This is a genomic window from Streptomyces sp. NPDC001914, from assembly GCF_042891215.1.
Taxonomy (GTDB): Bacteria; Actinomycetota; Actinomycetes; order Streptomycetales; family Streptomycetaceae; genus Streptomyces.
This window is the reverse complement of the sequence record NZ_JBIASW010000005.1, coordinates 375,303-432,844: the sequence shown is the minus strand read 5'-3', so window position 1 is coordinate 432,844 and position 57,542 is coordinate 375,303. Positions and strand designations below refer to the sequence as shown.

Below are 57,542 nucleotides of genomic sequence, written 5' to 3'. Positions count from 1 at the left end.
TGCGATCGGCGCCTCCGGCATACGAGACCTTGTACGTGACCTTGCTGCCCGCGGGCGGGGTGTCGGTGAAGGAGTAGGTCCCGTCCGCCTTCACCGTCGCGGCCGGGAGCGCCTTGCCGTTCGGGGACTCCAGGTCCGTCCGGGTCACCGCGACGGTGCTCCCCTCGGGCAGCCCGAGCGTGTTCGTGACCTTGCCGGAGACGGTCAGCGACTTGGCACGGACTGCGGTCTCCGGAGCGTTCACCGTGACGGTGGTGGCGGCCTTGCCGGGTTCGGTGACGACGCGCAGGCTGTACTTGTTGTTGAAGCCGTGTGTGACCGCGAAGAGCCGGCTGCTGTCGGGCGCGAACGCGAGGTCGCCGTGGTCGAGCAGGGTCTGCTGGGCGACTCCACCCACTTCGTCGGTGAAGTTGGCGGTCCGCCTCGGGGTCGTGCCGCCCGGCTTGTAGACGGACACGTGGGGCAGGCTGAAGTAGGCGTGGGTGTCGGTGCCCACCGCGACGAGGCCGTCCGGCGCGACGTCCACCGACCGCTGTGCCCAGTGGCCGCTCGGATATCTGATGGTCTCCGACAGGTCCGAGGTCCGGTAGACCTGCTGGTAGTCGCCTGTCGTGGTGGCCACCACGAGCTCCGTGCCGTCCGGGGTGAGCGCCAGGTCCTCCGCGGTGTTGCCGATGGCGGCGTCCTGCCCGCCGAGGAACGCGGTCCGGCCCGCCGTCCCGGACGACACGTCGTAGATGCCGAGCGTGAAGTAGTACTGGCGCGAGCCGGCCGCCAGGGTGTCGGGAGCGCCGGGTGTCGAGTCCAGCAGGGGAGCGTCCTTCCAGGTCCCCTCTGCCTCCTGGGCGAGCGAAACCTGCGGCTGCTCGCCGGACAGGTCGAGGGAGCCGATGTTGCCGTGACCGACGCCGCCATAGCCGAACCAGAGCTTGCCGCCCGCGAACGCCAGGTGCTGCGGATCGGTGCCGTCACCCGTCGCGTACTGCCCGGTCTTGGTGAGCGTCGCCGTGTCGACGGCCACGATCTCATCGGCTCCCGGCACGGCGACGTAGACCGTTGCCGAGTCGGCGGAGAGCTCCAGGCCGTCGGCCTGCGGCAGCGAGGTGATCGTCCCGATGACGGTGCCGTCGTAGTCGGTGGCGACGACCTTGCCTGAATACGGGTCACTGATGAAGACCCGCCGGTGAACGCCGTCCACGATGATGTCGCCGCTGGACGAGATCGGCAGCGCGGCGCTGGTGTCGGCGACGGCGGAGCCCGCCGCCGACCCGATCAGCGCGACAGAACCGAGAGAGACCGCGAGCGCTGTCACGGCCGAAATGCTGCGCACACGCACAGTGATGCCAACCCCCACTAGGAAGACAGGATGTCCACAAGACCCCTGGAGTCCCTCCAGGGTTGTACGGCACACCTGTGCAAGTTCCCGCAGGTCCACTGCCTGTCACCCGGGAGCCGGGCACCTTCTCTGAGGCGGGCGCGCACTCGGATCGCTGCGATCGGGGTCGGGCGGGTCGTAGATCGCGCGTGCGGGACGAGGAGGTCGTGGGTTCAAATCCGGCCACATCGACAGCTGAATTGCAGGTAAGGCCCGGTGCTGAGAAATCAGCGCCGGCTAGCGGGCTTCCAGAAGCGCATCCCGAGCGGCCGCGGGCGTGCCGGGGCCGTGGCCGAGCGCTCCACGCGGGGGAGGTACGGTCCGGCCGACATGGGCCGGGATGCCGCCGGGTGTCTGCTTCCGGTGCCGGATGTGCTGGCGCCAGGAGTCCGTGAGCAGGACGACCACGGCGGCCCAGACCAGCAGGAAGCCCAGCCAGCGGGCGAGGGGCATCGGCTCCTCGAAGAGCAGGACGCCGAGAACGAACTGGAAGACGGGTGCGAGGTACTGCACCATCCCCAGCAGCGAGAGCGGCATCCGCACCACGGCGGCGCCGAAGCACAGCAGGGGGACCGCGGTCACCAGGCCGGCGCCCGCCAGGAGCAGGGCGTGGCTCGGGCCCCGGTCGGCGAACGTGCCGCTGCCCGTCGACTGGAAGGCCGTCACCGCCACCACGGCCGGCAGGAACAGGACGGCCGTCTCGATCGTGAAGCCTTCGAGGGCCGGCACGTTCGCCTTCTTCTTCAGCGCGCCGTACGTCGCGAAGGTCCCCGCCAGTGACAGCGCGGTCCACGGCACCGTGTCGTAGCCGACCGTCAGGACCACGACCGCGACGAGGCCCAGCGCGACGGCCGCCCACTGGGCGCGGCGCAGCCGTTCGCCCATGAAGACGACTCCCAGGGCGATCGTCACGAGGGGGGTGATGAAGTAGCCGAGCGACGTCTCGACGACCTTGTCCGCGTTGACCGCCCAGATGTAGATGCCCCAGTTGGCACCCACCAGCACGGCCGCGAGGCTCATCAGTCCGAGCCGGGCGGGAGACCTCAGTACGGCCTTGATCGCGGGGCCTCGCCGCCACACCGCCGCCAGCAGCACCGCCACCACCGCGGACCAGGCCACCCGGTGCGCGAGGATCTCGCCCACGGCCGCGGGCTTGAGCAGCGGCCAGTAGAGGGGGAACAGCCCCCACGCCGCATAGGCCGCGACGGCGGCCGCCATTCCTTGCCGTTGGGGGGTCATCGTCGCGCGCTCCGGCATACGAGGGTCTGGCTGGGCCCCTGGTGCAGCCGGTAGTCCACGTCGATGAGACGGGAGTCGATTCCGTCGGCGGCCAGTTCCTCCAGGAGGAGCGCGAGCTCGCCGTACGGGCGTCCGTTGGTGTCCGTGACGGGATGGATCCGCACCTCGGGAGCGACCCTCAGCATCTCCCGTACGGACGCCGCGTGCCAGGCCCGGTCGAAGAGGTTGGCGTAGGTGAACAGCAGGTTGGGCACCAGGCCCAGGGCGAAGGAGCCGTCCTTGAAGGGGAGTTGTGGCAGGGCTGCCGCGACATAGTGACCGGGGTCGCCGTCCGGCCTCGACCAGTTCTCTGCGTAGTCGTCGAGGAAGGACTCGGCGGCGTGCCGCCTGCGGGCGAGGTACGCGTCCAGCCCGCCGGTCCATGAGAAGTCGTACAGGTCGGGGACCTGTGCCGCCCGTCGCGTCCCCCGTTCCAGCTCGTCGACGACCGTCGCCGACAGTTGGTGAGGGGCCGAGTCGTACAGGGGATCCACGCTGACGACCGTGGCACCCACCGCGCGTGCGCGGAGCGCGAAGTCGCTCGCCCCGGCGGCGCAGTCGAGTACCGGACCGGCGAGGAGGGTCGCCTCGTCCAGGGCGAACATGTCCCTGTACTCGGCGTGGTCTCGCGAAGTGGTGAGGATCCTGTGGATCGGCTCGGCGCTCAGTGTGTCGGTCGCTGTGTCGGTCACTTCGACGTCCTCTGTTCGTCTGTCACGGGCTGGGGGGATCAGGGGCGAGGGGATCAAGAAGGAAAGGCTCAGGCCGGGAGAGGTAGGCGCTGTGCCGCTCGGGTGAGTCCGCCGACCAGGAGGCAGGCCTGCTGGACGGTGAGTCGGCCGGCATCGTCGACAGGCGTCAGACGCAGGGAGCCGCCATCCGCGGGGTACGGGGAATCCCGGTCCGCCCACTGGAATCTGCGACTCAGCTCCGGGCCGAGGTGCCCCTCCAGCACCCAGCCCTCCAGGACCTGGTCGAACGCCGGGGCCATCAGGTCCAGGCGGTCCGGCCACCGGGCCACCGCGTGCAGCGTCCGCCGGACCAGCTCGCCCAGCGCCTCGCGGCCCGCCCGATCGGTCTCGGGCAGCCACAGGAAGTACGGGGCCACGGGCGCCAGTACGAAGTAGACCGGCGACGTCCACGGCAACGCGGCGACCACCGCGTCGTACATCCAGCGGACCGCCTTGACCTGTTTGCCGAAGTACCCGCGCCGGCGGGGCGGGGCACCGGCCATGGCCAGCGCGCCCCAGTGGACATGGACCTCGGCCGCGCCGGTTCCCGACGGCCCCGGCGGTGACCGGTGCGCGCCCAGAAAGGCGTGGCACAGCGCCACCACCTCGACCGAGACGAGCGGCACCTCCTGCGGGGCGCTCCGGAGAAGGTCCGCGAGCCCTCCCCGGCACGTGGCCGCCTCGGCCGGGATCAGACTCGCGTCGACCAGTGCCTCCGCGTCGGGGTAATACTGGTCGCCGGCCCGGAAACCCGTTCCGTACCGGGTCACCGGGCGGCGCTCCAGGCGGCCGTCCCTGGACGCGACACGGTTGAAGACCGCCCCCAGCCGCCGGTCGTCCCCGGCGGCGTCGATGAGGCACAGCAGCAGCTCCCGGTAGCGGGCACGGTGGTGGAGCAGCAGGTCGGAGTGGTAGCGCAGGCCGTGCGCCGTGCCGTTGCGGTCCCGGTGCAGGGCGGCCAGCGGGAGGCGCCGTCCCTCGTACTCCACCGCGGTGAAGGGGACGAACAGAGGCGTGCCGCCGTCGTGCGGGACGAACCCGCCGTCGCTCCAGCGGAGCAGGTCCAGGGTCTCGCGCCGTCCGTCGTGGAACAGCGCGCCGGGCTGGAAGAGGGTGTCCCCCGCGTCCAGCGCGGCGGTCTCCGTCTGGGTCAGGTCGTAGAGGAGCGGATATCCCGCGTCGACGTCCCGGCAGACGACCGCGTTGTAGTCCAGTACGGTGCTGCGCCCGGCCCAGATGTCCCGCCAGTCCCCGATGTGGCCGGTGCGAGGGGGGCGCACACCGGCCCTGAGCAGGGTGCCGGGCACCTCGTCGAGGGGGAGAGTCGAGTTCGCCAGGTGATTCCAGGCGAAGCCGGTCTCGCGCGCGTCGAGGGCGGCCCACTCCTGCCGGGCCCGCACGCTGTCCAGGCCGAGGTCGGCCACGAGCCGGTAGCCGGCCCCGGCCGTCATCGCCGCGCCTCCGCCAGGGCCGCTTCGGCGAGGATCGCCGCCACGTCGTGGACCTCGTCCCGCAGGTACGGCACGAGCGGCGAGATGTCCGTACAGCCCACGAGGACCGCGTCCGTTCCCCGGGTCCATTCCCGGTGCAGGGCGGCGTCCAGGTCGCGTGCGAGCCAGGGAAGCGGGCGTCCGCCCTTCACCGCCTCCACCAGCGACTGGATCTCGTCCTGGGTCTCCGGATCGGGGTAGCACGGCTCCATTCCCGCCTCGCGCAACGCCGCGTCGAGGATGCCCAGCGACCGGGCCGGCGTCGTCACGCCCAACGCGGGCCGGACGATGCCGGCGGACCGCAGCGCCTGCGCCGTCGCGGTGAGGCCGTTGATCACCGGAACGGTCACCGCCGAAGCGATCTCCGTGAAATAGGCGTGGGTGGTGACGGAGGTCAGGACGAGCAGCTCGCAGTCGGCCGCCTCGAGTCGCCGGGCCATGGCCTGCAGGTGAGGGACGGGCGAGGGGCCGCTGCCCTGGAGATGGTCGAGGCGGCTGGGGACGGCCGGGTCGGACAGGAGAACGACATCCGGGTGCTCCTGGTCGCTGCCCGCAGGCGTGGCCGTCACCAGGCGCATGTAGAAGTTGGCGCCGGCCAGGGGTCCGAGGCCCGCGATGACACCGATCCGCCGGCGGTAGGTCCCTGCCGCAACCTGTGTGGCGCTCATGCTCCGATCAGCACCCGCCTGAAGTGGCGGCCGCGGTCGGTGAAGGCGTTCCGCGAGTGCATCATGCGCCAGTTGTCCCAGATCAGCAGCGCGTCCTGTGCCATCAGCACGGAGGAGTGCTCGCGATCGAAGAACTCCTTGCCGGCTTCGAGGAAGGGGATGAGCAGTCCGTCGGGCACGCGCGCGACGTTGTTGTACGAGTAGCGCATCACGTCGACGCCGGCGTGGGACTCCAGGACCGGGTGGCTGTTGCTGAGGTGGACGCCCTGGCGGGCGAGACCCTCGCTGCAGTGCCATTCGTACCGGCGCTCGCGCAGCGACTCCCTGTCCTGCTCCGTCAGGCCGTCCAGCATCTCGTAGCCGTCCGCCAGGGTCGTCTCCCCGCCCGGTCCGGAGGACGGAGTGACGCACCACAGCGCCACGTACCGCGGCGGAAGGCCGGACAGTTCATAGCCTTCGGTGTGCGGCGTGAGGGCCCGGGTGTTGTTGGAGTGGTAGACGTCGTCCATGTCGGGTTCCGGCTTCAGGTCCCACACCTTCTCGCCGCGGTACTGCGGCAGGAGGTCGCCGAACTGCCCCAGAAAGCCGACGTAGTCGAAGCCGCGGGGGACGGAACCCACATACGCCCAGCCGTATGTGGCCAGCCGGCCGGCCACCAGGTCCGTGCCGGCGCCGGCCGAGTCCTGTTCGGTCAGGTCGATCGGATCCATGGCAATCAGCTGCGTCATTGCATGTTCCTTTCAGTTGAACCCACTGGGTGAACCGCGGGCGGAATTCCGAGCGGAAGATCAATGCTTCTGGGCTTTCCCGGACGCTTCTCGTCTCCGGCGGACCGGGCAGGTGATGTCGACTGCTGTTCTCCCCCGTCCACTTGGACCTCGGGTGCGCGGGCGGGCACCGCCGGAACGCCGTTGCGAAAGGACGGTACGACCGTGCCCGCGTCGGGTGCGTCCGCGACGAAGGCATCCGCGGAGACGCGCCGTGTTGCCCCTTCCCTCTCGCGCCTAAGCGGCTCGCTTACCGCCGCGGAGCCATGGATGGCCGGGCAGGACGAAGGCCCCCACCGGATCGGTGAGGGCCTGGATCGCCGGCCGGGGTCGGTGCTGCCGGGTCCCCGCCCACGGCCGGAGCCGGAGGCGGACCTGCCGGACCTGCCGGAGTTGGCGGACCTGGCGGAGCTGGCGTGCCGTCAGCGGGTGGTCGTGGTGCGGATGTCGGTGATGTCGCCGGACACCGGCTCCAGCTTCACCACGAGGCGAGTCGTCACCGTCGGCGCCTCCCCGCCGCCGAAGGTGTGGGTCACGTCGATCTCACGGCTGGTGCGGCCCTCGCTCACCGTCCACTCCACCGGGACGTTCTGGGCCCGCAGGACACCGTCGGCACCGTTCTTCTTCTCCCAGGCGGCCAGCTGCTTGGCGAAGGCGGGCGTCAGGTAGTGGGCGCGCAGCGCCTTGGACAGTGCGGCGTCCGGACCCCGGGGGGCGTCCTTCGCGTCGACGTACGCGCCGTAGAAGTCGGCGACCTGGGTGACCGATTCACCGGTCCGGCCGCTGACCGACCGCACCGCGGCGGACGCCTTCGCGGGGGCGGTGTTCGTGGAGCGGATGCCGGTGATGCCGTCGACCGGGTCCAGCTTCACGACGAGGTTGGTCGTCGTCGTCGGCGACTCCCCGCCGCCGTAGGTCAGGGCGACGACGACCTCGAGGCCGTTGCCGCCCTCGCTCACCGTCCACCGCGCCGGAACGTTCTGGGCCCTCAGGACACCGTCCGCGCCGTTCTTCGTCTCCCAGGCCGTCAGCTGCTTGGCGAAGGCCGGCGTCAGGTAGTGGGCGCGCAGCGCCTTGGACAGCGCGCCGTCCGGGCCCGCGGGGTCGTCCTTCGCGTCGATGTAGGCCCCGTAGAAGTCGGCGACCTGGGTCACCACGTCACCGTTGAAGCCACTGATCGACCGCGACGCGGCAGAGGCCTTCGCGGATGCCCCGGCGGAAGCCTTCGCGGATGCCGTGGCGGAAGCCTTGGCGGGGGCGGCGGCCTGTGCCGCCACCTGCGTCGACACACCGAGCCCGACGGCCAGGACGAGCCCTGCGGCGACGGCCGAACGGCGGCCCGGACGACGGCGGGCGTGGGTGTTCCTGCTCATGTCGTGACTTCCTTCTTCTCGTGGTCCGTATGGGGTCGCTCCCGTCCGTGCCGGCTCTTCCGCCGAACGCGCCCGCCGACCACCGCACATCGAGCACTTGGGCACTCGGACATGTGGGCAATGGGCACACGGATGCCCGGTGCGCAGGCATGAGGTGGGAGTCGTCGGCGGACTGCTACCGGGGCCTCGATCAACCCCGGCCGGTGCGACACCCACAGCTTCGAAGACACCGAGGACCCACCGCAACGACCACCGCCCAACCCGCAACGACGCAACCGTCCCACCCACCCTGACCTGCGCGAACGAGCACTGCCTGAGACGCCGTCCTGGGATGCGGGGACGCCCCGTGCCACAGCCCCGCGAAGCCACTGACGCGGGAGCGCGGACGATCACCCAAACAACCCCCTCCTCAACCGTCACTGCCATGCCCTACGCTGCGCGCAGCAGCCGCACCCCGCGTCACCGCAGCTCAGCCGCCTCGTTCGGGGTTGTACGGCGCTCTCGTCCGCCCGGTCGACCGGGCTCGCTCATGGGGGTATCACCACTGTGCGTACGCGCAGCGTCGCCACGGCGACGGCACTGGCCGTCCTCGCCGGCTCGGCGGTCCTGATGGCCGTCCCGGCCGTGCCCGCCGCCGCGGCCGGGACCGCGGTCGTCATCACGCCCGGCGGGATCGTCGCCGACGGCGCCCTGCACCGGGTCTTCGCCGGCGACCAGGCGCGGGGGAGGATCGTGGCCGGCGACTACTCCGGTGCCCTCGTCGACTCGGTGGACGGAGTCGGGGCGGTCGTCGACCTGACCCTCTCCGCCGACGGCGCCACCCTGTACGCGGCTCTGCCCGACAGCCACCAGATCCTGGCCCTGGACGCCGCCACGCTCGACATCGAGGCCCGGTACGACGTGGCGGCGGCCGAAGGGCCGCGCCACCTCGCCTTCGCCGGCGGCAGGGTCTGGTTCGGCTACGACGATCCGCAGGGCGGCGGCCTGGGCTCGGTCGACCCGGCGGGAGGCACCGACGCCGTGACGCTCGGGCAGTTGCCGGGCGGTCTGGGCACCTTCGGCGACCTGGTCCTCGACTCCGACCCCGGCAAGCCGGACACGCTGGCGTTCGCCGCGACGGGCCTCGACGCGAGCGGCGGGATGGGGGTCCTGGACGTCTCCGGAACCTCTCCCCGGCTCGTCGCCCACGACAACTCCCAGGTCTCCGGGGCCGGTGACGTCGATCTCGTACCCGGCGCTCCGGAAGTGCTGATCAACATGATGAACCGGTACGCCTACGCGGACGGGAAACTCAGCGACGCCGGCTCGTACGCGTACGGCGGGTGGAGCGGCGACGTCTCACCGAGCGGCCTGCTCGCCAAGTCCGACGACAGCTATGTGACGGTCTACCGGCCCGGCGCGGACACCCCGACCGTCAGCCACCGTGTCTCGTACAACGGGCTCGGCGGAACGACGTGGGCGCCGGACTCCTCACGGCTGTTCGTACTCAAGGGGACGGACGGCGACGGCTATTTCCTCACGGCGATCACCGATCCTGTCCGGAACGTCCCGGCCCTGAAGGTGTACGCCCCCTCGACGGCCACCCGCGCCCACCAGCTCACCGTCAACGGGGAACTGCGGATGTCGTGGATGCCGACGGACACGAAGCTCCAGGTCACCCGTACCGACCTGGAATCCCCGAGCGGCAAGACACTGCCGGACGTCACGGTGAATCCGGACGGCACGTTCTCCTTCTCCGACACCCCGCCCGCCGGTGGCACCGTCACCTACAAGGTGTCCTACGCCGGCGACGCCGATCGCTCGGCCGTCTCCGTGAGCGCCAAGGTGGCCGTCTCCCTCGCCTCGACCTCGCTGAGCCTGAACAACGACGGCAAGGTGTACGCCTACGGCACCGACGTGTCGTTCACCGCGCACCTCGGCACGACGTACAAGAACCGCACGGTCGAGATCTGGGCCAACCCCTACGGCGGCGACAAGCCCAACAAGCTGGTCAAGACCGGGACGGTCAACTCCGGCGGCAACATCTCCGCGACGATCGACATGACCCGGGACACCGCGGTCACCGCGGTGTTCAAGGGCGATGCCCGGTTCAAGGCCAGGACCGTCACGTCCACGGGCTACGCCCAGGTGAAGAACTCCACCGTCGTCTCGAAGCACTACAAGACGGCCAAGATCGGCTCGACGTCGTACTACTGGTTCCACAAGAGCACCGACCCCCTGCTCACCACGACCATGACGTACTACCCGGGCCGCATGCAGCAGGTGGCCCTGCAGGTCTACCGGGCCGGTGCGTGGCGGACCGCCGACAACAGCCCGCAGTACTTCAAGCTGGGCACGAACGGCAGGTCGGCCGTGACCCTGAAGTCCCCCGGCACGTCCGGCGTCAAGGTGCGCATCCGCTCGTCGTACATCAACGAACACTCGGGCGACACCGTCAACTCGACGACGTACGGCTCGTGGAAGTACCTGTACTTCTCCAACTAGTGGGGCAGCGGCGACCGGTGGCTGGACGTCACCGGTCCCGGGCTTCCCGGGATCCTCACTGGAACCGGTGGCATCCGTGCGGCAGTCTTCTTCTCCGTGGGGAATCTTCCGTCTCAGAGTGCGTCGAGTGACGCCGCCGAACACATGGTGGTGGCCGGGGACGACGCCCTGGCCCAGCGGCTCGCCGCCGAGTTGCGGGGGGTGTACGGCGAGCGGGTGACCCTTGTGGTGCCGCCCGTGCGGAGCGGTGCGCGACCGCCCGTCGTCGGGCGGGCCCGGGCCACCGCCCTGCTCGACCGGGTGTCCGCGGCGGTGAACCGGGCCTCTGGGAACGGGAACGGGAACGGTGGAGGGGCCGGCGGGGGCGATGAGACGCCTGGTTCCGAGCGGATCGTCGAAGCCGCCGAACTCAACGAGCACACGCTCACCTACGCGGGCGTCGACCGGGCCACCGCGCTCGCCCTCGTCTACGACGACGACGAGACCAACATCCGTGCCGCCCTCACCGCCCGGCGGCTCAACCCGCGGATCCGGCTGGTCCTCAGGCTCTACAACCGGCGCCTCGGACAGCACATCGAGGCCCTTCTCGACCAGGCCTCGGCCCTGGCCGCCGCCGCCGCGTCCGACGCCACCGCCTCCCCCGGCACGCCCGACAGCGCACCAGGCGATGGCGACAGCGATGGGGCCAACTCCACCGGGAACGGTCCGACTTCGGGCGCCTCCCGCGCGGGCCGGAACACCCTCGTCTACGACGCCTCCACCACCGTGCTGTCCGACGCCGACACGGCCGCGCCCGCGCTCGCCGCGACCGCCGTGGCCGGCACCAGCAAGGTCGTGCAGACCGACGGCCTGATGCTGCGCGCGGTGGAGCGGCCGCCGCCGGGACCGGGTGAGGTCGCCGATCCGGGCCTGTGCACCCTGGCGTTGCTGTCCGCCACCACCAACGACCCGGCCGGTGCCGACGGTTCCGAGGGCAGCGGCGCACAGGGACCCCAACTCCTGCCCGACGAGAGGGCGGTGGCCGCCGCCACCGGGCGCGGCACCGTCGTCCTGGAGAACGTGTCGTACTCCGGTCCCGAACTGGGCGCCGGCCGAGGGGTCGTGCCCTGGTTCGGCTCGCTGCTGTCCCGGCGGCTGCGCTGGTCGTTCGCGGGGCTCGTCGCCTGCGTGATCGGGCTCGCCGTCGCGTCGATGCTGGTCACCGGAGAGCAACCGCTCCAGGCCACGTACCTGACGCTGCTCGACCTCTTCGCCATCAACGATCCCGCCCTCGGGCAGCCGCTCGGGCGCCAGCTCCTCCAGCTCTGCTCGGGGCTGGTCGGGTTGCTGCTGCTGCCGGTGCTGCTCGCCGCCGTGCTCGAAGCGCTCGGCACCTTCCGCAGCGGGACCGCGCTGCGCAAGCCACCGCGCGGGCTGTCCGGACACGTGGTGCTGCTCGGGGTCGGCAAGATCGGTACGCGGGTGCTGACGCGGCTGCGCGAACTGCGCATCCCCGTGGTGTGCGTGGAGGCCGATCCCGAGGCCCGGGGGCTCGCGCTGGCACGGAGACTGCGGGTGCCCGTGGTCCTGGGGGACGTCACGCAGGAAGGCGTTCTGGAGGCCGCCAAGATCCATCGGGCGCACGCGCTGCTGGCGTTGACCAGCGCGGACACCATGAACCTGGAGGCCGTGCTCTCCGCCCGCACCCTGAAGCCCGACCTACGGGTCGTACTGCGGCTGTACGACGACGACTTCGCGACCGCCGTCTACCGCACCCTGCGGGCCGCGCACCCCGGCGCGCTCACCCGGAGCCGCAGCGTGTCCCATCTCGCCGCGCCCGCGTTCGCCGGGGCCATGCTGGGGAGACAGATCCTCGGGGCGATCCCCGTCGAGCGACGGGTGCTGCTGTTCGCGGCGGTGGACGTGGACGGGCATCCCCAGCTGGAGGGGCGCACGGTGGGAGAGGCGTTCCGGGCGGGGTCCTGGCGCGTGCTCGCGCTGGACACGGCGACACCCGAGGAGCGCCGGGCGGACGCGGCATCCGGCGCGCCCGGTCCCCGACTGGTGTGGGACCTGCCCTCCACCTATGTGCTGCGGCCCGAGGACCGCGTGGTGCTCGCCGCGACACGACGGGGCCTGGCGGAACTGCTCGGCCGCCGACCCCGGCAGCGGGCGGAGGCGTAGTCCGGCACTCAGCCGACAGCGCCGACCGTGGCGACGGCAGGTGTGGCCCGGGGCTCGGCCGAGCCCCGGGCGCCCGGCGTCACGCCCCCAAGTGGCGTTCCGCGAAGTCCAGTTCCAGGCGGACCTGCTTGATGCGTTCGTCGACGACCAGGGAGCCGTGGCCCGCGTCGTAGCGGTAGACCTCGTGGACGGCCTCGCGGGCGGCGAGGCGGGTGACGTAGTTGTCGATCTGGCGGATGGGGCAGCGGGGGTCGTTGACACCCGCCGAGATGTACACGGGGACCTTGACCGCGTCGACGTACGTCAGCGGGGAGGACGCCTCGAAGCGCTCGGGGACCTCTTCCGGGGTGCCGCCGAGGAGCGTGCGGTCCATGGCCTTCAGCGCCTCCATCTCGTCGTGGTACGCCGTGACGTAGTCGGCGACCGGGACGGCGGCGATGCCGAGGGCCCAGGCGTCGGGCTGGGTGCCGACGCCGAGGAGGGTGAGGTAGCCGCCCCAGGAGCCGCCGGTGAGGATCAGCCGGTCGGGATCGGCCAGTCCGGAGGTGACCGCCCATTCGCGGACCGCCGCGATGTCCTCCAGCTCGATCAGCCCGACGCGGTGCTTGAGGGCGTCGGTCCACGCGCGGCCGTACCCGGTGGAGCCGCGGTAGTTGACGCGGACCACCGCGTACCCGTGGTCGACCCAGGCCGCCGGGCCCGCGGCGAACGAGTCGCTGTCGTGCCAGGTCGGACCGCCGTGGATCTCGAAGACGGTGGGCAGCGGACCGGTGGCACCGGCCGGCTTCTGGATCAGGGCGTGGACGCGGCCGCCCGGCCCCTCGACCCAGACGTCCTCCACGGGGACGGACCCCGGGGACTTCTGGCCGGGCGGGTCCAGGACGATCTCGCCGGTCGTCGAACGGACGACGGAGGGCTCCGCGGCCGACGACCACAGATACTCCACCGTCCCGTCCGGGCGGGCCGTCGCCCCGGACACCGTGCCGGGCGGGGTCGGGACCCGGGTCAGCTCCCCGGAGGCGAGGTCGTAGCGCCACAGGTCGCTGCGTGCCTCGAAGCTGTGGGCGATGAGGAGGGCCGAGCCGTCCGGATACCACTCGGCGGCCACGTCACCGGGCAGGTCGAGCCCCAGGTCGGTCTGCTCGCCCGTCGTCACGTCCCACACCAGGGGCTCCCAGCGGCCGCGCCTCTGGTGCCCGATCAGCAGCCGGCTGTCCCCGTCGACGGGGGCGAAGCCGAGCACTTCGAGGCCCAGCTCGACCGTGCCGCCCTCGGTGTCGTCGAGTTCGGCGACCTCCGAACCGTCCGGGCGCAGCACCTTGAGCGCCGAGTGCATCGCGTCGCCGTGCTCGGTGTGCTCGACGGCGATCAGCGAGCCGTCGTGCGAGAGGTCGCCGACCCCGGCCGACTCGCGGTGCCGGTAGATCTCCACGGTGGCCTCGCCGGAGCGGGCCACGTGGATCGTCGATCCGTCCTCGTCCGTCGAGCGGCCGACGACGGCCGTCCGCCCGTCGCGGCCGATGGCCAGGCCCGCGGGGTAGGAGGGGTCGAGGCCGGGAACCGCGGGGTCGTCCGCCTCGCCCACGACCAGCGCGGCGCCGAACGGGCGGCGGCGCCAGACGCCGAACTCGTCGCCGTCCTTGTCGTCGAACCACCAGATCCACTCGCCGTCGGGCGAGAGCACCCCGTCCGTCGTGCCGTTCGCCCGGTGGGTGACCTGGCGCTGTTCCTCCGTCGCGCGGTCCCACGCGTACAGCTCGTACGTCCCCGTCGCGTTCGAGACGAACAGGGAGCGGTGCGGGGCGTCCTCCGCCCAGTCCGGCAGCGACACCCGCGGTGCCCGGAAGCGCTTCTCCCAGTCGGGCATGTCTGCCTGCTGCGGCTCGGTGGACCTGGTGCTCTCAGTCATGGCCCCATAGTGCCTGGCCCGGGCCCTCTCGCGCCGGGGAGGTCCCCGGCCTGTGGACAACCTCGCGGCGCCCGCGCGCACCGCCGGCCGCCGGACGGCGGGCGAAGCGGGCCCAGCGATGGCGGAACACGGTCCGGTCCGGTCTCGCGGAGACGGCATGTGCGCAGGTCAGAGCCATTGTCAGTGGCGGGGTGCAGACTTTTTCGCATGACCGATCCACGCAAGGCCGTCGAGGGTTACTGGGCCGCCGCCGAAGCCCGGGACTGGGAAGCGTTCGCGGAGCTGCTGGCCGAGGACGTCGTCTACACCCTGCCGCAGACGCGGGAGCGCATCAGCGGCAGGGAGCGGTACGTCGAGTTCAACCGCGAGTATCCGGGCGACTGGCACGTACGGATGGAACGTGTCGTGGCGGAGCCCGGTCAGGCCGTCACCTGGACCCACTTCACGGTGGGCCTGGAGGAGATGCACGCGATCACGTTCTTCACGACGGACGAGGAGGGCCGTATCACCACGGTGACCGACTTCTGGCCCGAGCCCTACGAGCCTCCGGCGGGCCGGGACCATCTGGCCGAGCGGTACTGAGCGGGCCCCACGGGCGAGTCCGGCTCGGCCGCCCCGTACCGTGGACGGCGTGTACCGGTTCCTGCTGACGCCCCGATGGTGGGGGATCAACGTCTTCGTGCTGTTGGCCATCCCCTTCTGCGTCTTCATGGGCTCGTGGCAGTTGGGGCGGTTCGAGGACCGCGTGCAGGATCACCGGACGGCGGACGCGGCGGCCTCGGAGGCCAAGACGGAGCCGGCCCGGCCCCTGGCCTCGATGCTGCCCGTGACCACGGAGACGTCCGGCAGGCGGACCACCGCGACGGGCCGGTACGGAAAGCAGCTGCTCGTGCCGGGCCGGGAACTGGACGGCCGGAGCGGGTACTACGTGCTGACGATGCTCCGGGTGGACGGCGGCAAGGCGCTGCCCGTCGTCCGGGGCTGGCTGCCCGGCACGGCGGACGCGTCGAAGACCCCGGCCCCGCCCACCGGCGAGGTCACGGTCACCGGTGCGCTCCAGGCGTCCGAGAGTCCCGGCTCGAACGGTGTCAGCGCGGTCGGCGGGCTTCCCGCGGGACAGACGGCGGCGATCAGCTCGGCGTCGCTGGTGAACCTGGTGCCGTACACCCCGTACGACGCGTGGATCACGCTCGACAAGGCCGACGCCGGCATGAAGGCGGTGCCTCCGAGCGCTCCGGCGAACAGCGGACTCGACCTCAAGGCGTTCCAGAACCTCGGCTACACCGGCGAGTGGTTCGTCTTCGCGGGCTTCGTCGTCTTCATGTGGTTCCGGCTGCTGCGCCGCGAGACGGAGTTCGTCCGCGACGCCGAACTGGGACTGCTGCCGGAGCCCTCGAACACCGCCCCGGGCGCCCCCGCCGCTCCGAGCGCCCCGGCCGCTCCCGGAACCCCGACCGCGACGGCCACCGCGGACAAGGAGTCCGAGGACGCCACCGCGGTCGAGCCGTCCGGGACGGCCTGAACAGCAGCCTGAACAGCGGGACGGCCTGAACAGACGGACCGGGCGGCGGCGGACAGACGCCGTCCGGTACCGGACGGCCCGGTACCGGACGGATCACCCGTCCGTCAAGACGATGCCAGGATCCCGGTGTGGTACACCGTGCCCGCGCAGGCGTTGGCCACGCTGACCGAGGCGCTCGCGCCGCCGGTCGACGCCGTGCTGGAGACGACGACGCTGCCGTCCAGCGTGCCGTCCTCGACGAGGAGCTGCGGCGACGTGCCGGACACCGCGGAGTCGCCCGTCGTGCCGCCGGTCTCGGTGTCGCCCTGCGTCGGCGTGGGGTCCGGAGTGGGCTCCACGGTCGGACAGGTCGACGAGGGCACCCAGGCGAACTTCACCACGTACGAGGCGCCCGGCTGGAGCACCAGGGAGGTGACCTCCGTGGACGGGTCGGGCAGCCCGGTGGCCGCGTCGCCCCCCACGTGCGTGGCCACACCGACCCGGGAGGGGTCGGCCGCGCCCTGGGCGAGCGCGTTGACCGTGCCGGCGCCGGTGACCGTACAGGCGGTGGTGGAGACGTTCGCGACGGTGAAGGAGCCGTAGACCGCGCCGGTGGCGTCCGGTGCGGCGGCCGAGCCGAAGGCCCCGCCGAGCTGGTCCGCCGTGCACGTGAGGCCGGCCGAGGCGGAGGCCGAGGGGTCGGTGCCGCCCGTGGCGGCCCCTCCCGCGCCCTTGTCCCCGCCGCCCGGCTTCTCGGTCTTGCCGTCGTCGCCGTTGCCCTTGGACGTGCCCGCCGAGCCGGCGCTCTTGCCGGAGCCGCCGTCCGAGCCCTTGCCCTCGCTCGCACCGCCCTGGGCCTGTGAGCTGTTGGCCGCGATGGACGGGTCGGGGTTCGACCCCGAGGAGTTGGAGACGTGGACGAACGCCGGGATCGCCGTGCCCATGAAGAGCGCCGCCGCGGCCATGCCGACCAGGGCCTGCCGCTTGCGCGCGCGCCGCGCCGGAACCGCCCGGCGCAGATGGTCCAGGGTGCCGTCGGCGGGTTCGATCTCCTGAACGGCCTGGTGCAGCAGCCGGCGCAGTGCCAGCTCGTCGCCGAGCCCTTCGGGTCCCAGTCCGTCCATGTCCGGTGTGCCGGGCTGTTCGTCGGGGCCGTGGTTCACATTTCCGTTCCCAGCGTGCGATTGCTTGTGCTCGTGTTCCGGGCGTCCCTCGTCCTCGGGACGCCGCCGGTCGTCGTGCTCGCTCATGCCGAAGCCCCCATGGCGACACGGAGCGCGGCGATGCCACGCGAGCCGTACGCCTTCACCGAACCCAGGGAGACACCGAGCGTCTCGGCGACCTGGGCCTCGGTCATGTCCGCGAAGTAGCGCAGGACCAGGACCTCACGCTGGCGCCGCTGGAGCCCCTTCATCGCCTTGATCAGGGCGTCGCGCTCCAACTGGTCGTACGCGCCCTCCTCGGCGCTCGCCATGTCGGGCATCGGCTTCGAGAGGAGCTTGAGACCGAGGATGCGCCGGCGCAGCGCCGAACGGGACAGGTTGACGACGGTCTGCCGCAGATAGGCGAGCGTCTTCTCCGGATCCCGGACGCGTTTGCGCGCCGAGTGCACCCGGATGAACGCCTCCTGGACGACGTCCTCGCAGGAGGCCGTGTCGTCGAGGAGGAGCGCCGCGAGACCGAGGAGCGAGCGGTAGTGCGCCCGGTAGGTCTCGGTCAGATGGTCGACGGTCGTGCCCGCCGCCAGACTGTCCTGGGCGCCGTCACGTTGGCTCGGGATGCGGGCGGGCCGCGCTGAGGGCATGGGGGCGATCACCGGCATGCCGCCGGGCGCGCCGGGGCTGCGGGGTCGGCGGGGTGGACGCAGGGCCATGCCCCGTGTCTGGACCGCGGTGAATTCGAGTACCTCTGCCACGCCAGTTGGACACACGTCCCCCCGGCAGGGTTGTACGCGACCGTCATCACATTCGTACCGGATGCCGGATCGGCCGGAACCCGACGTGTCGGAACGCGCCACGGACCGCTCGCCGTTACGCGGCCCCGCGCGCGCGGCAGTGCACCAGATGCCCTCATGCGTAACAGTTCTTCCCCTGTGCCCAATGCTCTGCCGCCCCCCGGACGCCCCTGAATGGCGACGGCGAAGACGCTCGGAGACCCGCGCGCGGTTGCGCGGGACGACAGCAAAATCTTCGGACGCCGACACGAGTCCGTTCAAGTGGTCAGGACCATTAAGTTGATCACTGAACCGAAAAGATCCTACAAAGCCGCCCCCCGGTCGGCACCGGGATTACGGCCGGGGGCCACCGGCGGCGGAGAACGTGCGGGGCCGGGGCCCCGGCGGAGAACCGGATGCGCGGGGTCCCCATGAGCCCGGACCCCCGTGCGCTACGGAGTCCTGGTGATCTCCGCGGCCACCAACTCGGCGATCTGGGCGGTGTTCAGGGCCGCGCCCTTGCGCAGGTTGTCCCCGCACACGAACAGTTCGAGGGCCGTCGGGTCGTCCAGTGCCCGGCGGACCCGGCCCACCCAGGTCGGGTCGGTGCCCACCACGTCCGCGGGTGTCGGGAATTCGCCGGCGGACGGGTTGTCGAAGAGCACGACGCCGGGCGCTGTGTCGAGGATCTCCCGCGCCTTCTCGACGGTCACCTCGTCCTGGAAGCGGGCGTGCACGGTCAGGGAGTGCGTGGTGACGACGGGAACCCGGACGCAGGTCACGGCGACCATCAGCCGGGGCAGCCCGAGGATCTTGCGGGTCTCGTCGCGTACCTTCATCTCCTCCGAGGACCAGCCGTCCTCGGCGAGCGACCCGGCCCACGGCACCACGTTCAGCGCGACCGGCTCCGGGAAGGGGCCCGTGTCGTCGCCCACGGCACGGCGTACGTCACCGGGGCTGTTCCCCAGTTCCGTGCCCGCGACCAGGGACATCTGGCGGCGCAGGGTGTCGACGCCGGCCCGGCCCGCGCCGCTGACCGCCTGGTACGAGGAGGCGACGAGTTCCCGCAGCCCGAACTCGGCGTGCAGCGCACCGAGCGCCACGATCATGGACAGGGTCGTGCAGTTCGGGTTGGAGACGATCCCGCGGGGGCGCACCCGCGCGGCGTGCGGGTTCACCTCGGGGACGACGAGGGGCACCTCCGGGTCCATACGGAAGGCGCCGGAGTTGTCGACGACGACCGTGCCCTTGGCGGCGGCGATCGGCGCCCACTGGGCGGCGACGTCGTCCGGGACGTCGAACATGGCGATGTCGACCCCGTCGAAGGCGTCCTCCGACAGGGCCGTCACCTCGACCTCCACACCACGCACGGCCAGCTTGCGGCCGGCCGAGCGCGGCGAGGCGATCAGTCGGATCTCACCCCAGATGTCCGCGTGCTGGGACAGGATCTGGAGCATGACCGTGCCGACGGCTCCGGTCGCTCCCACGACCGCGAGCGTCGGTCGTCGGGTCATCGCCCGGTGCCTCCGTAGACGACGGCCTCGTCGCTGTCGGAGTCGAGCCCGAAGGCGGTGTGCACGGCGCGGACGGCGTCGTTGACGTCGTCGGCGCGGGTGACGACGGAGATGCGGATCTCGGAGGTGGAGATCAGCTCGATGTTGACCCCGGCGTCGGTGAGCGCCTCGAAGAATCCGGCCGTGACACCCGGGTTGGTCTTCATGCCGGCGCCGACGAGCGAGATCTTGCCGATCTGGTCGTCGTAGCGCAGCGACTCGAAGCCGATGACGCTCTTCGCCTTCTCCAGGGCGTCGATGGCCTTGCGGCCCTCGGTCTTCGGGAGGGTGAAGGAGATGTCCGTCAGGCCCGTGGTCGCCGCCGACACGTTCTGGACGATCATGTCGATGTTGATCTCGGCGTCGGCGATGGCACGGAAGATCGAGGCGGCCTCGCCCGGCTTGTCGGGGACGCCGACGACCGTGACCTTGGCCTCGGAGGTGTCGTGAGCGACACCGGAAATGATGGCCTGCTCCACCTTCTGGTCCCCTTGCTGTGTCTTTCGAACGAGTGGTTCGCTGCTGACCCAGGTGCCCTGCAGTCCGCTGAAGGACGACCGCACGTGGATCGGGATGTTGTAGCGGCGGGCGTATTCCACACAGCGGTGGAGCAGCACCTTGGAGCCGGAGGCGGCGAGCTCCAGCATGTCCTCGAAGGCGATCCAGTCGATCTTCTTGGCCTTCTTCACCACGCGCGGGTCGGCGGTGAACACGCCGTCCACGTCGGTGTAGATCTCGCACACCTCGGCGTCGAGCGCCGCGGCCAGCGCGACGGCCGTGGTGTCGGACCCGCCGCGGCCCAGCGTGGTGATGTCCTTCTTGTCCTGCGAGACGCCCTGGAAGCCGGCGACGATGGCGATGTTGCCCTCGTCGAGCGCCGTACGGATACGGCCCGGGGTGACGTCGATGATCCGGGCTTTGTTGTGGACCGAGTCGGTGATGACGCCTGCCTGGCTGCCGGTGAAGCTCTGGGCGCTGTGGCCCAGGTTCTTGATCGCCATCGCCAGCAGGGCCATGGAGATCCGCTCTCCGGCGGTCAGCAGCATGTCGAACTCTCGCCCGCTGGGCATCGGAGATACCTGCTCGGCGAGATCGATCAGCTCGTCCGTCGTGTCGCCCATCGCGGAAACGACGACGACCACCTGGTGGCCGTTCTTCTTCGCTTCCACGATCCGCTTGGCGACGCGCTTGATGCCCTCGGCATCGGCTACGGAGGAACCTCCGTACTTCTGCACGACAAGGCCCACGTGCGCTCCTCGCTCAGTCCGTCTCTGCACCGCACTACTGCGGTCGGCTCAGTCTAACGAGCGGCCGGATTTCCCTTCCGGAGTGTCGCATCGTGAGATGTCCCGCTCACGACGTGATCACTCCGGGCTGTCAGGTGGCAAGGGGTCCGGCCGCTCCGAGACGGCACCTGCCCGGACCGGAGCCCCGCCACTCGGAACGTGCCCCAGCTCACACCGGGGAGGGGGCGGAAAACGGAAGGCCGGACGGGCGGTGACGGGCTACTTGACCGTGCGCAGCCCGAGCGGTCCGGCGATCTCCTCCGCCATCACCTTGCCGGCCTCCTCCGCGAGCACTTCCTCGCCGAGGTCCTGGTCGGTGTCGAGGCCGTTCAGCTCCTCCAGGGGCTGGTTCAGCCGGACGTGGGCGACCACGGACTGCAGGGCACGCAGGGTCGCGGAGGCGGTGGAGCCCCAGTTCGAGAAGTAGGAGAACTGCCACCACCACAGGGCCTCCGTGGTGCGGCCCGCGCGGTAGTGGGCCATGCCGTGGCGCAGGTCGGTGATGACGTCGGCGAGGTCGTCGGAGATGCGCGCCGGGACGGGGGCCTTGCGCGGCTCGTACGGGTCGAAGACCTCGGAGTAGACGTCGATCGGCTCCAGCATCACGGCGAGGCGCTCGCGGAGTTCGTCCACGTCCGCCTCCGGGCCGAGGTCAGGCTCGTAGCGCTCCTCGGGAACGATGTCCTCGTGCGCCCCGAGACGGCCGCCGGCCAGCAGGAGCTGGGAGACCTCGAGAAGGAGGAAGGGCACGGCCGAGTCCGGCTCGTCGCCCTTGGCCACCTCGGTGACGGCGACCAGGAAGCTCTCCACCTGGTCCGCGATCTGGACCACGAAGTCGTCGGGGTCCTGGCTCGTCTCGTGCAGCGTGGCGTCAGACATCTAGAAGTCGTCTCCCCTCGAAGGCGCGGCCGAGTGTGACCTCGTCCGCGTATTCCAGGTCGCCACCCACCGGGAGGCCGCTGGCCAGGCGGGTGACCTTGAGGCCCATGGGCTTGATCATGCGGGCGAGATACGTGGCCGTGGCCTCGCCCTCCAGATTCGGGTCCGTGGCCAGGATGAGCTCGGTGACCGTGCCGTCGGCGAGGCGGGCCAGGAGCTCCCTGATCCGCAGGTCGTCCGGGCCGACGCCCTCGATCGGGCTGATCGCGCCGCCGAGCACGTGGTACTTCCCCCGGAACTCACGTGTGCGCTCGACCGCGACGACGTCCTTGGGCTCCTCCACCACGCAGATCACCGAGAGGTCCCGGCGCGGATCGCGGCAGATGTTGCACAGCTCCTCCTGCGCGACGTTGCCGCAGGTCGCGCAGAAGCGGACCTTCGCCTTGACCTCCATGAGGGCCTGTGCGAGCCGGCGGACGTCCGTGGGCTCCGCCTGCAGGATGTGGAAGGCGATCCGCTGCGCGCTCTTGGGACCGACGCCGGGGAGCCGCCCCAGTTCGTCGATGAGGTCCTGAACAACGCCTTCGTACAACGGACTGCCTTTCCGAGTGCTGCGGTACCGCCTGGTCCCGTCCTACTGTTTCTTCCTGGTGCGTACGGTAGTTGGATGCCGCCGGTCTTAGAAAGGCAGACCGGGGATGCCGCTGCCGCCGCCGAGCCCCTGGGTGAGCGGGCCGAGCGTCTGCTGCTGGAGCGCCTGCGCGTTCTCGTTCGCCGCGTGGACGGCCGCGACGATCAGGTCGGCGAGTGTCTCGGTGTCCTCGGGGTCGACCGCCTTCGGGTCGATCACCAGGGCGCGGAGCTCTCCGGAGCCCGTCACGGTCGCCTTGACCAGGCCGCCGCCCGCCTGGCCCCCGACCTCCGTCCGCGCCAGTTCCTCCTGCGCGTTCGCCAGGTCCTGCTGCATCTTCTGGGCCTGCTGCAGCAACTGCTGCATGTTGGGCTGGCCACCACCGGGAATCACGATCAGCTCCTGGTTTCGAGTACGGCTGTCCGAGCGCTTCTTCCTGTCCAGCACGAGCCTACGTGGTCCAAGGGCCCGTCGCCCAAGCACTCTTTCGAGTGACATCACAGCGGCGCCTATACCTGATCAAGGCCCACTTCCGGGCGGAAAAGCCGGTAAACCCGGTCCATCGCCACCCATTGGGCGGTAGGAAGGGGGCTGCGTATTTGCACCACGCGTCACAGGACGTCACGCACTGCACGCACCGCCGGTGCCGTCACCGCCGTCACCGACGCCACCGTCGTCCGTCATCAGCGTCGTCAGCGTCGTCAACTAGGGAGTGCCGGGTGAGTCAGCCGGAGATGCAGCCGGAGGGGCCGCTCCAGGACGGGCGGAGCGAGGGCGCGGCGGGTCTGCGGCCGGGCGACCTGACCGGTCGGCCGTTTCCGCTCGGCGACTGGGGGGAGCCCGCCGAGCGGCTCCACGAGCTCTACCGCTGGGTGGAGCAGGGAGCGCTCGACACGGCCGCCTGGTATCTCTCCGACCGCGTGTGGAAGCGGTGGGCGGCGCGTGTGCTGCGGTCCGGGGCCACGCTGGGCGCCGTCGCCGGGGCCGCGCTGCCGCTGCTCGACCTCACCGGATCGGTGCGGGGTGCGGCCCCGTGGGGTTATCTGGCGCTGCTGCTCGCGGTCTCCTGCGTCGGCGTCGACCGGTTCTTCGGTGTGACCTCCGGATGGATAAGGGACGTGGCCACGGCGCAGGCCGTGCAGCGGCGGCTCCAGGCGCTGCAGTTCGACTGGGCCTCCGAGAGCGTCCGGGAGGTCCTCGGGCCCGCCGACGGAACGGCCAGCGAGGCGGCCGACCGGTGCATCGGGGTGCTGCGCAGGTTCTCCGAGGACGTCACGGAGCTGGTGCGCACCGAGACGGCGGACTGGATGGTGGAGTTCCGTACGGGACCGGCGCCGCTGGGCATCCAGTCCTCGGCGGTGGGAGCGCCCCGCCCCGACGGCCCTCCGCTGAACGGCCGTACCCCGCTGCCGCCGGGCACCCGCCCGAACATGCCCCGCCAGCGCCCGCCCGAGCCCCGGTAGCCGGACGCCACCGCCTCACCCGGCTCCGCAGATCCTCAGCCCGACCGGCGTCCCGCAGGGGAGATGGCCGTGGGTGCGGACGACGTCCTGGCCGCTGCCCCGGCCGATGTAGGAGAGGAAGCTGGAGGCGAGGGAGTCGGCCGGCGGCTGTCCGTAGGTGTAGGCGTACTCGATCTCGCGGTACGGGTAGTCCGAGGTGCCGTGCTCCAGGTCCTCGACGGAGGCGGCGTGACCGTCGAGGCTGACGCGGTGCAGGCCCTCGTGGCCGGTGGCGCCGTTGAGTTCGCTGTAGCCGATCGCGCCGGGCAGCCTGGCGACCGTGTCGAGCACCTGCTCGGTGGAGTCGAGTTCGCACCGCACGACCGGTGTCGTCGTATCGTCCTTGTGGACACAGTCGAGCGAGGAGTTGGCGATCTCGCCGCGCCCGAGCACCCGGCGCTGGAACACCTGCCGGGTACCGGAGTTGGCGTCCCGGCTGACCAGGAGGACGGGTCTGTCGGGTCCGCCGAGCTGCTTCCAGTTCGTGATCTCGCCGCGGTACAGCCGCCGTACGTCGGTCAGCGATAGGTTCCTGACCGGGACGGCGTCGTTGACGACCAGCGTGAACACCGACACCGCGATCCTGTTCTCCCGCAGGTGCGGGAGGTCTCCCGGCTTGGGTCCGTCGGAGAGCGCGACCAGGGCCGGGGACCCCTTCGCCGACGCCCGCCCCGCCGCGTCGAGTTCGCGCACACCGGCCGTGCTGCCGTGCGCGTCCACCGTGATCGTCGCGCCCCGGCAGTCGTGCTCGTACTTCTCGGCCAGTTCGCGCGCCACCGGTTCGAAGGCGGTCGAGCCCGTGACGGCCAGCGTGCCCCGCTCGCAGCCGATCGGGGGCGGGGTGTCCTCGCGCAGCACGACGATCGCGGCGAGCGTGACGACGCACACCGTCAGCAGGACGGTGATCAGCCGCGCGGCCCGGCTGAACAACGGGACCCGCGGGATGCGCAGCGTGCCGTTCTCATAGCCGATACCCGCGGCCGGGGTGAAGTGGTCCATCAGGTGGTCGGTGCCGGGCGGCTGGGTCACCGACACACCGCGGATGGTGCGGTCGGTGAACACCGCGGTCAGGCCGTGCCGTTCGCGGCTCGTGTAGTCCTCCGCGCCGATGCTCCGCGAGCCGTCGTTCTCGATGCGCAGCAGCACCAGGGTGGCGTCGGACATGCCGGGTGTCTCGTCGAACAGGCCGAGCCGCACGTTCGCGCGCCCCGAGCGGACGCCGTCGCCGATGGGGTTGTCCATCTGGACGCGGTAGCCGACCCGCTTGCGGCGCGGCACCCTCCGCTCGTACCAGACCATCACGGCGGAGGAGACGACACCGATCACGGCGGTCCCGACGGCCACCACGTTCTCTGCGCTCAGCCACTCCACGTGAGCCACTCCCCCGAGCCCTGCCCTGCGGTGCGGTGCGGTGCGGTGCGGTGCGGTCACCGTACGGCTCCGGCCGGAAACAGCCCGTATACGGGAAGTGAACTTCGACGGGGAGTACCCGCGGAGGGGCTCAGCCGCTCTTCGTGTAGGCCAGCGACTCGTTCGTGCTGATGTTCACCCGGTTCAGCCGGCCGTCCGTCAGGAGGGTGACCTCGGTGGCGGCGCCCGGGTTGCAGGACGGCGATGCGCCGACGGTGACCCGGGAGGGGCCGATCTCCAGCGGTCCGCCGGGGCCCGGGGCCTGCGTCAGGTCGGCCTCGAAGACGCAGTGGTAGCCGGCCGAGCCGTCCGCGGTGATCGTCAGCACCGTGTCGCCGACGTCGCCCTGCCGGATCGTCATCCGGCGCGTGTGATGGCCGGTGCTGTTGTCGATGACGCCGTCCCAGGTGCCGATGAACGCCTCCGGAACGGTGCCCGCCTGCGTCGTCCGGGCGCCCGGCGACTCCGGGGTGCCGCTGGCCGGAACCTGCGAGGCGCTCTGGCCCGGTGTCGTCGGCGCTCCGGAGGCGGAGCCGGACGCCTTGGGGTCGTCCTGGCCGCCGCCCCCTCGCCCGTTCAGCATCGCGTACACGCTGCCGCCCGCGCCGAGCGCGACGACCAGGGCCACGACCACGAGGAGGGCCGTGGACCGGCCGGTCCGCCGCGCGGGCTCCGGACCGAGCGGGGCGACACCGGGACCGTACGGAGGGGTCGCGCCGTACGGCGGGGTCGCGCCGCCGGGACCGTACGGCTGGGCGGCCGTACCCGGTCCGTAGGGAGGCGTCGAACCGTACGGCGGCTGGGCCGCACCCCACCCGGCCTGCGGGTAGCCGTACGCGGGGTGGGCCGGGCCCTGGCCGGAGGGACCCGGGTGCTGCTGCGGATAGCCGTAGGCGGGGTGCGGGCCGGCCGGCGCCGCCGGGGGAGGCGTCGCGCCGGCGCCCCCGATCACGGTCGGCAGATGGTTCACGGGGCCGGGCTGCCCCGGAGGGGGCGGAGTGGCACCCCCCTCGGCGGGCGCGGGCGCGTGCTCCGGGGACGCCTCGGAGGACGCGGCGGGCGCCGAGGAGGAGGCCGAGGGCGTCGAGGAGGAGGCGGAAGCCGAGGCGGAGGGCGCACCGGCGGGCGGCTTGGAGAGATCGGGGGCGGCGACGGGCGCGGGCGGCAGAGCGGGAAGGGCACCGGGCGCCGGAGCGCCGGCCGGGAGCTGCGGCGGTCCCTGGTCCGGGTTCTCCGTGTCCAGCAGCCGTACGGCGTGCCGCCCGAGCTGGGCCACCAGCGAACCGGGCAGCCAGGGGTCGAGGGTGCGGCCCTCCGCGACGGTGTCCTCGGCGCCCGTGCGCTCCAGGATCTCGTCGAGACCGGGCCGGGCGGCGGGATCCTTGCGCAGACAGTCCCGTACGAGGTCGGCGAGGCCCTCGGGCACCCCTGTCAGGTCGGCCTCCTCCTGCGCGATGCGGAACATCATGGCGTGCACACCGCTGTTGGCCGCGCCGAAGGGAAGGGTGCCGGTGGCCGCGTACGACAGGACCGAGCCGAGGCAGAAGATGTCGCACGCGGGCGTGACGCGGTCGCCGCGCACCTGCTCGGGTGCCATGAACCCGGGCGAGCCGACGAGCGCCCCGGTGTGGGTCAGGCCGCCGTCCGTCACCGTCTCCAGGGCGCGGGCGATGCCGAAGTCGATGACGCGGGGGCCGTCGATGGTGACGAGGACGTTCGAGGGCTTGAGGTCGCGGTGGATCAGGCCCGCAGTGTGGATGTCCTGGAGCGCGTGCGCGAGGCCCGCCGCGAGGATGCGCACCGACCGCTCGGGCAGGGCTCCGTGATCGCGTCCGACGACGGCCTGGAGCGAGGGCCCCGCCACGTAGCCGGTCGCGACCCACGGGATCGGGGCCTCGGTGTCCGCGTCCAGCACGGGCGCGGTCCAGAGCCCGCCGACCCGGCGGGCGGCCTGCACCTCCTGGCGGAAGCGGGCCCGGAACTCCTCCTGCTCGGCGAGTTCCGGCCGGACGAGTTTGACGGCGACCGTACGTCCCCGGTCGGACCGCGCGAGATAGACGTGGCCCATCCCTCCGGCGCCGAGTCGCGCCAGCAGCCGGTACGCCCCGATCTGCTGCGGATCCCCCGCCCCCAGCTTCTCCATGGCAGTGCCCACCCTCCCCCATATGTGTGCAACAGACCGAGGATAGTGCGCCGTACGGGAAGCCGGGCGGGGCGGTGTCTACGGTTCCGTCACGACTGGTGCCGTTTGGGTAACAGGGCCCGCCGTTGTCCTTGACGCCCCCCGCCGAGCACCGGCCCCCGAGCGGGCCCCGGGCGTCCGTGCCCGGGGGGCCGCTGCGGGATCCGCCGCGGTCCCGCGCACCCACGGCCGCGACCGCGCCCGGACTCCGTGACGGTGCGGCGCACCTCCCGGCCAAGCCCGACAGTCTGTCGCGGAAAGCCCCCGACCACAGACAGGACGCCGATATCGCGCCCGGTCCGTGGACATTTACGCTTCGCCGCATGACCCCTCAGCCCAACCCCCAGGCCGGCGCCGCCGTGAAGGCCGCGGACCGCGCGCACGTGTTCCACTCCTGGTCCGCGCAGGAGCTCATCGACCCGCTCGCCGTCGCCGGCGCGGAGGGGTCGTACTTCTGGGACTACGAAGGCAAGCGGTATCTGGACTTCACCAGTGGGCTCGTCTTCACCAACATCGGCTACCAGCACCCGAAGGTCGTCGCCGCGATCCAGGAACAGGCCGCGACCCTGTCCACCTTCGCGCCCGCCTTCGCCGTCGAGGCGCGTTCCGAGGCGGCCCGGCTGATCGCCGAGCGGACCCCGGGCGACCTGGACAAGATCTTCTTCACCAACGGCGGCGCGGAGGCCGTCGAGAACGCCACGCGGATGGCCCGGCTGCACACCGGCCGCCCGAAGGTGCTCTCCGCCTACCGCTCGTACCACGGCGCCACCTCCACGGCGATCAACCTCACCGGTGACCCGCGGCGCTGGCCGAACGACATCGGCGCGGCCGGTGTCGTCCACTTCTGGGCGCCGTACCTGTACCGCAGCCCCTTCCACTCCGACAGTGAGAAGCAGGAGTGCGAGCGCGCGCTCCAGCACCTGGAGGACACGATCGCCTTCGAGGGGCCCGGCACCATAGCCGCCGTGATCCTGGAGACGATCCCGGGCACCGCGGGCATCATGACGCCGCCGGCCGGCTACCTCGCCGGAGTGCGCGAGATCTGCGACCGGTACGGGATCGTCTTCGTCCTGGACGAGGTCATGGCCGGGTTCGGCCGCACCGGCAAGTGGTTCGCGGCGGACCACTACGAGGTGACGCCGGACCTGATGACCTTCGCCAAGGGCGTGAACTCCGGCTACGTGCCGCTGGGCGGCGTGGCGATCTCCTCCGCCATCGCCGAGACCTTCGCGCGGCGGCCGTACCCGGGCGGGCTCACCTACTCCGGGCACCCGCTGGCCTGTGCCGCCGCGGTGGCGACGATCAACGTCATGGAGGAGGAGGGGATCGTCGGCCAGGCGGCCACGATCGGCGAGACCGTCCTCGGACCGGGGCTGCGCGCGCTGGCCGAGCGGCACCCGAGCGTCGGCGAGGTGCGCGGCACGGGCGTCTTCTGGGCGCTGGAGCTGGTGAAGGACCGGGAGACGCGGGAGCCGCTGGTCCCGTACAACGCCTCGGGCGAGGCGAACGCGCCGATGGCCGCGTTCGGCGCGGCGGCCAAGGCCCGCGGTCTGTGGCCCTTCATCAACATGAACCGCACGCACGTCGTGCCGCCCTGCAACATCACCGAGGCCGAGGCCAAGGAGGGCCTGGCGGCCCTGGACGAGGCGCTGTCGGTGGCTGACGAGCACACGGTGTGAGGCCCTGAGGTCCCCGGGGGTTCCCGCACGGGGTGCTCAGGGTTCCCGGTCCCGGTGGGGGTCGGTCGTGGCGGTTTCCCGCGCCCCTTCGGGGTGGCGGGGAGTCGGGCGGCCGGCCCCCACGGCGTATGGTGTCCTGCTCGAAGAGATACGCGAGTAGACACGCGCACCGACCCACGCGACGGGGAGTGAGACCACCACCATGGCCGGCACCGGCGGCAGTGGCGCCGTAACACGCAGCACCCTGCGGCAGCAGATCGCGGACGCGCTCCGTGACGAGGTGCTCGGCGGGCGCCTCCGGCCCGGCCAGGAGTTCACGGTGAAGGAGATCGCCGAGCAGTACGGCGTGTCCGCCACCCCGGTCCGCGAGGCCCTGGTCGACCTGTCGGCCCAGGGGCTGCTGGACGCGGACCAGCACCGCGGCTTCCGCGTCCACGAGTACTCAGGCGCCGACTACCGCGGCATGATCGAGGCGCGCAGCCTGATCACGGAGGGCATGTTCCAGAGCCTCGTGGCGAGCGGCATGCCGCAGGCGGACGACCCCCGCGCGCTCGCCGCCCTCGCGGCCGTCCGGCGCCGCGGCGAGGAGGCCCAGCGCGCGGCCGCGGCCGGAGACCTGAACATCCTCATCGGCTACGACCTCCGTTACTGGCGCGAACTCAGCAACCTGTTCGGCAACGCCTACCTCGCCGACTTCCTGCACCGGATGCGGGTCCAGTCATGGGTCTGCACGGTCCAGCACCTGCGCCACGTCTCCGATCTCAAGGGCCACCTGTGGTCCGGCCACACCGAGTTGGTGGACGCCCTCGCGCGCCGCGACGCCGACGGTGCGCGGGCCATCGTGACGGCGTACAACGAGCACGCGCTCACCCTCATCGAACGCCTCGACGCCCCCTGAGACGCGGCCCCGGGGACCGGATCGTCCCGTTCCCGTGTTTGGCGGCGTCCTGTGCGGGTGATCGGGAGGATGGGGGCGCGGCCCCCGGAAAGGGACAACCCCGGCCGCCCGGCGGCCCAGTTGCGCACCGGCCTCTTCACAGGACCGCCACGCGCACTACGCTGCCCTGACCACCCTGCACCCCAAGGAGCAAGAGGAGCCGTCTGTTGGCCTGTGACCTGTGGTTGGTCCCGCTCGTCGACGTGCTGTGCCACACCCCCGACAACCCCTTCGCCGAGGAACTGGCGCTCTACGACAAGGTGCTCGCCGAGGCCGGGCTTCCGCCGGTCCCGGTGTACGCGTACATGCCGGGCCTGTCGGGTGACGTGGCCCCGGTCGCCGGCTTCGACTACGACGCGCTGCACTTCCTGCGCCGCGCCTACCTGCTCCAGATGTGCGGCCTCGCGGTGGCGCCGGTCGACGAACTCGGCGGCGACTACGAGCAGTTGCTGGAGATGTTCGAGACGAACGCCCAGCAGTCCCATCTGGTCTGGCACTACGACCACGCGGGCGCCTACGTCCCGGTGGACTTCCCGCACCCGCTGGCCAACGACGAACTCCTCGCGGGCGGCGGTCCGCTGGGCTCGTCCCAGGTTCTCCTGCGCGAACTCGAGTTCGTGGCACCCTCGATCGGCATCGACCCGGCGAACCCGCCGGCGCCGCCGCAGCCCCCGACCGCCCCGACGGAGCTGGAGGAGCCCGCCGCTCCGGCCCCCTACGACTCCAGCCCCTTCGCCCGTGAGCGGCACGTGTGGCTGGGGCTCCACGCGGCGGCGACCCGGAGCCTCGCCCAGGGCTCGATGATCGTCTTCAGCTAGGCCCTTCCGCCGTCCCGGTGCGGGGCCCTGTAGGGCGCGGGGCCCCGCCACGTGCGGGGCCCGTCCGGCGCGGCCCTGGCCCCGCACCCGGCCCGGCGCCCGGTCCCGCACCACCGGAAGGACGGCATTCGCCCGGCCGTCAGTCGAGCTGGGACAGGCCCTTGTGGAGGTCCTCGGCGTTCATGACGGGAGTGAACTCCACCCGGGCACCGAGCGTCATGAAGAAGGGCTCGGCGATCACCGGCATCTGGCTGCTGTCCTGCATGTCGAAGACCATGTAACAGGTGCGGCTGCCCTCGTGGGCCGTGAAGTAGGCCGATTCGGGCTTCAGCCGGTCCATCGTCTTCTGCATCAGCTTCGGCAGCTCTCCGCTGCGGATGAGCTCGTTGGTCCTGTCCGTGTCCATCGTCGCCTTGAGCATGACGCGCATCGCACTCTCCTTGTCCGTCGGTCGACGCACGCAGAAGCCCCCGGAACGTGCGCTTCGAGACTGTTCCCTGCGCCGTCGGCGCCCTCACCGCGGCGGCCCGGACGTCACTCTCTCCAGTGAGGTCCGGGCCGCCGCGCCCGGCGCCGCGAGGCCGGGACCGGTCTTCTTCCGAGGCCTGCGGATACGCGTGCGCCCCCGGCCGTCGGCCGGGGGCGCACGCGTGGACAAGGCGCTCCCGCTGAGCGCGGGACGACCGCTCCGCTAGATGAACGAGTTGACCTCGATCGTCTCGGTGCGGCCCGGTCCGACGCCGATGGCGGAGATCGGGGCGCCCGACATCTCCTCCAGCGCCTTCACGTAGGCCTGCGCGTTCTTCGGGAGGTCACCGAAGGTCTTCGCCTTGGTGATGTCCTCCGACCAGCCGGGCAGGGTCTCGTAGATCGGCTTCGCGTGGTGGAAGTCGGTCTGGGAGTACGGGAGTTCCTCGACGCGCTTGCCGTCGATCTCGTACGCCACGCAGACCGGGATCTCCTCCCAGCCGGTCAGGACGTCCAGCTTGGTGAGGAAGAAGTCGGTCAGACCGTTCACGCGGGTCGCGTAGCGGGCGATGACCGCGTCGAACCAGCCGCAGCGCCGGTCACGGCCGGTCGTGACACCGCGCTCGCCGCCGATGCGCCGCAGCGCCTCGCCGTCCGCGTCGAAGAGCTCGGTCGGGAACGGACCCGAGCCGACCCGGGTCGTGTACGCCTTGAGGATGCCGATGACCCGGCTGATCTTGGTCGGGCCGACGCCGGCGCCCGTGCAGGCGCCGCCCGCGGTCGGGTTCGACGAGGTCACGAACGGATACGTGCCGTGGTCGATGTCCAGCAGCGTGCCCTGGCCGCCCTCGAAGAGCACGACCTTGTCCTGCTCCAGCGCCTGGTTGAGGATCAGGACGGTGTCCGCGACGTACGGCTTGAGCCGGTCCGCGTAGCTCAGCAGCTCCTCGACGACCTGGCTCGCCTCGATGGCGCGGCGGTTGTAGAGCTTGGTGAGCAGCTGGTTCTTGACCTCGAGGGCCGCCTCGACCTTCTGGGTGAGGATCGACTCGTCGTAGAGGTCCTGGATGCGGATGCCCACGCGGTTGATCTTGTCCGCGTAGGTCGGACCGATGCCGCGTCCGGTGGTGCCGATCTTCCGCTTTCCGAGGAAGCGTTCCGTCACCTTGTCGACAGTGACGTTGTAAGGCGTGATGATGTGAGCGTTTCCGCTGATCAGCAGCTTGGAGGTGTCGACGCCGCGCTCGTTCAGTCCGTTCAGCTCGGAGAACAGGACGGACGGGTCGACGACGACTCCGTTGCCGATCACCGGAGTGCACTCCGGCGTGAGGATTCCGGAAGGGAGGAGGTGGAGGGCGTATTTCTGGTCGCCCACGACTACCGTGTGGCCGGCGTTGTTGCCGCCCTGGTAGCGCACCACGTAGTCCACGGATCCACCGAGCAGATCGGTGGCCTTTCCCTTGCCTTCGTCACCCCACTGAGCACCGAGCAGCACAAGTGCGGGCACAGGCGTACACCCCTTCCGGGCGGGGCATGTCCAAGGTCGGGGACGTACGCGGCCGTGGCTACGGCTGCGCACACCGGCGACCACCATTGGCCGCGACCGTCGGACCGGATGCCCCGGAATAGACGAAGCCCCTGGCGCAAAGGCGCAAGGGGCTCTTGCAGAAAGATGCTACCCGAGGAAGCGAGGCAGGACCGAGGTGGCGGCTTCCGACCAGCTCCTGGTGGTCATCGACCCGGTCGCCCGGCGGACGGACGGCGAGTCCGTCCGGATCGCGAAAGACGTGCTCAGCGCGGGTGCGGCGACGAAGGTGTGCCTCCCGGAAGGGCCCGAGGAATTTGCCCGGGCGCTGATCCGCCGGGGTGCGCGCCGACCCGTCGTCATCGGTGACGACGGTGCCCTGCTGCGCGCGGTGTCCCTGCTGCACCGGCGGCGTGAACTCGCCGCGTGCGCGCTGTCCTTCGTGCCCGTGGGCGGCGCGCTGTCGCTGTCCGGTTCGCTCGGGGTGCCGATGGGGGCGGTCGCGGCGGCGCGGGCGGTCCTCGAAGGGGCCGAACGGCGGCTCGACCTGCTCGTGGACGACAGCGACGGCGTGGTGCTAGGCGCGCTGCGCATCCCCTCGCTGCCCGCCCGGTCCCCGGCCCCGGTGCCCGCGGGAGCGCCCGGGGAGGAGACCGGGGGACATCCGTGGCTGCGCACCTGCCAGTCCCTCGTACGGACCCTCGCCTCCCGGCCGTCCCGGCCGGCCTCCGCGCCCGCGACGGGGCCCTCCCGGCTGCGGATCGAGGTCGACGGGGTGTGCGTGGTGGACCTGGACCAGCCCGTGGAGGCCGTGTCCGTGACACCGGGAGGTTCCGGGACCGGCGCCGAGATCGAGGTCCGCGCGGCGACCGTGGGGGCCGGGTCCTCGCCCCTGCGCCTGCTGGGCCACAAGGTCACCGTCTCGGGCGCCGACTTCCGCTACGGCGCGGACTCGGTGGTGAGCGGCCCGGTCCGGACCCGGACCTGGACGGTCCGGGAGTCGGCCTGGGGGCTGACCCTGCCGACGACGCCCTGAGAGGACGCGCAGCCTTTCGGGGCGTGGGCCCCGGAGGCAGGGGTTGGTGGCCCGGAGCCGCACGGGTCGGTAGCCCCGGGGGCAGAGGTCGGTGGCCCGGGGGGGCAGGGGTCGGTGGCCCCGGTGACGGAAGGGAACGCCGGTCCGCTCCGACGGGAGCGATCGGCACTCCGGCCGAACACGGCCCAACTGCTCCTGTGCCCGTCGTGGCCCAGCTGCTCCTGTGCCCGTCGTGGCCGGGGTTGTCCTGCGTCGGTCACGGTTCGGGGAGGGGCCGCCCCAGTCACGGTCCGGCGTGTCCGACGCCGGTCACGGGCCGGGGGGCCGGCGCGCGGAAACGGCCCGGGTTCACCGGCGCCCGGAAACGGCCGGGCGGGGCGGGGTCGGGTCCGGTGTCAGCCCGCGTCGCCGAACAGGGTCTCGCGGTGGGCGCGCCAGCGTTCCATCATCGCGGCGATCTCACCGTCGATGAACTCGAAGAACGCGAGCGTCTCGGAGAGCCGCCGCCCGGCGGGGGTCGTGGAGCCGAGGGAGTCGACACCGGCACGCAGGGCCAGTTCCCAGCGCTTGAGCACCGCGTCACGGTTGGTCAGCGCCTCGTACCACTGGTTGCTGTGCACGCGGTAGCGCTCGCGCCGCGAGCCGGGTTCGCGCTCGCGCGAGACCATGTGCTGCTGCGCGAGATAGCGCACCGCGCCGGAGACGGCGGCAGGGCTGACCCGGAGCTGTTCGCCGAGTTCGGCGGAGGTCATGGCGCCCGCGTCTGAGGCCAGCAGCGCGGCGAAGACGCGGGCGGGCATCCGCTGCATCCCGGCCTCGACGAGCTGCGCCGCGAAGCCCTCGACGAACTGCGAGACCGCCTCCGGGTCCCGCTCCGCCGTCCTCGGTTCCGCCATCTCCCGATCATCTCCCCTGCTCACGCATCGCGGTCGAGTGTATCCAGGATTTATACGTTTCCTTAACTTCACAAATTTCTGAAAGAAGCGTACGTTCGGGCCATGACGAAGGCAATCAGCGTCGCCGGACTGCACAAGTCGTTCGGGAAGACGCACGCACTGGACGGACTGGACCTGGAGGTCGAGGCCGGTGAAGTGCACGGTTTCCTCGGCCCCAACGGCTCCGGGAAGTCCACCACCATCCGGGTCCTGCTCGGCCTGCTGCGCGCCGACTCGGGCACGGCCCGCATGCTGGACATGGACCCCTGGGCGGACGCGGTCGAACTGCACCGCCGGGTCGCCTACGTCCCCGGCGACGTCACCCTGTGGCGCAACCTCTCCGGCGGCGAGGTCATCGACCTCTACGGGCGGCTGCACGACGGAGGCCGTTCCCGGCGCGGCGGACGGAGCGGCGGGCGGACCGGCGGCCTCGACCCGGCCCGGCGCGCCGACCTGATCGAGCGCTTCGAACTGGACCCCACCAAGAAGGGCCGCACCTACTCGAAGGGCAACCGTCAGAAGGTCGCCCTCGTCGCCGCCTTCGCCTCGGACGTCGACGTGCTCATCCTGGACGAGCCCACCTCGGGCCTCGACCCGCTGATGGAGGAGGTCTTCCAGAAGTGCGTCCGGGAGGAACGCGACCGGGGCCGCACGATCCTGCTGTCCTCGCACATCCTGAGCGAGGTTGAGGAACTCTGCGACCGCGTCAGCATCATCCGCGCGGGCCGGACCGTCGAGAGCGGCTCCCTCGCCGACCTGCGCCACCTCACCCGCACCAGCGTCACCGCCGAACTCACCGGCCCGCCGAACGGACTGGCGGAACTGCCCGGCGTCCACGAACTCGACGTCCAGGACACCGGAATCCGGCACGACGGGGCCGCATGCCGGGTCCGGTTCCAGGTCGACAGCGACCGGCTGAACGCCGTCCTGCGCTCGCTGACCGACTCCGGCGTACGGTCCCTGACCTCGACCCCGCCGACCCTGGAGGAGCTGTTCCTGCGGCACTACCAGGACGACGTCCACACGGACGGACCCGAGAGCGCGGTGGCCCGATGACCGCCACGACCGCGGGCACCTACGCCACACGCGTCGGCGGCTCCCGCCCCCTGGCCGGCACCGGCACCCTGCTGCGCTTCGCGCTGCGCCGCGACCGCGTGATGATGCCGCTGTGGATCGGCGTGACCGCGCTGATGGTGCTGTCCCTGCCGGCGTCGCTGGAGAGCGTCTACAGCACCCCCGCCGAACGGGCCGCCCTGGCCCGGCAGATGCTCGCCAACAACTCCCTGCGCGCCACCTACGGACCGGTGTTCGGCGACTCGCTCGGCGGACTCACCGCCTGGCGCATCGGCGTCTACGCCGGAATCCTCGCCGCCGTCATGAGCCTGGTCGTCGTCGTACGGCACACCCGGGACGAGGAGGAGAGCGGGCGCCAGGAACTTCTCTCCGCCGCGATGGTCGGACGGCGGGCCCCGCTGACCGCCGCCCTGCTCGCGGCGCTCGTCGCCAACGGCGTCCTCGCCCTCCTCGTCACGGCCGGCCTCGCCGGGCAGGGCGCCGCCGGGGCCCTGGCGCTGGGGCTCGCGATCGGCGCGACCGGGATGGTCTTCGCGACCATGGCCGCGATCGTCGCCCAGCTCACGGAGAGCGGGCGGCTCGCCAAGGGGCTGACGGGCGGGCTGATCGGCGCCGCCTTCGTCCTCAGGGCGGCCGGTGACTCCGCGACCGACGACGGCTCGTCGGTGCTGACCTGGCTCTCACCCGTCGGCTGGCTGGAGAACGTCCGCGCCTTCGCGGACGAACGCTGGTGGGTCCTGCTCCTGTTCGCCGCGGCCGTCGCCGCCCAGGGCGCCGCCGCCTACGCGCTCGCCGGACGGCGCGACGTGGGCATGAGCTTCCTGCCCACCCGGCCCGGTCCCACGGCCGGCCGTCTCGGCACCGCCGGGGCGCTGGCCTGGCGGCTGCAGCGCGGCGCGGTGCTCGGCTGGAGCCTCGGCTTCCTCGCGGCGGGCGCCGCGTTCGGCGGCATCACGAAGGGGGCCGCCGACCTGGTCGGCGAGAACGCCAAGACCCGCGAGATCATCGAGCGGATGGGCGGACAGGCCGGGATCACCGACGCGTTCCTCGCCGCCATGGTGAACATGCTGGGCATGGTCGCCGCCCTCTACATCGTCGCCTCCGTGCTGCGGCTGCACGGCGAGGAGACCTCCCAGCGCGCCGAACCCCTGCTCGCCGCCGCCGTCGGCCGGCTCCGCTGGGCCGGCGGACACCTCGTCCTCGCCTTCGGCGGCACGGTCCTGATCATGCTGCTCGGCGGACTCGGTCTCGCCCTCGGCTACGGCGCCGAATCCGGCGCCATCCTCGGCGCCTGTCTCGTCCAGGTCCCGGCGATCTGGACCCTGGGCGGCCTCGCCGTCCTGCTGTACGGCCTCTCGCCCCGGGTCGCCCCGGGCGCTTGGGCCGCGGCGGGCCTCGCCCTCGTGCTCGGCTGGATCGGCCCCGCCCTGAAGATCCCGCAGGCCGTCATGGACCTCTCCCCCTTCGGCCACCTGCCGAAGCTTCCGGGCGGCACCATGACCTGGACACCCGTCCTCGTCCTCACCGCGATCGCGGCGGCCCTGACGGCGGCGGGCCTCGCCTGCCTGCGCCGCCGGGACCTCTCGACCTGAGAAACCCGGCGACGCGACCCGCCGAGTCGGGCGGTCACGCCGCCGGGCCGAAGCGGTGTATGACCGTCCGCCGCCGGGCCTGAGCGGCGTACGCCCGCCCGCCGCCGGGCCGGATCGCCGAACCGGTCGTGCCGCCGGGCGGAAACGGTGAACGGTCTCCCGGCGGAAGCGGGGAGCCGTCCGCCGGGCGGAAGTGGCGGGGCGTCCGCCGGGCGGAAGTGGCGGGCCGTCCGGCGAACGGAGCGGCGGGCCGCGTCAGACCTCCACCGACAAGGCCTCCAGTCCCCGGATCACGAAGTTCGGGCTGCGGACCGGCTCCTCGGCGAGGCTGAGGGTGGGGGCCTTCGTCAGAAGCGCGCTCATGGACGCGGCCAGCTCGATCCGGGCCAGCGGAGCCCCGATGCAGTAGTGGATCCCCGCGCTGAACGAGATGTGCGGGTTCTCCGCCCGGCCGAGGTCCAGCGTGTCCGGGTCCCGGAACACCGCGGCGTCACGGTTCGCGGACCCGAAGAGCATCGCGATCTCCGCCCCCCGCGGCACCGTCGTACCGTCGATCTCGATGTCGTCCAGCACCCAGCGCTCGAACAGCTGGAGCGGGGTGTCGTAACGCATCAGCTCCTCCACCGCCGTGGGGATCAGCGCATGGTCCGCCCGCAGCCTCGCGAGCTGCTCCGGATGCCGGAACAGGGTCCACCAGCCGGTCACGGTCGCGTTGACCGTCGCCTCGTGCCCCGCGTTGAGCAGCAGCACGCAGGTGGAGATCATCTCCTGCTCGGTGAGCCGGTCGCCCTCGTCGTGCGCGGCGATGAGCCCCGAGATCAGATCGTCCCCCGGCTCCTTGCGACGGGCCTCGATCAGCCCCCGCAGGTACTCGGTGAACTCGACCGACGCCCGCACCGCCTTGCGCGCCACGTCCTCCGGGGGATTCAGCTCGTACATCCCGCAGATGTCCGCCGACCAGGGCCGCAGCGGCTCCCGTTCGGACTCCGGGACACCCAGCATCTCCGCGATCACCGACACCGGCAGCGGCTCGGCCACGTCGGCCAGCAGATCCCCGCCGCCGGCCTCCACCAGCCGGTCGACCAGCTCGCCGGCCAGCCGCTCCACGTACGGCTTCAGCCGCTCGACCGTGCGGGGTGTGAACGCCTTCGACACCAGCCGCCGGATCCGCGTGTGGTCCGGGGGCTCCAGATCGAGCATCCCGTGATCGTTGAGCACGTGGAACGGTTCGTGCTCCGGCGGCGCCGTCCGCCCGAAGTCCTCGTGCGTGAACCGGTGCTGATACGTCCGGCCGAGCCGGCGATCCCGCAGCAGGGCCGACACATCCGCGTGGTGCGGCACCAGCCACTGGTTCGTCGGCTCGTAGTAGTGCACCCGGCCCCGCGCGCGCAGTTCCTCGTACGCCGGGTACGGGTCCGCCAGGAACGCCGGATCCCAGGGGTCGAAGGCCCGCGTACTCTCCAAAGCTGCCATGAACGGACGCTAGCCCGGCCCACCCCCCGCTGACCAGGGCCGACCCGGGCCACGGGCACCGGATGCCGTCATCTGGGGGTGACCAGCCGCGCCTCGTACGCGAACACCGCCGCCTGGGTCCGGTCCCGCAGCCCCAGCTTCACGAGGATGCGGCTGACATGGGTCTTGATCGTCGACTCCGCGACGACGAGCCGCTCGGCGATCTCCGCGTTCGACAGACCCTGCGCGATCAGCACCAGCACCTCCGTCTCCCGGTCGGTCAGATCCCCGTAGGAGCCGTGCGCCGACGCCGGCAGTCTCGGCTCCTCCGCGAGCTTGGAGAACTCCGTGATCAGCCGTCTGGTGACCGAGGGGGCGAGCAGCGCCTCCCCGGCCGACACCACCCTGACCCCGTCGGCGAGCTGGCGGGCCGAGGCGTCCTTGAGCAGGAAGCCGGAGGCCCCCGCACGGAGCGCCTGGTACACGTACTCGTCGAGATCGAACGTCGTCAGCACCAGCACCTTCGCGGCACCGTCCGCGGCGACGATCTCCCGGGTCGCGTCGATGCCGTTCATCTCCGGCATGCGGATGTCCATCAGCACGACGTCGGGCTGCAGTTCACGGACCCGGTCCACCGCCTCCCGGCCGTTGACCGCCTCGCCGACCACCTCGATGTCCGGCATCGCGCCGAGCAGTACGGAGAAGCCCTCGCGGACCATCATCTGGTCGTCGGCGATCAGCACGCGGATCGCGCGACCCGTGCCGCCCGTCATCCGTTCTCCTCACCCGACGGCACCGGCAGGAACACCGCCACCTCGTACCCTCCGTCGTCCGTGGCGCCCGTCGTCATCTCGCCGTCCAGCATCGTGACCCGCTCGCGCATGCCCGTGATGCCGTGCCCCGCGCCGTGCGTGGACTTCTCCAGGGTCGTCACCGGCGCGGGGCCGTTGACTATGCGCAGGCCCAGCCCGCCGAGCACGTAGCCGATCTCGACGCGGGCGGAGGCACCCGGCGCGTGCCGCAGGGTGTTGCTCAGGGCCTCCTGGACGATCCGGTACGCCGACAGTTCGACGCCCTGCGGAAGTTCGCGCACCGCGCCGGTGACGACCTTCTCCACGGTCAGGCCCGCCTCCCGCACGTTGGCGAGGAGGCCGTCCAGATCGGCGAGGGTGGGCTGCGGCGCGTCCGGAGCCTCATAGTCCTCGGCTCTGACCACGCCCAGCACCCGGCGCAGCTCGGTGAGCGCCGCCACCGCGTTCTCCCGGATCGTGACGAACGCCTGCTCCAGCTCCGGGGGCGGGTTCTCCACCCGGTAGGGCGCCGCCTCCGCCTGGATGGCGACGACCGACATGTGGTGGGCGACCACGTCGTGCAGCTCGCGGGCGATCGTCGTCCGCTCTTCGAGCAGCGTGCGCCGGGAACGCTCGTGTGCCGTCTCCGACTGGTGGGCCGTCACCTCCTGCTCGGCCTCCTTACGGATGTTCAGGACCGTGACGATCAGGAGGGCGAGAGCCGAGACGAAGAGCAGCGGGAACGTGTTGGCGCTGTAGTAGCCCCCGCCGAAGAACGTCTCGGCCATCAGGCTGTACGCCGCCGTCAGCAGCCACATCCACGCCGCGACGCGGGGCCGCGACCGCAGGGCGACCACCGTCAGCACGATGACATGCGCCAGGAAGCTGCCGGGGGGCCACGGCCAGTCGCTCCAGGCGCCGTCGAACACGGCGACGACCGGGACCGCCGCGATCGAGAGCCAGAAGGCGCCGACCGGGCGGACGAGGGTCGCCAGGACCGGCAGCAGGGCGAGGAACCCGCACAACAGGGCCCCGACCGAACCGCCGCCCGGTCCGCCGGCGGAGGTGTAGCCCGCGGCCATGGCCAGCAGGCCGGCCGCGGCCACCGTCGCGTGCCGGGTCCAGGCGGCGTACCCGCGCAGGGTCGGGGGGAGGCGGCGGGTCACCGGACCGTCCGTGCGCATGCGGGGCAGCGGGCGGTAGGCGAAGGCGTCGTGGAACATGTCCTGCCGCAGGCCGCGCACGGCGTCCGCCGCGAGGCGGTACTCCGGGCTGCGGGGCTTGGCCCCGGCACCGCCGGGGGGCGGGGACGTCGTCTGCGTCTGGGTCGTCTCGGTCACGTTCAGAACGGTAGGCCCGGGCGGGGTGCGGGGTCGTCACCTGCGAGGAGGGTCCTTGGAGGTCCGTCTCAGGTACTACGGGTAGGGCCGGGGGCTCTGGCGGGCGGGGCCGAGGGCTCTGCGGGACGGGGCCGGAGGCTCTGGCGGGCAGGGCCGGGGCTCTGACCAGTAGGGCCCGGCTCTGACCCGTGTAGGGCCGGGGGCCGGGTCAGTAGCCCGTGGGGCGGACCAGGCCCGATTCATAGGCGAAGACGGCCGCCTGGGTGCGGTCACGCAGGCCCAGTTTGACCAGGATGCGGCCGACGTGGGTCTTCACGGTCTGCTCGGCCACCACCAGGCGCTGGGCGATCTCCGCGTTGGAGAGGCCCTGGGCGATGTGGGCCAGGACCTCCGTCTCGCGTTCGGTGAGGTCGCCGACGCGTTGCTTGAGGGGCGTGCGCGGGGTGGTGCCGAGGCGGGAGAACTCGGCGATGAGGCGGCGGGTGATGCCCGGGGCGAGGAGGGCGTCGCCGGCCGCGACGACGCGGACCGCCTCCGCGAGCTGTTCCGCCGAGGCGTCCTTGAGGAGAAAGCCGGACGCGCCGGCGCGCAGCGCCTCGTAGACGTACTCGTCGAGGTCGAAGGTGGTCAGCACCAGGACCTTGATGTGCGGGGTGTCCGTGGTGATGCGGCGGGTCGCCTCGATGCCGCCGAGTTCGGGCATGCGGATGTCCATCAGCACGACGTCCGGGGCGAGTTCGGCGACCTGGCGGACCGCGTCGAGTCCGTCGACCGCCTGACCGATCACCTCGATGCCCGGGTTCGTGTTGAGCAGCACGGTGAACCCCTGGCGGACCATCTGCTGGTCGTCGGCGATCAGTACGCGGATGGTGCCGCTCACGGTCGTCATGGCGTCTCTTCTCCTCGCGGGCCTGTCAGGGGGTCGTCGGTCCGGGCGGCTCCGTCGGCGGGCGCGGTGCCGTTGCCCGGGAGGAAGGCCGCCACCGCGAACCCCCCGCACGACGTCTTCGAGGTCACGAGGGTGCCACCCAGCATCGCCACGCGTTCCCGCATGCCGAGCAGTCCGTGCCCCGCGCCCGGGGAAGGCGGAGCGGGGTACTGGGGCCGCGAGTTGACGACCCTCACCTGAAGTCCCCGCGGGAAGTGCCACAGTTCCACCTTGACCGCGGAACCCGGTGCGTGGCGAAGGGCGTTGCTCAGCGCCTCCTGGATGATCCGGTACGCCGACAGCTCCACGCCGGGGGCGAGCGGGAGCCGTTCGCCCGCGATCTCCGTGGTCACGTCCAGTCCCGCCGCGCGGGTGTTCTCGACCAGGGCGTCCAGACGGCTGAGCGTGGGCTGCGGGGCGTCCGGCGCCACGCCCGCCCCGGCACCGACGCCGTACGGGTCCTCCGGGTTCTCCGAACGCAGCACGCCGAGCACCCGGCGCAGCTCGGTCAGCGCCTCCAGGGCGTTCTGCCGGATGCCCGCCAGGTTCTCCTTCAGCTCCTCGGTCGGATTCTCGACCAGGTGCGGGGCGACCTGTGCCTGGATGGAGATCACCGACATGTGGTGGGCGACCACGTCATGGAGTTCGCGGGCGATGCGGCTGCGCTCCTCCAGGACCGTGCGGCGGGCGCGTTCCTCCTCGGTCAGCGAGGCCTGCTCGACCAGTTGGGTACGGGCCACGCGGCGCCCGTGCAGCGCCGTGCCGAGGACGACGACGGCGGCGAAGGCGATCGCCGCCGACATCCCCGTCGGGTGATAGAGCGGTCCGCCGAGCGGCACGGTCCCCGTCGCGGGGTTGGGTGCATTCCGGGAGGGTCCACCCGACAGACCCTGCAGGGCGTAGGTCGCCAGCGCGGTCAGCGACAGCGCGCCGACGGCGACGCGCGTGGGCGACCGCAGGGCGAGCAGGAAGAGAACGACGGACTGCGCCATGATCGCGGGTGTGCTCCAGGGCCAGTCCGGTCCCGCCGGCGCTCCCGGTCCGTCGATGTTCGCGATCATGCCGACGCGGGCGACGACGGCCGCGACCACGGTGGCGCCCAGCGACAGCCACCAGGCCGGTACGGGGCGCCACAGCGCGAGCGCGACGGCCGCACCCAGCGCGAAGCCGCTGAGGGTGCCCAGCGGGAATCCCAGTCGGTAGCCGTTGCTCAGCTCGTCCATGGCCGCCAGCCCGAGCCCGAGGGCCGTCAGGCACACCAGGACGTGCGGAAGCCGGTTCAGGCGGCGCGGCCGGGACAAGGGCGGCAGCGGCGCGGCCGACGGCGCCGCGAGCTCGGCCAGGACTCCCCGCAGGAACGACAGAAGCAGGGAAGGGGCCTCGGCGAGTGCCCCCCGCAGACGCGCGCCACCGCGAGGACCGCGGCCGAGCGGCGCGGTGCCCGGGGCAGACGCCTGGGCGATGGCAGGGGCGGAGGCCTGGTCTGTGGTGGGATCGGAGGTCTGGGCGGTGGTCGGATCGGAGGCCTGGGGGAAGGACGGATCGGAGGCCTGGGCGGAGGTCACGGACGGGCTGGTGACGGGGTGCCCCGGTCTGGGTGATGGAACGTCAGGGAGGTTGTTCTCCTTGCCGATCGGGGGCCGGTGCTCCTCGCTGGTCACGCCGTCCACCCTAGGCACGGGGCGCCGCCCCGGGTGTGGCCCGGCCGGGACCGCGGTGAACGCGGACGACCCGGGACGGGCGGCCGGTCGGCCGGCGGGGTCCCCGCTCGTGGACGCTGAAGGCGAACCAGCACAGGGTGAGGGCACAGCCGAACACGGGCAGCCAGGCGATCCGCGCGGCCACCCAGACCGGAGAGTCGGGGGTGGTGTGCAGGCCGGGGAGCCGGCCCGCGAGCAGACCGAGGGCGGACACCGCCATCAAGGACGTCTGGTGCCAGAGGAATATCGTCATCGCGGAGAGGTTGGCGAAGGCGATGGCGGCCCAGAGCGCCGGGCGCCGCATCGCCCGGCGCAGCGGCCCGCGCAGCAGCAGGGCGAGCCCGCACTGGGCCAGGCCGAAGGTGACCGCGGCCAGCGTGGGCGGGTCGAGGTTGGAGACCGCGGCCCCCGGTATGCCGACCATGGACGCCGGATATCCGGCCCACAGCACCAGGGCCGCCGTCGCGAGGGCGCCGCCGCCGAACAGCACCCAGCCCGCGCGCGGCCGCTCCAGCTCCGAGCGGGTCCAGGCCGCGCCGAGGGCGTACGGCACCAGCCAGCCCGCCGCGAGGTTCACCCAGCCGAGCCACGCCGGGCCTCCGAAGCCGAATCGGACGATGTCCACATGGAGAACGACGGCGAGCGGCCACAGCGGGTTCAGTCGGGTGAGCAGCGGTGTCGCCGCGGTCAGTCCGGCGAAGACGACCAGGAACCAGAGCGGGGACAGCGCCAGTTTCACCAGGGTGTGCACCGTGCGGAAGTCCGCCCCGGCCAGGAGGAGGCATCCGGTCGCCACCGCCCAGAGCGTCAGCACCGCCGCCACCGGCCTCAGCAGGCGTCCCAGGCGGGCGCGCAGCCACTGTCCGTACGTCGCGCCGCGGGCCCGTGCCGACGCGTGACTCTTCGTCGCGACATGGCCACCCACCAGGAAGAACACGGCGAGTGTCTGGAAGGCCCAGGAGACCGGGGTCAGCCAGGGCATGGACCGCAAGGGGCTCGCGGTGCGCAGCGCGCCGCCGTCCGCGACGAGCGCCGTCACCAGCCAGTGGCCGAGGACCACGCCCAGGATCGCGAGGGCGCGCAGGGCGTCCACGGCGCGGTCCCGCTCCGCGGGGGTGGACCGGTCGATGCGGTGGATCGCGGTCCGTAAGCCGGTCAGCGGGGTCGTGCCGGCCGTGGCTTTCGGTGCGGTCGTACCGGTGAGATCACGCACGGGTCACCTCCGAGGTGTCGCCGAGGACGATGCGGGTGAGGTTGGCCAGGGATTCGGAGCCCGGCGCGAAGTAGTCGCTGTGGCCGGCGTCGCCCGCCCGGAAGACCCGGGCGCCGAAGGACGGGGACACCGGGTCGGTACCGAAGCCGACGGTCGTACCGAAGAGGCCGAGGCTCGTGTGCGGCACGTGCGCCACCCAGTCGGCGGAGCCGCGGGCGGCCCAGACACGGGCGGGGGTGTGCAGCGCGGCGGCCGAGGCGGCGCCGGTGCCCGGACTGCCGAGGACGACGATGTCGCTCACGCCGAGCTCCGGGGCGGCATGGCCGCAGACCACCGTGCCGTACGAGTGGCACAGCAGGGAGACGTGCGCCGACCGGCCGACGACTCCGCGCAGCCGGTCCACGAAGTTCCTCAGTCGCGGAGCCGCGTCCTCGGCACGGGTCGCCGTCAGGACCGTGGTGCTCACGGTGCCCGGCGTCTCGTATCCGAGCCAGGCGACGACGGCACCGCGCGGGCCGAGCCGGTCGTGCAGGGCGAGGGCGCCGGCGCGGAAGCGGCCGTACGTCTCCAGCGTGGTGTCCGAGCCCGGGACCAGGACGGCCACGCGGTCGGCGTGGGCGAGATCGCCGATGACCTCGACGGCCCGGCCCGTACCCCGGCCGTCGAAGGCGAGGAAGTGGCGTGAGGGCGAGGCCATGGCGCGGTCGGCGGCGGCCCGGGTGCGGTCGCCGTGGGCCCTGGCCATCCGCGCCGCCTCGGCGGCGTCCGCCCGGTTCGCCGCGTACACCTGGTCCAGGTTCGACGCCGTCGGCGGTGCGAGGACCGCGGGTGCCGGTGCGGGGACCTCGGGGCGTGCGGCGCCTGACACGGGGACGACGACCGCCGCCACGACTATCACGGCGAGCAGCGCCCGCCGCAGCCGGCCCGCCCGCACGGCCCAGGAGCTCCGGTCCCGCTCCGCCCGCCCCGGGCGCCGGTCACGCGCCGAAGCCCGCACCGGCCGGCGCGAAAGCCGGTCCGGAACCTCCCCGCCCGAACGCCGGTCGCGAACCGTCCGGCCCGAACGCCGGTCGCGAACCGTCCCGCCCGAACGCCGGTCGCGAACCGCCCGGTCCCCAAGCCGGTCCTGAACCGCCCGACGCGAACGCCGGGCGTCCGGCATCCGGCGCAGACGCCGATCCATGATGTCCGTCCCTCCCCGTCCGCCCGGTCGTCGGGCGCCGCTGGAAGGGAAATTACGGATCGTCACCTGTCGTCCGCGTCCCGCTGGGGGACCCATCCGAGAGGTAGCTCTCAGGTATTACGGGTATGACCGGGGTTCACGGGGGAGGGAATCAACTCCCGCGTCCCACAACCCTGTTGGACCATTCCTCACCGCGCTCTCGCAGCGGCTACCAGGCCAGTTGCGCGATCTCCTCCGCCACCACGGCGCAGGCGTCGGCGGCCGGGTCGATCAGGGGGAAGTGGCCGACGTCCTCAAGCAGCGTCAGACCCACCACCTCACCGGCCTTGGCCGCCGCGTCCGCGTACGACTCGGCGACCGCCTGGGGGACGACGATGTCGGTACGCCCCTGGACGAGCGTGGTGGCGATGCCCGTCGGGAGCAGCCGCACCGGGTCGGCGTAAGGCAGGCGCGCCTCGAACAGGGCTTCCCCTCCGAGGAGTTGACGGGAGGCCCCGCCGCACACGTCGAGCTTTTCGGCGACCTCGAAGTCGGCGATCGGGGCGAGGGCGACGACGCCGCGCAGCGGTGCCGGGCGGTCGGTGTGCCAGGGGGCGTCGGCCGGCAGGAGGTGGCGCGCCGCGGCCCACAGCGCCAGGTGTCCGCCCGCCGAGTGGCCGGTGACCACGATGCGCCGGGGGTCGGCCTGCGGGAGTGCCCGGCGTACGAGCGCGGGCAGTGCGTCGAGGGCGGCCGCCACGTCGTCGAAGGTGTCGGGCCAGCGGCCGGCGACCGGGCCCGCGGCGGCGGTTCCGCCCGCCCCGGGGGCGGCCGCGTCGTCCCGCCCGGGGTCCACGGGGCCGCCCTGCGCGGGGATCGCGGGCGCGGCCGGGGCCGCCTCTCCCCGGCGGTACTCGACGTTCGCCACGGCGAAGCCGCGGCGCGTCAGGAAGTCGGCGAAGGGGGTGATGTGGCGACGGTCGTACGGGGCACGCCAGGCGCCGCCGTGCAGCACGACCACGAGAGGGGTGAGGACTTCCGGGTCGGGGTCGCGCGGGGCGTAGAAGTCGATCACCTGGTCGGGGTGGTCGCCGTACGCCAGGGTGACGTCCGGGTCCACGGGCGGGTGCGAGAAGGCCGACGCCTCCTCGGCGGCGTCGCGCGCGATCGCGGCGTCGTCGCCGTCCCGGGGTGCGGCGTCGTCCTGCATGCTCCAACCTCTCAGCGGTGAAACGGAATTGGCGGGCGGGGGAACAATTCGGCCGTTCGCGGGGACGGTATCAGGCCGGTGACGTGGGTCGACAGCGGGCTGTCACTCTCGGTTAAGGGGAACGGTTCTCCTTTCCCTCCTTGTACCCGGCGAATTCCTCTCCCTTGTTCCCTGCGAGTTTCCGTCCTTTGTTCCCGGCAGGCAGGGACCCGCGTACGGGCAGGGGCGGAGGGGATTTCGCCCCCTCCGCCCCTGCCCGTCCCGTACACGGGGCTCCGCCCCGGACCCCGCTCCTCAAACGCCGGAGGGGCTGAATCTTCCCCGCAGCCCGGAACCCGCGGGCAGGCCCCCCGGACCCCGTTCCTCGAACGCCGGAGGGGCTGAATTCTGCCCGCAGCCCGAAACTCAAGGGCAGGGAACTCCCGACCCGTGCCCCCGGGCCGCGAGATCGGAAGCTTGCCCGGCCCGGATCCTCAGGCCAGGACGTCCGCCAGGACATCCGCCAGGACCCTCGCCGCTCGTTCCGCGTCCGTGAAGCCCACGTACAGGGGGGTGAAGCCGAAGCGGAGGATGTCCGGGTGGCGGAAGTCGCCGACCACTCCGTTGTCGATCAGGCGCTTCATCACGGCGCCCGCGTCCGCGCAGCGCAGGGCCACCTGGCTGCCCCGTTCCGCGTGGGCGGAGGGGGTCACGGACTCGACGCGGCCCTCGGGGACGTACGCCGCGACGCATTCGAGGAAGAAGTCGGTCAGGGCGAGCGACTTGGCACGGACGCTGTCGATCGAGACGCCGTCCCACACCTCTAGCGCCGCTTCCAGAGCCAGCATCGAGAGGATGTCCGGCGTGCCGACCCGTCCGCGCAGCGCGCCCGGCGCGGCCTCGTACGACGAACTCATCGCGAACGGCTCGATGTGCGAGTTCCAGCCGGGCAGCGGCGAGTCGAAGCGGTCCTGGAGGTCGGAGCGTATGTAGAGGTACGCGGGCGAACCCGGGCCGCCGTTCAGGTACTTGTAGGTGCAGCCGACCGCCAGGTCCACGCCGTGCTCGTCGAGACCGACCGGCAGGGCGCCCGCGGTGTGGCACAGGTCCCAGACGGCGAGCGCGCCCGCCGCGTGGATCGCGGCGGTGAGGGAGGGCAGGTCGTAGCACCGGCCGGTGCGGTAGTCGACGTGGTTGAGCAGCACCGCGGCCGTGCGGGGGCCGAGCGCCGAGGACAGCTCGTCCGGGTCGACCGGGCGCAGTTCACAGCCCGTCATCCGGGCCGCCGACGCGGCGATGTACCCGTCCGTCGGGAACGTCGTGGCGTCGACGAGGATCTCGTCACGCCCCTCGCCCGCCAGCCGCACCGCGCCCACGAGGGCCTTGAAGACGTTCACGCTCGTCGAGTCGCCGACCACGATCTGTCCGGGCGCCGCGCCGACCAGCGGGGCGATGCGGTCGCCGATCCGCTCGGGCGCGGTCCACCAGCCGCTCTCGTCCCAGGAGCGGATGCGCAGTTCGCCCCACTGCCTGCGGACGACGTCCTCGACCCGGCCGGGGACCTCTGCCGGCAGCGCGCCGAGCGAGTTGCCGTCCAGGTACACCACGTCGTCGAGCACGAACCGCTTGCGCAGTCCGGCGAGTTCGTCGGCGGCGTCCAGGTCCGCCGCCCGCGCGGACAGGTCGGACAGGGCTCGCTCAGACATAGGACCTCGCCGTCCACAGCTCGGGGAACACGTTCTTCTGCGCGCGCTTCTCCAGCCAGGCCACTCCGGCGCTGCCGCCGGTGCCGGTCTTCGAGCCCATCGCCCGCCGGGTCGCGACGAGGTGGTCGTTGCGCCAGCGCCACACCAGTTCGGCGACATCGGTCAGGGCCTCGCCGAGGCGGGCCAGCTCGTCGGTGTCGTCGCCGGAGTACAGGGCCGTCCACGCGGCCTGCACCTCGGGCACGGGCTCGTAGCGCAGCGACACGTCACGCTCCAGCACCGAGGCCGGGATCGCGTGGCCGCGCCGCGCGAGGAGCCGCAGCACCTCGTCGTACAGGCTCGGCTCGTGCAGCGCCTTCTCCAGCTCGGCGTACACCCGCGGCGCGCCCCGGTGCGGGACGAGCATCGACGCGGACTTCTCGCCGAGCAGGAACTCCATGCGCCGGTACATCGCCGACTGGAAGCCGGAGCCCTCGCCGAGGGCCGAGCGGTAGGAGTTGAACTGCGCGGGCGTGAGCTGTCCGAGCGGACGCCAGGACGCGTTGAGCGCCTCCAGCTCCCGTACGGACCGCTTCAGCGCGGCCACCGCGACGGGGACGTCGTCGGCGCGCAGCGCCTTGGCCGCGGTCTCCCACTCGTGGACGATGACCGTGAACCACAGCTCCATGACCTGGGTCGTGACCAGGAAGACCATCTCTCCGGGGTCGTCGGAGAGAGTGTGCTGGAGGTGGGTGAGCACGTCCGCCTGTACGTAGTCCTCGTACGGCGTCGTGCCCTGGAAGTCGAGATGCGGGGTCTCGGGCTCCTGAGCCTGCGTGGGCTGAGCCTGGTGGGACATCGCTGTCTCCTGTTGTGCTCCGGGTAGCGGTCCGCCCCTGCCGTTACCGACACGGGGGCCCCGGTCCCCACCGGGCATCCTCCACAATCGTCCCCCGAAACCGCAAGGTCCGCCCGGTCACACCGGACGGACCCCCCGCCGGGCCCCGCCCACCAGCCGTGACCTGCACGGTCACCGGCTCCGGACGGTCGCCGGCGGGCACGCGGTGTTCGACGGCTCGATCGCCGAGGCATCCGTGCGGCCGGGCCATACCGGGACAGATCGAAAGGGCGCTGCCTCACCCGTTGTTGGCGGGAAAGCTCCGTCCGGTCGTGAACGCGGGTGCCCTGGCACAGGTGGCAGACTTCAACCATGACCACTCACACGAACCTGCTCGGCGGCCCGGAGCCGACCTACCTCCCGGAGAACGAGGAGGCCTACCGTCTGCTGGGCGAGGAGTCCCGGCCTCCGGCCGAGGTCGCGGCGAAGTACCCGACGTTCTCGCTCGCCTGGGCCATGCTGGCCGACGACGCCTTCGAGGCGGGGCGTGTGATCGAGTCGTACGCGTATGCGCGCACCGGCTACCACCGCGGTCTGGACGCGCTGCGCCGCGCCGGGTGGAAGGGCCACGGCCCGGTCCCGTGGAGCCACCGCGCCAACCGCGGTTTCCTGCGCTGCCTCGCCGCTCTCGCCCGCGCCGCCGGCGAGATCGAGGAGAAGGACGAGGCGGAGCGGTGCCGGCAGTTCCTCAAGGACAGCAGCGCCGAGGCGTACGCCGAGCTGAAGCCGTAGCCGACCGGCCGCACCGGGAAGGCCTGGAGCCCGGGGTCTCGGCCCCGAGGTCCCCTCAAGGCCGCGGCTCCGGGACGTGCGCCGAGCTGAGGCCCTGGTCTCGGCCGCGCCGCACCCGAAGACCTGGACCCCAGGGACTCCCGGCCCCAAGGACCCTTCAGGACGACAGCGCCAAGGCTGTGTGCGCCGAGCTGGAGCCCCGGTCTCGGCCGGGCCGCACCGGAAACCAGGAACCCGGGCGCCCGGCTACGAGGGACCTTCAGGGCAGCAGCGCCACGGCGTGCCCCAGCTGAAGCCCTGGGCTGAGCCGGGCCACACCCGAAGACCTGGACCCCGGGACCCCGGCTCCGAGGGACCTTCAGGGCAGCAGCGCCACGGCGTGCCCCAGCTGGAGCCCTGGGCTGAGCCGGGCCACACCCGAAGACCTGGACCCCGGGACCCCGGCTCCGAGGGACCTTCAGGGCAGCAGCGCCACGGCGTACGCCCAGCTGGAGCCCTGGTCAGCCGGTCGTGCCGGAAGGGCTGGAGCCCCGGGGGCCCTCGGTTCCGAGGGTGCCCCGGGAGCGCTCCGGCTCCAGCGGGGGTGCCGTCAGGGAACCATGGCTGCGGCACTCGGGGCGCAGGCAGCCCGGCGGCGGGCGTCGTACGGTCGTGAAGGCCAGCACCGCGCCGACGACCAGCACACCCGCGCACAGCGGCATCGCCCGGCGGAACGCCGCGTCGAAGGCGTCCGCCGAGCGGTACGCCTCCGGTCCCATGCCGGTGAGCAGCGGCAGCGCGGCCACCGCGACGAGCCCGGCCGCGCGGGCGGCCGCGTTGTTGATCCCGCTGGCCAGCCCCGCCCGCCCGGTGTCCACCGAGGCCAGGACGGTCGCGGTCAGCGGCGCCACCAGGGTCACCATGCCCAGGCCCATCACCAGCAGCGCGGGCAGCACGTCGGCCACGTACGACGCGCCCTGGCCGACGCGCAGCATCAGCAGCATGCCCGCCGCGCACAGCAGCGGCCCCACCGTCAGCGGGATGCGCGGGCCGATGCGCTGGGAGAGCTCGCCGGAGCGGGCGGAGAAGAGCAGCATCAGGGCCGTGGTCGGCAGCAGTGCCGTGCCGGCCTGGAGCGCCGAGTAGCCCGCCACGACCTGGAGCTGGAGCGCGGTCAGGAAGAAGAAGCCGCCGAACGCCGCGTAGACGCACAGGGTCACCAGGTTGACGGCCGCGAACTGGCGCGAGGCGAAGATGTCGAGCGGCATCATCGGATCGGGTCGCCGCCGTTCGACGTACACGAAGGCCACCCCCGCCGCCACGCCCGCGACCGCCGTCACCGGCACCAGCACGGAACCGTTCGGGGCCTCGATCAGGGCATACGTGACCAGGGCGAGCGAGAGCGCTCCGAGAACGGCGCCGAGGACGTCGAAGCGGCGGGGAGCGGGCCCTCTCCCCCTCTCGGCCCCGCCCGCGCCCGCGGGACCGCCGGCGGACTCCGTCGCGCGGGCGGTGTCCCCGGTGGACTCGGGCACGTGGCGCAGGGCGACCGGGACGCACACCAGCGCGACGGGGATGTTCAGCAGGAACACCCAGCGCCAGCCCGGCCCGTCCACCAGCCAGCCGCCCAGGAACGGCCCGACGGCCGCCCCGACACCCCCGAAGCCCGACCACAGGCCGATGGCACGGGACCGGTCGTCCGGATGGAAGGAGGCCTGGATGATGGCCAGCGAACCGGGGGTGAGCAGCGCGCCTCCGACGCCCTGGAGGACACGGGCCGCGATGAGCACGCCCACGTTCGGCGCGAGCCCGCACAGCAGCGAGGCGGCGGCGAACCACACCACGCCGAGGACGAAGATCCTCCGGCGTCCGAACCGGTCCCCGAGCGAACCGCCCAGCAGGATCAGCCCGGCCAGCGACAGCATGTAGCCGTTCACGGTCCACTGGAGGGCGGCGAGGCTCGCGTCCAGGTCACGGCCGATGGTGGGCAGGGCGACGTTGACGACGGTCGAGTCCAGCAGGGCCATGCTGGACCCGAGGACGGTGGTCAGCAGGACCCATTTCCCCGTCGGAGAGGCGATCCGCACCGCGGGTCTGCCGTCCGCGGGTCTGCCGTCCGATGCGTCGCGCGCAGGCACAGCCATACCTCGGAGCATACGGAAGGGCCCGGCACCTTGGCAGGTGCCGGGCCCTTCCCGGGGGACGGCCGTCCGGTGGTCGTACGACCGCCGGACGGCCCCCGGTCGACTACTTGAGGCGGGTGCCCGTGGAGCGCAGGGCGGCGCAGGCCTCGGTCACACGCTGGGCCATGCCGGCCTCGGCGAGCTTGCCCCAGGTGCGCGGGTCGTACTTCGACTTCGTGCCGACCTCGCCGTCGACCTTCAGGACACCGTCGTAGTTGCGGAACATGTGGTCCACGACCGGACGGGTGAAGGCGTACTGGGTGTCGGTGTCGAGGTTCATCTTCACGACGCCGTTCTCCAGCGCGGTGGCGATCTCCTCGGCGGTGGAGCCGGAGCCGCCGTGGAAGACGAAGTCGAACGGGCTCGCCTTGCCGTACTTGGCGGCCACGCCCTCCTGGAGGTCCTTCAGGAGCTCGGGGCGCAGGACGACGTTGCCCGGCTTGTACACGCCGTGCACGTTGCCGAAGGAGGCGGCGAGCAGGTAGCGGCCCTTGTCACCGAGGCCCAGGGCCTCGGCGGTGCGCAGCGCGTCCTCGACCGTCGTGTACAGCTCGTCGTTGATCTCGTGGCTGACGCCGTCCTCCTCGCCGCCGGTCGGGGTGATCTCGACCTCGAGGATGATCTTCGCGGCGACGGCCTTGGCGAGCAGCTCCTGGCCGATGGCCAGGTTGTCGGCGAGGGTCTCGGCGGAGCCGTCCCACATGTGGGACTGGAACAGCGGGTTCTCGCCCTTGGCGACGCGCGCGGCGGAGATGTCGAGCAGCGGACGTACGTAGCCGTCCAGCTTGTCCTTGGGACAGTGGTCCGTGTGCAGCGCGACCGTGATGTCGTACTTCGCGGCCACGATGTGAGCGAACTCGGCGAGCGCGACGGCGCCCGTCACCATGTCCTTGTTGTGCTGGCCGCCCAGGAACTCCGCACCACCGGTGGAGATCTGGATGATGCCGTCGCTCTCGGCCTCCGCGAAGCCGCGCAGCGCAGCGTGCAGGGTCTGGGACGAGGTCACGTTGATGGCCGGGTAGGCGAACTTGCCTGCCTTCGCCCGGTCGAGCATCTCGTTGTAGACCTCGGGGGTTGCGATGGGCATCTGTCCGCTCCTTGTATGTGCGGGTCTGCGTACTGCTGCTGCGGTACGACGGGACTGGTGCTTATGGCCCTGACCTAGGGGGGCGACGTCATCGTCGGCCCCATCTTTCCAGACGTCGCCGGTGAGATAGGACACCCCGTCCGACATACGGGACCCGGCCGTCGGCCGGGTCCCGCGGGAGCGTCGTCAGTCGAGCCCCAACTCGTCCTTGGAATAGGCGAAGAGGTACGGGACACCGGCGCCGGCCTCGATCTTCTCGGCGGCACCGGTGGCGCGGTCGACGATCGTGGCGACGCCGACGACCTCGGCCCCGGCCTCCCGGACGGCCTGGACGGCCTCGAGCGGGGAGCCGCCCGTCGTCGAGGTGTCCTCGACCACGAGGACGCGCCGGCCCTTGATCTCGGGACCCTCGACCCGGCGCTGCAGACCGTGCGCCTTGGCGGCCTTGCGGACGACGAACGCGTCCAGCCTGCGGCCCCTGGAGGCGGCGGCGTGCAGCATCGCACCCGCGACCGGGTCGGCGCCCATGGTCAGCCCGCCGACCGCGTCGAAGTCCAGGTCGGCGGTGAGGTCGAGGAGGACCTGCCCGACGAGCGGGGCGGCCTCGCCGTCCAGCGTGATCCGGCGCAGGTCCACGTAGTAGTCGGCCTCAAGACCCGAGGAGAGGGTCACCTTGCCGTGCACCACGGCCTTGTCCTTGATCTGCTGCAGCAGCGTGCCGCGTACATCACTCATGGACGCCAGCTTAGAGGCGCCGCCAGCTCCAGGTCGTGGTGGCTTCGAGGGGCTCGATGGGCGTGACCAGCCGGGGGTGGGTGTTGAGCCCGTTCGGCGGACCCGTCTGCGGCTCCACGCACACGGCGGCCTCCTGCTCGTCGTAGACGACGACCCACTGCTCTCGGCTCGCGACCTTCAGCTCCAGCCGCCCCGGCCAGGTGAGCGTGACGTCGACGCCCTCGGGCATGCCGAAGCAGTCGTCCCAGGGGCCGGGCGCCGGATCGACGCGGCGGCCGGTGGGGACGTGGTCGTCGCCGCGCTCCTCCTGCCAGGCGGGCCGGAAGTCCACGAGGACGTCCTCGCCGCCGTCGCCCAGGTTCCTGTTGAACCAGGGATGCCAGCCGATCTGGGCCGGGAAGGACTCCCCGTACGTCTCCACCGACATGGTGATCGCCAGGCCGTCCCCGGTGAGGGCGAACGCCTGGGTGACGCGGGCGGGGTGCGGCCAGGGCTCTACCAGGTCGTACGTGATCACGGCCTCGTCCGCGGTGACGCGGGCCGTCCTCCAGGCGCCGTCGCGGGCGGTGCCGTGGATGGCGTGCGGCGGGGAGTTGAGCGGCATCTGCCGGACGGCGGCTCCGTCGAGGAACCGGCCGTCGCGGATCCGACCGCACCACGGGACCATCGGGAAGCACCCGAACTTGGCGCCCTGCCGCAGCAGTTCGACGCCGCCGACCCGCAGACTCCCGACCCGTCCGCCGTGGCCCGGCGCCACGGTCACCTCCGCGTCACCCGCGGTCAGCGTGATGTCTTCGTTACTCACGCAGCCGACCCTACTGGGACACGAGCACCCCGCGGCCCCTCCGCCCCACCACCGACGCCGACGCCGACACCGACACCGACGCCGACGCCGACGCCGACGCCGAGGATCCCTCACCGCCCCGCACCCAAGTCACCACCTCAGAAGCGCCGGACGGCCGCCCCCGTAAGTACCGGCCTCAAAAGCGCCGCGCGGCCGACGGCCCAAGTCACCGACCCACAAACGCCCTGCAGCCACTCACCCAAGTCACCGCTTGAGCGGCGGTGCCGGGTTTCCGGGGCCCGGTCAGCGGTTCAACGGCGTTTGCGCAGGGCCCGGGTCAGGGCGATCGCCGAGGCCAGCGCGAGCGCCGCCGCGGGGGCCGCCCAGCGGAGGGTCGCGCGTGCGGCCGTCGCCTCCGGCGGGGGGACGGGGGCGTAGCGGCCGCGCGGCGGGGCGTGGTCGACCTCCTCGGCGCTGCGCCCGATCATCGTCCGCCGCGCGTGCGCCGCCTCGGCCATCGCGTCCGCCCGCCCCGGTCCTGCGGCCTCCGCCACGAAGTCCTCCCCGTCGAACTCGTCGTCGTCGCCCGCCGGACCGAGCGAGGAGGAGGTCACGTCGGCCTCGAATCCCGGGACCGCTTCGTCCTCGGGTTCGATGTCGGGCGCAGGCTCGCCCTCGGACTCGGCGTGGGGCCCGCCCTCGGATTCGGTGCCGGGCCCGGCTTCGCCCTCAAGTCCGGCGTCGGGTGCGGGTGCGGGTCCAGGTTCGGGGGTGGCGTCAGCCTGCGGTTCGGGACCGGCTTCCGGATGGGGTTCATGGTCAGCCTCGGGGACCGGGCCCGCTTCGGACGCCGGGCCGGCGTCGGGTGCGGGTCCGGCTTCAGGCGCCGGGCCTCCCTCAGGCACCGAGCCGACCTCAGGCACCGGACGGTCGGCCTCAGGCACCGGACGGTCGGCCTCAGGCACCGGACGGTCGGCCTCAGGCACCGGACGGTCGGCCTCAGGTGCCGGACTGGCCTGCGGCACCGGGCCGGCTTCGGGCGCCGGTGTCGGCCCGGTCGCGGCATGGGGTCCCGGGCCGGCACCTGGATCGGAACCGGAGCCGGAGCCGGAATCGGAACTGGAGCCGGAGTCGGGCCGGGAGGCCAGGTCCGCCGTCAGGGCTTCGGCGAAACGTGTCAGCAGGCGCGTGCCCGCCGAGGCCACGGCGTCGTGCGGGAGTTCCGCCACGCGGCCGTCGCCGGAGGCCGTGCCGCCGAAGGCGAGGGTGGTACCGCCGTCGCCGGGGAGGAGCCGCAAGGTCAGCGCCAGCTTCACCGCACCGGCGCCCCGCACCTCCGTGGCGTCGCCCTCGACGGCGTACGAGTCGTCGTCCTGGGCGGAGACACGGAACGAGCCGCGGTAGGTGATCGTGTGGCCGGCGACGCGGACCTTCAGCCGCCCGGCGATCCGCGCGTCCCGCCCGTAGGCGGCGCCCGGGGCCCCGTCGCCGGTGTCCTCCCCGCGCCCGGCGCCCGACGGCCCGCCCGAGGTGTCCCGCCGGGTCCCGGAGGCCCCCGGCGCACCCCCGCCCGGCTCCGTCGCGCCGTCGGTGACGGCCGACGCGTCCTGCTGGAGACCCGGGATCGCGCGGGCGACCCGGACGGGATCGGCCAGCGCCTCGCGCAGCCGCCCGGCCGGAAACGGAACGAACACCTCATGCTCCATGTCAGCCGAGCCTACCCAGCACGAACCGGACCGCACCCGCGTATCCCGGGATTCCCGGACCTTCCTCTCAGTCGGTGTACCGCGGATGCACCAGCGTGGAGGGCGGGAGCGGACGCGGGCCACGACTGCGGGAGGCGGCGCGCGCGTCCGCGGTCAGGGCCGCCTGGGTGAGGGTGCGCAGCCGGGGGCAGGAGGAGTCCAGCCGCAGGGGCGCGGGCACCCGGGAGGCGAGGATGAAACCCCAGTCGCCCGCGGCCCCCGCCGCGCCCGGGGCCCCGCCTGCGCCGCGACCGGGCCGGACCCCGAAGCCGGCGTCCCGGTCCCGCCCGCCGACGCGATAGGGCCTGGTGGACAGACCCGCCGCGCGGATCGTCGCCTCGACCGTCCAGAAGGCCCGGTGCCGGCCGGCCAGCGGCCCGGCGTGGACCACGAGACGCCCGCCGGGCGCGAGCACGCGGCGCGCGAGGCCGTAGAACTCCTGGGAGTACAGCTTGGTGACGCCGGTGACGCAGGGGTCGGGCAGGTCCGAGACGACGACGTCGTACCTCGACCGGTCGAAGCGCAGCCGGCTGAAGGCGTCCGCCGTCACCTCGTGGACCCGGGGGTCGTCGTACACGTGGTCGTTCAGGGCGGACAGCGCGGCGTCGCCGCGTGCGAGCCGGACCACGTCCGCGTCGGGTTCGACGATGTCGACGCGGCGCACACCGGGGTGGCGCAGCACCTCACGGGCGGCGAGCCCGTCACCGCCGCCGAGGATGAGCACGCGCGCGTGCGGTCCGTTCATCGCGGGGTGGACCAG

Annotated in this window: 48 protein-coding genes (2 of these 48 cut by a window edge); 12 read left to right on the top strand and 36 right to left on the bottom strand. The window is 72.3% G+C overall.

All coding sequences use genetic code 11. The features are described from left to right. From ACFYYF_RS17475 to ACFYYF_RS17445, 7 genes are all read right to left on the bottom strand, one after another. A protein-coding gene (locus ACFYYF_RS17475; RefSeq protein WP_388776439.1) for a YncE family protein crosses the window boundary here: on the bottom strand, positions 1 to 1,312 show its 5' portion. 677 nt of this gene lie to the left of the window's left edge; 1,312 of the gene's 1,989 nt are visible here — the first part of the coding sequence; its start codon is at positions 1,310 to 1,312; the stop codon falls past the left edge of the window. A gap of 300 nt (positions 1,313 to 1,612) precedes the next feature. After that, on the bottom strand, positions 1,613 to 2,614 hold the full coding sequence (rarD, locus tag ACFYYF_RS17470; RefSeq protein ID WP_388776437.1) for an EamA family transporter RarD: 1,002 nt from the start codon (positions 2,612 to 2,614) through the stop codon (positions 1,613 to 1,615). Further along, the gene (locus tag ACFYYF_RS17465) at positions 2,611 to 3,345 is read right to left on the bottom strand and encodes a hypothetical protein (protein WP_388776434.1); all 735 of its coding nucleotides are present in this window, start codon (positions 3,343 to 3,345) and stop codon (positions 2,611 to 2,613) included. Before ACFYYF_RS17465 ends, rarD begins: the two co-directional genes overlap by 4 nt. Before the next feature lie 68 nt (positions 3,346 to 3,413). Further along, the gene (locus tag ACFYYF_RS17460) at positions 3,414 to 4,835 is read right to left on the bottom strand and encodes a DUF6025 family protein (protein WP_388776432.1); all 1,422 of its coding nucleotides are present in this window, start codon (positions 4,833 to 4,835) and stop codon (positions 3,414 to 3,416) included. Further along, a complete protein-coding gene (locus ACFYYF_RS17455) occupies positions 4,832 to 5,542 on the bottom strand; it encodes an aspartate/glutamate racemase family protein (protein ID WP_388776430.1) in 711 nt (236 codons plus the stop codon). The genes ACFYYF_RS17460 and ACFYYF_RS17455 overlap by 4 nt, the downstream gene beginning before the upstream one ends. After that, positions 5,539 to 6,270, bottom strand: coding sequence for a TauD/TfdA family dioxygenase (locus ACFYYF_RS17450; protein ID WP_388776427.1), 732 nt, complete (start codon positions 6,268 to 6,270; stop codon positions 5,539 to 5,541). Before ACFYYF_RS17450 ends, ACFYYF_RS17455 begins: the two co-directional genes overlap by 4 nt. A gap of 461 nt (positions 6,271 to 6,731) precedes the next feature. Continuing rightward, complete coding sequence (locus tag ACFYYF_RS17445; RefSeq protein WP_388776425.1) at positions 6,732 to 7,682, bottom strand: hypothetical protein; 951 nt, start codon at positions 7,680 to 7,682, stop codon at positions 6,732 to 6,734. Between the two features lie 546 nt (positions 7,683 to 8,228). On the opposite strand from ACFYYF_RS17445, the gene ACFYYF_RS17440 reads away from it, so the two are divergent. Beyond that, complete coding sequence (locus tag ACFYYF_RS17440; protein WP_388776422.1) at positions 8,229 to 10,166, top strand: Ig-like domain repeat protein; 1,938 nt, start codon at positions 8,229 to 8,231, stop codon at positions 10,164 to 10,166. 144 nt (positions 10,167 to 10,310) lie between these two features. Next, entirely contained in the window at positions 10,311 to 12,329 is a 2,019-nt protein-coding gene (locus tag ACFYYF_RS17435) for an NAD-binding protein (protein ID WP_388776772.1), read from the top strand. A gap of 79 nt (positions 12,330 to 12,408) precedes the next feature. Here ACFYYF_RS17435 and ACFYYF_RS17430 read toward each other — a convergent pair whose 3' ends face one another. Further along, entirely contained in the window at positions 12,409 to 14,238 is a 1,830-nt protein-coding gene (locus tag ACFYYF_RS17430) for a S9 family peptidase (protein ID WP_388776419.1), read from the bottom strand. 207 nt (positions 14,239 to 14,445) lie between these two features. Here ACFYYF_RS17430 and ACFYYF_RS17425 point away from each other — a divergent pair, with 207 nt between their 5' ends. Both ACFYYF_RS17425 and ACFYYF_RS17420 read left to right on the top strand, forming a co-directional pair. Then, on the top strand, positions 14,446 to 14,820 hold the full coding sequence (locus ACFYYF_RS17425; protein ID WP_361685440.1) for a nuclear transport factor 2 family protein: 375 nt from the start codon (positions 14,446 to 14,448) through the stop codon (positions 14,818 to 14,820). Between the two features lie 49 nt (positions 14,821 to 14,869). Next, entirely contained in the window at positions 14,870 to 15,760 is an 891-nt protein-coding gene (locus ACFYYF_RS17420) for an SURF1 family protein (protein ID WP_388776416.1), read from the top strand. 104 nt (positions 15,761 to 15,864) lie between these two features. Here the strand turns inward: ACFYYF_RS17420 and ACFYYF_RS17415 are convergent, their stop codons facing one another. From ACFYYF_RS17415 to ACFYYF_RS17385, 7 genes are all read right to left on the bottom strand, one after another. Beyond that, the gene (locus ACFYYF_RS17415; RefSeq protein ID WP_388776413.1) at positions 15,865 to 16,989 is read right to left on the bottom strand and encodes a hypothetical protein; all 1,125 of its coding nucleotides are present in this window, start codon (positions 16,987 to 16,989) and stop codon (positions 15,865 to 15,867) included. Beyond that, a complete protein-coding gene (locus ACFYYF_RS17410) occupies positions 16,986 to 17,612 on the bottom strand; it encodes a SigE family RNA polymerase sigma factor (protein WP_361685434.1) in 627 nt (208 codons plus the stop codon). Before ACFYYF_RS17410 ends, ACFYYF_RS17415 begins: the two co-directional genes overlap by 4 nt. 512 nt (positions 17,613 to 18,124) lie before the next feature. Beyond that, positions 18,125 to 19,186, bottom strand: a complete 1,062-nt coding sequence (locus tag ACFYYF_RS17405) for an aspartate-semialdehyde dehydrogenase (protein WP_388776410.1) — start codon at positions 19,184 to 19,186, stop codon at positions 18,125 to 18,127. Continuing rightward, positions 19,183 to 20,472, bottom strand: coding sequence for an aspartate kinase (locus tag ACFYYF_RS17400; RefSeq protein ID WP_361685430.1), 1,290 nt, complete (start codon positions 20,470 to 20,472; stop codon positions 19,183 to 19,185). Before ACFYYF_RS17400 ends, ACFYYF_RS17405 begins: the two co-directional genes overlap by 4 nt. Before the next feature lie 258 nt (positions 20,473 to 20,730). Continuing rightward, a complete protein-coding gene (locus tag ACFYYF_RS17395) occupies positions 20,731 to 21,390 on the bottom strand; it encodes a DUF5063 domain-containing protein (protein WP_361685428.1) in 660 nt (219 codons plus the stop codon). Continuing rightward, positions 21,383 to 21,982: a recombination mediator RecR gene (gene recR, locus ACFYYF_RS17390; protein WP_362069269.1), complete on the bottom strand. Its 600-nt coding sequence runs from the start codon at positions 21,980 to 21,982 to the stop codon at positions 21,383 to 21,385. The genes ACFYYF_RS17395 and recR overlap by 8 nt, the downstream gene beginning before the upstream one ends. Positions 21,983 to 22,069: 87 nt before the next feature. Next, entirely contained in the window at positions 22,070 to 22,414 is a 345-nt protein-coding gene (locus ACFYYF_RS17385; RefSeq protein ID WP_361685577.1) for a YbaB/EbfC family nucleoid-associated protein, read from the bottom strand. Positions 22,415 to 22,740: 326 nt separating this feature from the next. On the opposite strand from ACFYYF_RS17385, the gene ACFYYF_RS17380 reads away from it, so the two are divergent. Further along, complete coding sequence (locus ACFYYF_RS17380; protein WP_361685426.1) at positions 22,741 to 23,484, top strand: SLATT domain-containing protein; 744 nt, start codon at positions 22,741 to 22,743, stop codon at positions 23,482 to 23,484. A gap of 15 nt (positions 23,485 to 23,499) precedes the next feature. Here the strand turns inward: ACFYYF_RS17380 and ACFYYF_RS17375 are convergent, their stop codons facing one another. Together ACFYYF_RS17375 and ACFYYF_RS17370 are read right to left on the bottom strand one after the other, a co-directional pair. Next, positions 23,500 to 24,894, bottom strand: a complete 1,395-nt coding sequence (locus ACFYYF_RS17375) for a substrate-binding domain-containing protein (protein ID WP_388776407.1) — start codon at positions 24,892 to 24,894, stop codon at positions 23,500 to 23,502. A 130-nt stretch (positions 24,895 to 25,024) separates the two neighbouring features. Then, complete coding sequence (locus ACFYYF_RS17370) at positions 25,025 to 27,076, bottom strand: protein kinase (protein ID WP_388776404.1); 2,052 nt, start codon at positions 27,074 to 27,076, stop codon at positions 25,025 to 25,027. Between the two features lie 362 nt (positions 27,077 to 27,438). Here ACFYYF_RS17370 and ACFYYF_RS17365 point away from each other — a divergent pair, with 362 nt between their 5' ends. The 3 genes from ACFYYF_RS17365 (at position 27,439) to ACFYYF_RS17355 (ending at position 30,549) form a co-directional block, all read left to right on the top strand. Continuing rightward, complete coding sequence (locus ACFYYF_RS17365) at positions 27,439 to 28,794, top strand: aspartate aminotransferase family protein (protein ID WP_388776401.1); 1,356 nt, start codon at positions 27,439 to 27,441, stop codon at positions 28,792 to 28,794. A 202-nt stretch (positions 28,795 to 28,996) separates the two neighbouring features. Then, entirely contained in the window at positions 28,997 to 29,692 is a 696-nt protein-coding gene (locus tag ACFYYF_RS17360; RefSeq protein ID WP_365479306.1) for a GntR family transcriptional regulator, read from the top strand. A 206-nt stretch (positions 29,693 to 29,898) separates the two neighbouring features. Then, positions 29,899 to 30,549: a hypothetical protein gene (locus tag ACFYYF_RS17355; RefSeq protein WP_361685416.1), complete on the top strand. Its 651-nt coding sequence runs from the start codon at positions 29,899 to 29,901 to the stop codon at positions 30,547 to 30,549. 139 nt (positions 30,550 to 30,688) lie between these two features. On the opposite strand, the gene ACFYYF_RS17350 is transcribed toward ACFYYF_RS17355, so the two are convergent. Both ACFYYF_RS17350 and ACFYYF_RS17345 read right to left on the bottom strand, forming a co-directional pair. Beyond that, entirely contained in the window at positions 30,689 to 30,979 is a 291-nt protein-coding gene (locus ACFYYF_RS17350) for a DUF3303 family protein (RefSeq protein WP_361685414.1), read from the bottom strand. A gap of 261 nt (positions 30,980 to 31,240) precedes the next feature. Next, on the bottom strand, positions 31,241 to 32,524 hold the full coding sequence (locus tag ACFYYF_RS17345) for an adenylosuccinate synthase (protein WP_382783795.1): 1,284 nt from the start codon (positions 32,522 to 32,524) through the stop codon (positions 31,241 to 31,243). Positions 32,525 to 32,720: 196 nt separating this feature from the next. Between ACFYYF_RS17345 and ACFYYF_RS17340 the strand changes: the two genes are divergently transcribed. Continuing rightward, a complete protein-coding gene (locus tag ACFYYF_RS17340) occupies positions 32,721 to 33,578 on the top strand; it encodes a diacylglycerol kinase family protein (RefSeq protein ID WP_388776395.1) in 858 nt (285 codons plus the stop codon). Between the two features lie 395 nt (positions 33,579 to 33,973). Here the strand turns inward: ACFYYF_RS17340 and ACFYYF_RS17335 are convergent, their stop codons facing one another. Then, the gene (locus tag ACFYYF_RS17335) at positions 33,974 to 34,474 is read right to left on the bottom strand and encodes a GbsR/MarR family transcriptional regulator (protein ID WP_388776393.1); all 501 of its coding nucleotides are present in this window, start codon (positions 34,472 to 34,474) and stop codon (positions 33,974 to 33,976) included. Positions 34,475 to 34,576: 102 nt separating this feature from the next. Between ACFYYF_RS17335 and ACFYYF_RS17330 the strand changes: the two genes are divergently transcribed. Together ACFYYF_RS17330 and ACFYYF_RS17325 are read left to right on the top strand one after the other, a co-directional pair. Continuing rightward, on the top strand, positions 34,577 to 35,569 hold the full coding sequence (locus ACFYYF_RS17330; protein ID WP_388776390.1) for an ATP-binding cassette domain-containing protein: 993 nt from the start codon (positions 34,577 to 34,579) through the stop codon (positions 35,567 to 35,569). Continuing rightward, positions 35,566 to 37,179, top strand: a complete 1,614-nt coding sequence (locus tag ACFYYF_RS17325) for an ABC transporter permease (protein ID WP_388776387.1) — start codon at positions 35,566 to 35,568, stop codon at positions 37,177 to 37,179. Before ACFYYF_RS17330 ends, ACFYYF_RS17325 begins: the two co-directional genes overlap by 4 nt. Positions 37,180 to 37,434: 255 nt before the next feature. Here ACFYYF_RS17325 and ACFYYF_RS17320 read toward each other — a convergent pair whose 3' ends face one another. The 10 genes from ACFYYF_RS17320 to ACFYYF_RS17275 all read right to left on the bottom strand — a co-directional run bounded on the left by ACFYYF_RS17320 (position 37,435) and on the right by ACFYYF_RS17275 (position 49,498). After that, positions 37,435 to 38,652 (bottom strand): cytochrome P450, encoded by a 1,218-nt coding sequence (locus ACFYYF_RS17320; protein WP_388776384.1) that lies wholly within the window; start codon positions 38,650 to 38,652, stop codon positions 37,435 to 37,437. A gap of 68 nt (positions 38,653 to 38,720) precedes the next feature. Next, positions 38,721 to 39,404 (bottom strand): response regulator transcription factor, encoded by a 684-nt coding sequence (locus tag ACFYYF_RS17315; protein WP_361685400.1) that lies wholly within the window; start codon positions 39,402 to 39,404, stop codon positions 38,721 to 38,723. Then, entirely contained in the window at positions 39,401 to 40,762 is a 1,362-nt protein-coding gene (locus ACFYYF_RS17310; RefSeq protein ID WP_388776381.1) for a sensor histidine kinase, read from the bottom strand. The genes ACFYYF_RS17315 and ACFYYF_RS17310 overlap by 4 nt, the downstream gene beginning before the upstream one ends. Positions 40,763 to 40,970: 208 nt before the next feature. Next, positions 40,971 to 41,651 (bottom strand): response regulator transcription factor, encoded by a 681-nt coding sequence (locus tag ACFYYF_RS17305; protein WP_361685396.1) that lies wholly within the window; start codon positions 41,649 to 41,651, stop codon positions 40,971 to 40,973. Further along, positions 41,648 to 43,000 carry a sensor histidine kinase gene (locus tag ACFYYF_RS17300; RefSeq protein ID WP_388776769.1) on the bottom strand — a complete coding sequence of 451 codons (1,353 nt, stop codon included), beginning with the start codon at positions 42,998 to 43,000 and terminating at the stop codon, positions 41,648 to 41,650. Before ACFYYF_RS17300 ends, ACFYYF_RS17305 begins: the two co-directional genes overlap by 4 nt. 361 nt (positions 43,001 to 43,361) lie before the next feature. Continuing rightward, positions 43,362 to 44,549, bottom strand: coding sequence for an acyltransferase (locus tag ACFYYF_RS17295; RefSeq protein WP_388776767.1), 1,188 nt, complete (start codon positions 44,547 to 44,549; stop codon positions 43,362 to 43,364). Positions 44,550 to 44,595: 46 nt separating this feature from the next. Further along, complete coding sequence (locus ACFYYF_RS17290) at positions 44,596 to 45,537, bottom strand: alpha/beta hydrolase (RefSeq protein ID WP_388776378.1); 942 nt, start codon at positions 45,535 to 45,537, stop codon at positions 44,596 to 44,598. A 457-nt stretch (positions 45,538 to 45,994) separates the two neighbouring features. Continuing rightward, positions 45,995 to 46,975: an alpha/beta hydrolase gene (locus tag ACFYYF_RS17285; RefSeq protein WP_388776376.1), complete on the bottom strand. Its 981-nt coding sequence runs from the start codon at positions 46,973 to 46,975 to the stop codon at positions 45,995 to 45,997. 473 nt (positions 46,976 to 47,448) lie between these two features. Then, positions 47,449 to 48,660: a kynureninase gene (gene kynU, locus ACFYYF_RS17280; RefSeq protein WP_388776373.1), complete on the bottom strand. Its 1,212-nt coding sequence runs from the start codon at positions 48,658 to 48,660 to the stop codon at positions 47,449 to 47,451. After that, entirely contained in the window at positions 48,653 to 49,498 is an 846-nt protein-coding gene (locus tag ACFYYF_RS17275; RefSeq protein ID WP_361685390.1) for a tryptophan 2,3-dioxygenase family protein, read from the bottom strand. Before ACFYYF_RS17275 ends, kynU begins: the two co-directional genes overlap by 8 nt. A 351-nt stretch (positions 49,499 to 49,849) precedes the next feature. Here ACFYYF_RS17275 and ACFYYF_RS17270 point away from each other — a divergent pair, with 351 nt between their 5' ends. Continuing rightward, a complete protein-coding gene (locus tag ACFYYF_RS17270) occupies positions 49,850 to 50,269 on the top strand; it encodes a DUF3151 domain-containing protein (RefSeq protein ID WP_361685388.1) in 420 nt (139 codons plus the stop codon). 500 nt (positions 50,270 to 50,769) lie between these two features. Here the strand turns inward: ACFYYF_RS17270 and ACFYYF_RS17265 are convergent, their stop codons facing one another. The 6 genes from ACFYYF_RS17265 to ACFYYF_RS17240 form a co-directional block, all read right to left on the bottom strand. Next, the gene (locus tag ACFYYF_RS17265) at positions 50,770 to 52,392 is read right to left on the bottom strand and encodes an MFS transporter (protein WP_388776369.1); all 1,623 of its coding nucleotides are present in this window, start codon (positions 52,390 to 52,392) and stop codon (positions 50,770 to 50,772) included. Positions 52,393 to 52,495: 103 nt separating this feature from the next. Further along, positions 52,496 to 53,518 carry a class II fructose-bisphosphate aldolase gene (gene fbaA, locus ACFYYF_RS17260; RefSeq protein WP_361685384.1) on the bottom strand — a complete coding sequence of 341 codons (1,023 nt, stop codon included), beginning with the start codon at positions 53,516 to 53,518 and terminating at the stop codon, positions 52,496 to 52,498. A 186-nt stretch (positions 53,519 to 53,704) separates the two neighbouring features. Beyond that, the gene (pyrE, locus tag ACFYYF_RS17255) at positions 53,705 to 54,253 is read right to left on the bottom strand and encodes an orotate phosphoribosyltransferase (RefSeq protein WP_365479266.1); all 549 of its coding nucleotides are present in this window, start codon (positions 54,251 to 54,253) and stop codon (positions 53,705 to 53,707) included. Between the two features lie 10 nt (positions 54,254 to 54,263). After that, entirely contained in the window at positions 54,264 to 55,058 is a 795-nt protein-coding gene (locus ACFYYF_RS17250) for an aldose 1-epimerase (protein WP_388776365.1), read from the bottom strand. Between the two features lie 290 nt (positions 55,059 to 55,348). Then, positions 55,349 to 56,743 (bottom strand): hypothetical protein, encoded by a 1,395-nt coding sequence (locus ACFYYF_RS17245; protein ID WP_388776362.1) that lies wholly within the window; start codon positions 56,741 to 56,743, stop codon positions 55,349 to 55,351. A gap of 67 nt (positions 56,744 to 56,810) precedes the next feature. Further along, on the bottom strand, positions 56,811 to 57,542 hold the final stretch of the coding sequence (locus ACFYYF_RS17240) for a polyamine aminopropyltransferase (protein WP_388776360.1). Its footprint extends 933 nt past the window's final position; only the last 732 of its 1,665 coding nucleotides appear in the window; its start codon lies beyond the right edge, outside the window; it ends in the stop codon at positions 56,811 to 56,813.

Excerpts from the sequence above, each read along its gene's own strand:
- rarD (WP_388776437.1), bottom strand. The coding sequence starts at position 2,614 with ATGACCCCCCAACGGCAAGGAATGGCGGCCGCCGTCGCGGCCTATGCG.
- ACFYYF_RS17460 (WP_388776432.1), bottom strand. The coding sequence starts at position 4,835 with ATGACGGCCGGGGCCGGCTACCGGCTCGTGGCCGACCTCGGCCTGGAC.
- ACFYYF_RS17455 (WP_388776430.1), bottom strand. The coding sequence starts at position 5,542 with ATGAGCGCCACACAGGTTGCGGCAGGGACCTACCGCCGGCGGATCGGT.
- ACFYYF_RS17450 (WP_388776427.1), bottom strand. The coding sequence starts at position 6,270 with ATGACGCAGCTGATTGCCATGGATCCGATCGACCTGACCGAACAGGAC.
- ACFYYF_RS17445 (WP_388776425.1), bottom strand. The coding sequence starts at position 7,682 with ATGAGCAGGAACACCCACGCCCGCCGTCGTCCGGGCCGCCGTTCGGCC.
- ACFYYF_RS17435 (WP_388776772.1), top strand. The coding sequence starts at position 10,311 with ATGGTGGTGGCCGGGGACGACGCCCTGGCCCAGCGGCTCGCCGCCGAG.
- ACFYYF_RS17430 (WP_388776419.1), bottom strand. The coding sequence starts at position 14,238 with ATGACTGAGAGCACCAGGTCCACCGAGCCGCAGCAGGCAGACATGCCC.
- ACFYYF_RS17425 (WP_361685440.1), top strand. The coding sequence starts at position 14,446 with ATGACCGATCCACGCAAGGCCGTCGAGGGTTACTGGGCCGCCGCCGAA.
- ACFYYF_RS17415 (WP_388776413.1), bottom strand. The coding sequence starts at position 16,989 with ATGAGCGAGCACGACGACCGGCGGCGTCCCGAGGACGAGGGACGCCCG.
- ACFYYF_RS17410 (WP_361685434.1), bottom strand. The coding sequence starts at position 17,612 with ATGGCCCTGCGTCCACCCCGCCGACCCCGCAGCCCCGGCGCGCCCGGC.
- ACFYYF_RS17405 (WP_388776410.1), bottom strand. The coding sequence starts at position 19,186 with ATGACCCGACGACCGACGCTCGCGGTCGTGGGAGCGACCGGAGCCGTC.
- ACFYYF_RS17395 (WP_361685428.1), bottom strand. The coding sequence starts at position 21,390 with ATGTCTGACGCCACGCTGCACGAGACGAGCCAGGACCCCGACGACTTC.
- ACFYYF_RS17370 (WP_388776404.1), bottom strand. The coding sequence starts at position 27,076 with ATGGAGAAGCTGGGGGCGGGGGATCCGCAGCAGATCGGGGCGTACCGG.
- ACFYYF_RS17365 (WP_388776401.1), top strand. The coding sequence starts at position 27,439 with ATGACCCCTCAGCCCAACCCCCAGGCCGGCGCCGCCGTGAAGGCCGCG.
- ACFYYF_RS17360 (WP_365479306.1), top strand. The coding sequence starts at position 28,997 with ATGGCCGGCACCGGCGGCAGTGGCGCCGTAACACGCAGCACCCTGCGG.
- ACFYYF_RS17350 (WP_361685414.1), bottom strand. The coding sequence starts at position 30,979 with ATGCGCGTCATGCTCAAGGCGACGATGGACACGGACAGGACCAACGAG.
- ACFYYF_RS17335 (WP_388776393.1), bottom strand. The coding sequence starts at position 34,474 with ATGGCGGAACCGAGGACGGCGGAGCGGGACCCGGAGGCGGTCTCGCAG.
- ACFYYF_RS17330 (WP_388776390.1), top strand. The coding sequence starts at position 34,577 with ATGACGAAGGCAATCAGCGTCGCCGGACTGCACAAGTCGTTCGGGAAG.
- ACFYYF_RS17325 (WP_388776387.1), top strand. The coding sequence starts at position 35,566 with ATGACCGCCACGACCGCGGGCACCTACGCCACACGCGTCGGCGGCTCC.
- ACFYYF_RS17320 (WP_388776384.1), bottom strand. The coding sequence starts at position 38,652 with ATGGCAGCTTTGGAGAGTACGCGGGCCTTCGACCCCTGGGATCCGGCG.
- ACFYYF_RS17315 (WP_361685400.1), bottom strand. The coding sequence starts at position 39,404 with ATGACGGGCGGCACGGGTCGCGCGATCCGCGTGCTGATCGCCGACGAC.
- ACFYYF_RS17305 (WP_361685396.1), bottom strand. The coding sequence starts at position 41,651 with ATGACGACCGTGAGCGGCACCATCCGCGTACTGATCGCCGACGACCAG.
- ACFYYF_RS17285 (WP_388776376.1), bottom strand. The coding sequence starts at position 46,975 with ATGCAGGACGACGCCGCACCCCGGGACGGCGACGACGCCGCGATCGCG.
- kynU (WP_388776373.1), bottom strand. The coding sequence starts at position 48,660 with ATGTCTGAGCGAGCCCTGTCCGACCTGTCCGCGCGGGCGGCGGACCTG.
- ACFYYF_RS17275 (WP_361685390.1), bottom strand. The coding sequence starts at position 49,498 with ATGTCCCACCAGGCTCAGCCCACGCAGGCTCAGGAGCCCGAGACCCCG.
- ACFYYF_RS17270 (WP_361685388.1), top strand. The coding sequence starts at position 49,850 with ATGACCACTCACACGAACCTGCTCGGCGGCCCGGAGCCGACCTACCTC.
- ACFYYF_RS17265 (WP_388776369.1), bottom strand. The coding sequence starts at position 52,392 with ATGGCTGTGCCTGCGCGCGACGCATCGGACGGCAGACCCGCGGACGGC.
- fbaA (WP_361685384.1), bottom strand. The coding sequence starts at position 53,518 with ATGCCCATCGCAACCCCCGAGGTCTACAACGAGATGCTCGACCGGGCG.
- pyrE (WP_365479266.1), bottom strand. The coding sequence starts at position 54,253 with ATGAGTGATGTACGCGGCACGCTGCTGCAGCAGATCAAGGACAAGGCC.
- ACFYYF_RS17245 (WP_388776362.1), bottom strand. The coding sequence starts at position 56,743 with ATGGAGCATGAGGTGTTCGTTCCGTTTCCGGCCGGGCGGCTGCGCGAG.